The organism is Halopenitus sp. H-Gu1, from assembly GCF_041821145.1.
Classification (GTDB): Archaea; Halobacteriota; Halobacteria; order Halobacteriales; family Haloferacaceae; genus Halopenitus.
In genome coordinates this window covers 57,672-114,343 of the sequence record NZ_JBGUBC010000007.1, presented here as the reverse complement: position 1 = coordinate 114,343, position 56,672 = coordinate 57,672, and the positions used below count along the sequence as shown (strand labels likewise).

Genomic DNA, 56,672 nt, shown 5'->3' with positions numbered 1-56,672 from the left:
GCCTGCCCCAGAAACTCCTCTCACCCGACGATGCGCGTAACCGAGCAGCTGAACTTGAAGCGAATGCCCCGGACTACTTCACGTTCCCTGAGCACGTCGCGCAAGTCGACGACATCGCGGCAAAACTCCGCGGGTATGCTGACGACGTCGAAATCACCAACAGCGAATAGCCTCTCTATCCGTCGCTTTCCACGCTCTTCCCTGCTTTCTCTCTCCCCACGAGTGAGATAGAGGAGAGATCCGTATGAGCGACTCCACTCCTTCAGCTGACCCCAGTCCCATCACGGACACCCAAGACTCGGACACGGACGATGACCAGATGGCACCCTCGACTATCCAGGCCACGAGTCAGTCGGGTAACGACGAACGCGGCACGCCGACACAGTTCATCCGTCGCCTCCATTCGGCTATCGGTGGGCTCTTCGATCTCGATCCGTGCTCGGGAGCAGAGCCCATACCGATCGCGAAAACGCGATTCGACATCGAGGACAACGGCCTCGCACAGGACTGGACGGGCTACGATTCCATCTACGTGAACCCGCCATACTCGGACCTCGAAACCTGGATGAAGAAGGTAACTCGAGAGGCCAGTCGCGACGATGCTGATGCACCCTCGCTCATTATGTGTCTCCTCCCCGGGAACACCAGCACGCAGTGGTTCCACCAGTACGCTGCGAACGGCGATTATCTCACACTCATCGAGGGTCGCCTCACCTTCCACGGAACGAAAAAGAACGCGCCGTTCGCATCCATTCTCACTGTCTTCGCCGCCGACCTCTCCGACGACGTTCTGGAACTCCTCGACTCCCTCGGCGCTATTTATACCCGCGAGGAGGTAAAAGCCGCCCAGAAGCAGTCTCGACTCGACGATCTCTTCGCGAGCGATGGCGGAACCGCGGCGACCGCCACATCTCCTCTCACGTCGTCAACACCGACAGCCCCGAGTATTGATCCGCTCGACCTTGGCGACCCCTCCATCCGTGACGTCTCCCTCGACGCACCCGCCGTCCCCCAGGGCGTACTCGACTTCTACGACTTCCGTGACCGCGACAGCTTCTACGTCGAGCTCGACGACACGACGATGGGCTATCCCCGTGATGTTCCCAGCTCACTGACGATACAGGCGCTTACCGGCTCTCACGCCGCGACCGAGGATACACAAACACCCGACGGCTGGCATACCGTTCTCTGTATCCACAAGCCGAGTGAGACGTACGTTCTTCTCTATCAGCATCCGGATACCCTTTCAACGATCCGGTGTAGCGTGGCCCCGAATGGCTACGGCTGGATCGATGTTTCGCTCAAGACACTGCACCGGATCTCAACAGTCGGACAACCCGCTATCGACCCGTACGGAGAACGAGTCACCAATTAATCCGAAGCGTCGAATAGTTTAACAATCCAACGAGCACGAAACTGGAAATATGAACGGGAGTCCCGACACAGTTTATCGCGGAGCGCTCTTGTGAAGTACATTGTTGGTGAGTCAGAGAACTGCTCGGATAATCTCTTTCAGTGCCTCTCGCCCGGGTTTGCGGAGGATTTGTCGCCGAAGCTGGAACGGTCTGAGATACGCTGTCAGTTTGTCTTTTGAGACGCCTCGGTGCGGCGAGAGCCACCGTCGCGCCAGCGACGCGTGGCTTTCGCACGTGTTCACGTGTGCGTCTCCATCAACGTACTCGCCGTCACTGTGAATTACTGATTCTCGGTGGAAGGTCTCAGCATCGTCGAGTGGATCGTAGGCCCGAAATCCGTCAGTATAGACGGTCAGCGACTCCTTCTCGCGGTTGTCGAGAAGGAGTCGCACGGCCGATTCGTCAGCGGATTTCGCCGGGACGACGTATCGCTGATCGCTGCCGCGATCGACGAGCGTGAATACTGGCGGTTTGTCCCCCTCGTATGTTCCTCGTCCGCGTTTCGAAAGCCCACGCGAGCGCGACTCCTGGTCGCGCTCGCGGCCTTTCTGCCCGGCAGAGACGTAGAACTCGTCGATCTCGACCGGGCCAACGAGGGAGATGGCTGGCGCGTCGAGCGTTCTGGCGAACTGCTCGACGCGCCGGCGAAGCGACCGATACGAAACGTCGATTTCAGCGTCTAACTGGCGGATACTCGTGTTGAACCGAAGGAACGTGTAGAACGCGAACAAGAGCTTGTCGAGGCCGATCTTCGCGTGCGCGAAGATCGTGCCGGTCTTGTCGTTGAACGTGCGGTCGCAATCCTTACAGAGGTACCGTTGATACTCCCGATAGCTGCCGTGTTTGATCACTGACTCAGACCGGCAGCGCGGGCAACAGAGGCCATCGCGCCAGCGAACCTGCTCCAGCAGGTTCGCGGCGCTCGCCTCCGAACTCAGCAATTCAAATGGGAACATTGCATTCGGGTGACGCTGCCGCGTCACCCTTGCCCGCTACGTTTTCATAGCGCCAGCTCTACCCGACCAACAATCTGCTTCCGAAGAGCGTCGCGGAGAATCCGAAGCAGGCACAGTCAGAGTCTACGTAGAAGAGAACGGCACCACAACCGAACTGGAGTCTGCCCGTGTCGTCAAAGAAGACGTCACTAACAACGACTTTTCAACTGGCTACTCTGGCCGTGGCCCACTGAATTTAGCGAAGAGCCTGCTCTCAGACCTCTACGACGAAGATACAGCACAGGAATACGGAATGGCTCTGCGCGACAACCTGACGAGGGAGTTGGACAGGGATTTTGAGATTACCGCAGGAGAAATCGATGAGGTGTTCCAAGACATCTCCTCCTAAAATCGGGACACCACAATCGTACTCCCAAACAAAAGCACCGGACTACAGGCTATTTTTTCTGCCTCCACGAGGCCGGAAGGCATCATGTCCGACCTCGAAAACCAAACCGTCCGTGAAGTCCGTCAGATGACCGACGCCGAACTCGAGCGTGAGGGCTGGAACCATTACCGCGGGAAGAGACCTACCGTCATCGTATTCGAGGACGGTACCAAAGTCTACCCGTCGATAGACCCCGAGGGGAACGGCCCCGGGGCGCTGTTCGGCATCGACAGTAACGGCCAAGCATTCGGCTTCACCCATCAGTAACCCTCTCCTCGCAGCGCCTGCCCCGCGAACCATCGTCCGCTCACCAATATGCCTCCCTCGCTCTCCTACTGGACGGTCCAGCCCGACCGCTGGACGTTCGGCGAACAGAAGCTCCGCGACTGGGTCGAGTCCCAACTCGACGGTCGCGTCCTCAACGCGTGTGCCGGACAGACCCAGCTCACTCACGACGGGCCGATCGTCCGGAACGACATCAATCCCGAGATCGACGTCGACTACCACGTCGACGCCCGCGACCTTCCCGACGTTCTTGAGGCCGAGTCGTTCGACGTGATCGTCCTCGACCCGCCGTTCTCGGAACGGCAGAGCACGACCACCTACGACCGCAAGGACGACACACTACCCACGATCACCGAACTCGCTCGCGTCGTCGACACCCTCCTGAAGCCCGGTGGTCGCGTCATCCGACTCGGCTATACGACGACGCTTATGCCGCCCGGAGAGGAGTACATGCTAGAAGAAATCGCCGTCTGGAACACCCTCGGCCGCCAGCACGACTGGCTCGGGACCGTCGCTCAGAAACCCGACAACGAGACCACGTCGGCAGGCCGCCCCAGTTACGTGACCGGCGCCGCAATCCCGAACGCAGAAGCCACCGCGTCAGGCGGCGTCGCAACCAGCGGGAACGGGAACACGCCCATCGACCTCAAGTACATCCGCCTCAGCCCCGAGATCACACCTCAAGCCGGCGTCGCCGACTACCTCGCCACCCATCTCTCCGGGCGTGTCCTCGACGTCTCGACGCACGAAAGGTCACTCCCCCACGACGGCCACCTGGTGCAGACGAGCGTCGACGAGTCCGTCGACGCCGCGTACCACTTCGACGAGCGAGAACTCGCCGCCGAATTCGCTGCCGGCATCTTCCACACCGTCATCGTGGACCTCCCGAGTGAGGCGTTCCAGCAGACCACTGACTACGCTGGCCGCACCACTGGCCGGGATACAGCACTCAAGCAGGAACTCCATCCACTCGTCACCGCAGGCGGCCAGATCATCCAAGTCGGCCACACCGCGACCTGTATGCCGCAGCGCCTCGACTACCGTCGCTCCCGCGTCGCCGTCATCGAACATCCCAGCGTCGAGCAGGACTGGATCATCAGTATCGACACGAAACAGAACACGGGACTCGATGTCCACGTGACCGACCACTCACCCCAGGACATCCACGTGCCAGACTCGGACGCCGAGGCACAACACTCGTGCATTCGGTGTGGTGAGGGCTGGTATCTCCACCCCGCCTGGTACGTCGACTGTCCAACCTGCGGAGCGCGACCCGAGAACTACTGCGTCACCGGCGACGGCACCATCCTTCACCGGCCACACCCCGAGCGCCTGGACTACCTCGAAGAGCACCACGACCGACACGAATGCGATTCCGGCGTCACTTCCAGAACGCCATCCACTCTCTCGACCGACCAAAAGGACGACTCCACAACCGCCTCGACAGCCCCAACCGAACAGGAATCCCTCGAACAGTTTGCTTCACAGCCGAACTAGCTTCCGTCTCCCACCCTTCCCAACACTATGTCCTCTCGTGCTCACTCTATGACGAATCGCCGCCAGCACCATCAGCGCGCCTCAGCCCACGCCTGTCCCGAATGCGGAGCCGATCCGCTCATCATCATTTTCACTGACCCCGCCCCGAACGAGGACGCGACCTACTGGTTCGATTGTCCACACTGCACGTTCGTTTCGGCGCTTCGTGCGGTCCCAACAACTGACGACGGACCCACCCCTCAAGCCCCGTTAGCACAGGAGAATATCAACGAGTACGTCGCAGCGATCGACGTCGAACCACCGTTCTAACAGCACCCTCCTCGCTCGGTGTGTTTTTCTCACTCTTCGAGCCTGAAAGCCCGTCGAACGGGCTGCGTGATCCATATGACCGAGACAGACTCCACCACGTCCCCCGACGCCCGCAGCGAGACCTCCTACCAGCTCACTGGGTCCCGTCCAAGCGACAAACCGTACTCCGTCACAGCCATCGCACGCGACGACTGGGAGCCGGGTCAGCCCTGTCCCGAGTGTGGGACGTCCCACCTCCACGAGATGCATCTGAACGAGGAATGTGCGATTCATCACGATGGGTCGAGCGCGTTCAGCGCCGCCCTCGATCGACTCGGCACCGTCGAGTACTGGTGTCCCGAGTGTGAGACCGTCCTCTACCGCCACGCCGCATACGCTCTCTGGCTCGCCCTCACAAACAACCTCGACCACGACGCCTCAGTATGAGCTCTACTGCCGCCGTCTCGTCGACGTCGGACTTCCGGCTGGGTTTCCCCGACGATGTCGACACCGAGGCCGCGAACACCGCCCGTCGCGTGATCAAGGCCGCCCCTGAAACAGACCGTGTCTACGCGCTCGTCTCCGGCGGCCACGATTCATTGACCGCGATGCACGTCGTCTATCAATCTCACTACCTCGATCTGGATGGTATCATCCACATCAACACCGGGATCGGCATCCCGGAGACGACCGCATTTGTCGAGGAGCGAGCAGAAGCACTCGACATCCCGTACTACGAGGTCGGAGCGCCCTGTGACGACCCGGGCCAAGAGCACGAGTACCGTCGGCCGCACGAGGAATATACGGCGCTCATCCAGCGATTTGGCTTCCCTGGCCCCGGAGCGCACAAGTATATGTACTGGAATCTCAAGGAGAAGCCGCTCTCGCGCTTCCTGAAGATGCTTGAGGACGACCTCCTTCTCATCTCCGGTGTCTCCCGGCACGAATCGCAGGACCGGATGGAAAACGTCGACGCGAGCGGTCAGCAGGAGTTCCTTGGCTATCCGACGATCTCTCCGCTCGTCGAATTCACTCCACTCGATGTTCGCCGCTACCGACGCAGCCTCGACCTCCCGATGTCACCCGTAAAGGAGACGCTCGAAATCTCGGGAGAATGCCTCTGTGGGGCTTTCTCCAAACGTAAAGAACTCCGGATGATCCGGCTCTTCTATCCCGATGTCTATCGGCGCATTCTCTGTCTCGAAGCAGCCGTCGGCGCGTTCGCCGCCCTGGACGACGGACCCGACGAGGCGTACAACCGCTGGGGCCATAACCGACTGAAAGACCACGAACGCGAGGCGATGGACGATCCCGACCAGATGCTCCTCTGCCAGAGTTGCGAGCAGCGCCATCAGTGCAATACCTCCTAACCGTCGCTCTGGACCACAACTCGTCACCTGAACGCTCGAACTCTCGAGATATGAATTCCTCCATCTCTCGGGACAATACCTGTCTCGCGAGTCTTTCTTCGCGGCAGCTGGCCTGAGCCGCTGCACAGCACGGCATCCGTATCGTTCGTCAAGAACCGTTGCAACCAGCTATTCACACTTCCCGCGTATGGCTTCCAGTTCTCTTCAGGTAGCTTCGGCTTCGACCGAGATACAACGTCCGTTCGCACCACCACACGCGACATCCGAACCAGACACCCTTGAGGCGGCTCGCCGCCCCGCATATATTGGCTTTCTCTTCAGAGCGCCGTTCGCGACGGACGCCTACAAACTTGGCTTCACCACGGGCATCCGTGAGGACTATCGCCTCCAGATCGACTCCTACCGGAACGTCGACCTCCCAGTGGTTATGCTCGACAACGAGTTCCACGACCCCGATCCCGACCGATACGTCGACTGGTTCCGCGAGTACGAGCCCGATGTAGCCGTCATCGGTGACGCTGACACGCCGCAGGACGCTCGCGAGTACACCCAACTCGCTCGCAACCTCCGCGAAGAGTACCCGTCAACAACGTACATTATCGTCCCGAAGTGCCACGAGGCAATCGAGATCATCGACGACGACCAGGTCCTCGGGTATCCGCTCGGCTACTCGTCCCTCCACGCAGACGACTACAGCGACCCTGCGGACTGGCGTGGCCGCCATATTCACCTCCTCGGTGGGAGTCCTCCCGTCCAGTACGAGGCGCTCCAGGATCTCACGCAGCCAACGCTCACAGGTGCGCCGCCGGCGAACATCGTCGGGATGGACTGGAACGGGCCGGCGAAGGTCGCCTACCTCGGAGAGTACTGGAGTCGCGATGGCTGGCAATCCGCTGACAATCTCGGGATTCGTGAAACTGTCCGTTGGAGTCTCCGTGAGATGCGTGCCTTCTGGCAGGAACGCAATCTTTGGCCGGAGACGACCCCCTGCGACGTTTACGGGGAAGCAGTCAAGGAGCCACAGGACCCCGTCTGGGCGGCGAGCGGGCGAAACATCTACGAAGAGCCGAGTCCGTTCGCTCCCGACGATGCACCGGTCTACGACCCGGAGAATCCCGACTACGATCCGCTCGAGGATGCGATCGTTGTCGAGTACGAGAACGGATGGACGCTTGCGTACCGCAACGAGTCGGAACGGAAGCGTATTGAGTACCAGGAGGGACTCACGCCCGTCAACGGTGATTAGTCTCTCTCAAGTTACCCCACGGCGAGGCATCCGCAACGTTCCTCGTGGGGTAACTACGGAGACCGCTATCACCTCTGAACGGGAATTCACCCAGAAACGCGGGTTTCTCCCCACCGCCAAGCAGGTGAAGTGTTTCATATGTCAACAGCTGCCTCTACCGTCGACCCGGACACGATTGCACAAGCCGGTGACTCGCCTGAAACCATCCGCGACAAGGTTCTCTACACTCTTTATTACACCGTCCCGGGAATCGAACTCGAGGATGTCCTCGAACTCCGGGTACTCATTGACCCGCCGACGAACGAAGATTCACATTCGAGGCAAGCGCAAGCCGTCCTCACAGCCGTCCAGGAGGAAGTAGAGTCGTGGTCTGACCCGCCGGCGATCCACACCTCACCCCCTGCCTATGAGTAAGGCGTCATCCAACGGAGGCGAAGACATCGTGACTGACTCAGACGACAAGATCCTCGAGGAACTCCCACCGGACCTATTTCTCGACACGTCCAACGCACGCCTCATCAAGGCGGGCCTGCACTGTATGCACTCTCGAGAAACAGTCCAGCAGTACCTCGCTTACGAGAACCAGCACGAAAACCGAACTTGGATACAACGCCTCCTCGCGAGTTGAGGTCGCGAACTCGTCGACGAACAGTCGGAGTAGTCACGAACACACCACCGCTTCAAGTGGTTACTCAGAGCACAAAAAGAGTTCCATCAACTCTTTCCCCAAGAACCACTCCACAATCGAATCTCAAGGGTATTCAACTGCAAATGACGCCTGAATCATTCAGCGAGTTCTCTACTCAGGCCGTGAGAATTCTGAAAGACGAATTGATAGATACTGGTGGTACCAAGCTCCAAGTCTCTCCAGAACTCCGATTATCCTACTTCAACCCATTTCTTTGACTCCGGTGAGAAATTCACCAAGCATCCATTCGACGCCATAATATATCGCGAAGTAAGCTGGGGGACCGACCGGGTTAGATCAGATTGACGATATCGAAAGGCGGTTTCTCGAAGGAACCGACTCCGTTGAGATACCGATCGCAGTCGTCGAATTCACGAAGAACAACCACTCACATCGAATGCAGCGGTAAATCAGATCGATCCAAGGGCGCCACTAATACCGACGATGTGGGCCGGATCAAACTTGATCATGACACATCTCCTCCATCGACGACGCGAGCGAGCGTTAGGCCTTTGAGCGGCATTGCAGGGCGACCGAAATCAAGACAAGTACCGTCTCTATTGGCCACCTGTCGACTGATTCCAGATATTCCATAGGAGTGGCCTCTTTGACAATCACCCAGCTAATCGATTCCGTCGGGGTCTCTGGCAAATTCGGAACTACCATTCTCCTTCCGATTATTTTCCTCTTCACTCACAGAATCATTACCTTTCTGATGCTGGCCGCGAGGGCAAGGCATATCACCACGGCTCGTCGATCAGCTCACTCAGCGGCCTTTTTGATGGCAAGCTCCAGATCCTGGCAGGTGGTGCGATTGATTGCGGGATACAGTTTGACATCGAAACAACCACTTAGCCATTGTCACAGCGTTCTGGCCGTCTTCGATATCACCCATCACCGGTTACGACAGTGAGCTGGGCACCACATTAAGATTCGAGATTGGCGTACTATCGAATATGGGCGTTCATCGTGGAGTATTCAATTCTCGAATTTGGCTCTTAGACCGTCAAGGGGGCCACAAGCCTACGACAATCAATGTGGACACCATATTCAAGCCGACCTCGTCGTGATAGTTCGAACCGGAAACGTAATTCCGGTCCCTCTGGAATTGGATTGGCGGCAATCAGTCACGAACGGTGGTTTCACGACCGTGGAGTGGAGAATTCGGTGGCGTCGAGGGAGTCGACGATCTGCACGTCTGGCAAGTTTGTAGTCAGCTGACGGTAGCGACGGTGCGACTTCAATATGAGCCAACATCACTAGACCAACAACAGACGATTCGCTCTCGAGTCCATCAGCTTCTTTCGGACCGTGGAATCGATTATGCGACCGTCGAACTCGTGAGTGATATGCAGATCGATGCGGGGACCGCCGACCACACGAGTCATAACCACTAAGCATGGCACCCGATACAAGCACCCAGATGTTCAAGATTCTCGATGACACTGAGGGAGATCTCATCGCAATCTGAGTCGGACGGGGGTCCCGCCAGGGCTACGACGAACTGTACTCACTGTTCCTCCAGAAGACAGACGAATATGGCGCTGTCTGTGTTCTGGAGGTGGTCCCAGACTGGACGTTTTCGACGTTTCTGTTCCCCGTGTACGGTATCATCCCTGACCTACGCTACAGGTCGAAGTTCACTATCAATCGGTACGCCGCAGTCGGTGATTCGGTCTGGGCGAAACTCCACTTCGATTGGTGGACATGATTCATTCCATCTGGCCAGTCACACCTGACCGAATGCGCCATTTCGAGATGGCGGAGCAATCAACTGCACATCAGTGGATTCGGGTGGCAAATACGCAATGACGAAACCCGAGTCATCTCTGAACATGCAGTGAATACATGATGACCGCGAGTCCGAAAGCGACGAACACGCTGTTAATGAGTACACCGTGTGCTAGCGAGACGGAAAAGAACTGGTTGGCTACGCCTGTCAGTAGAGCGCCGAGCGTGATGACACCGAATCCGATACTCAGAATACGGAGCGAATCCTCACCTGTTCGCCGATAGGCTTTGAACGCAATGTAGGTAATCCCACCCCCGAGAAGCAGGATTACGAACTTAACCACCGCAATTGCGGTTATTACTCCGTTCATACCTCGTCCCCCATTATCGACCAGATGTCTGCAAGCCGTTCGTCGGTGGACTTCGGTGGCCGTTCGACACCCACCGAAAACTCGCCTGTGTCGTCCATGGAGATCGTCACGTCATCGAACGACCGTTCGTAGTAGGTGACTCGTCCGCCACCCGGGTTGAGCGTATCCCGCTCTCGCACGAGAGAAGCGGAACTGAGCAGTTCTAATTTGCGATACAACGTCGACTTGGGGATGCCACAGGCATCGATGAGTTCGTTCGCAGTCATGGGTTCAACGGTCTCTCGGAGAATGGTCCGGCACTCGGGATCATCCAGCGCATCGAGGACATCCTGTAACGACGGTGTGTCTTCGGACGACACTGAATTGTCTCCCATTATTCGATTATTTGTGTTTGTCGGGATATGGTATCCGATTGTCGTTCGGGAACTCTCCAAACGGTACGAAGCCAAACCAAATTGCAATCCCCAGCTCATCACGGACGAGCTCTCGAATGAGTCGCGAAACGAAGATCGACATAGTGACACTGGTAGCGGGGTGTTATGGGCGGCGCTGGGTTTCGAATCGTTGTTCTCCCCCTGCAGTGATTTCGTAGAGACCTCGGCCGAGTGGACGGATACACTCGTCATTATGGAGGTGGGCACATGTCTGGTCGACGGTAATCGGGTGTCCATCGACGGTATTAGCGATTTCCATCACGTGATAAGGCAATTGATCAGCAAGCGTGTCCAATACGCCGATCTCGGTTTGGCGTGAAAATTCACTCATTTTAGAACTCAGGCCCCTAGGTGAATCAGTAGCTGTACGCCGTCCGAACAGACCGCCTGGTCAGTCATGCTCAGCGTACACCTCGAGAAGCTCTTGATATCGATTTCGGATCGTTACTTGACTGACGTGGGCGACTTCACTCACCGTCTCCTGTGTGAGCTGCTCGTTCGTGAGATGGGTCGCTGCATACAGCGCAGCGGCCGCCAGTCCTGCCGGGCTCTTCCCACTGTGGACGGCATTATCTGTTGCCACCTCAAGGAGTTCCCGAGAGCGCCGTTCTGCTTCGTCGCTCACATCAAGCGATGACGCGAATTGTGGAAGATATCGAGTGGGATTTTCTGGCTCGATTTCCAACCCGAGTTCACGGGAAAGATACCGGTATGCTCGCTGTATTCGGATTTTTTCGACACGACTCACGTCGGCGAATTCAGTTAGGGGCCGTGGCATTCCGTGCTGTCGGGCAGCCGCATACAACGAAGCCGTCGACATTCCCTCGATCGATCGGCCCGGGAGCAGGTCTTCCTCTACGGCACGCCTGTATAGGATACCGGCGGTTTCCCGGAGCGATTCCGGAAGCCCGAGGGCGGACGCCATGCGGCTGATCTCACCCAGCGCTTGCTTGAGATTCCGCTCGTGGGCATCTTTCGTGCGGAATCGCTCATCCCACGTCCGAAGGCGCTGCAGCTGAGCGCGTTTGCGACCGGAAACTGCCTGTCCGTAGGCGTCCTTGTTCTGCCAACCAATAGTCGTACTCAGCCCCTTGTCGTGCATCAGCTGCGTCGTCGGGGCACCAACGCGACTCTTTTCATCGCGTTCGTCCGACGTGAACGCGCGCCATTCGGGACCGTAATCGACCCGACTCTCCTCGAAAACCAATCCACAGCTCTCACAGGCCGCTTCACCCCGGTCACCATCCTGAGTGATTTGGCCCTGACACTCGGGACATGTATCACCCTCAACAGACTCCGAGTCCCGCTCGCGGTTATCTGACGACCGTTCGTGGGTTTGTTCTTGATGTATCATAAACTTCGCACGTATAGGTGGTCTCCCAGCAAATCGTGGGTCTTCTTAACAATACCGTGGGATTACTACGCATTGAATAGATGGCGGAGTCCCACTCGATGGGAATCCGACCTATACCTTTGTCACCATGGCTTCAACAGGCCACATCGTAATCTGGGATCTTCCCACCAACCGATATATGGCTCAACATTCACCAAACTCGAACTACCTGCGAAAGATGATCTCAGAGAGCCCCGTCAGGTACGGGCACATTGCTGGCCTGACGTTGGGTCTGACGTACATTGTGATGCTTCTGGGTGCTTACACGAGTGCGATCGGTGCCGGTCTCTCCTGCCCCGATTGGCCAACCTGCTACGGCACCTGGGTCCCCTTCCTCCAACCCGACATCATCGCCAATTCGCCGTACTCTGCCCTCCAGATATTCGCCGAATGGGCTCATCGCGGACTTGCGATGACTGCTGGCCTCTTCATCGCGGGGACAGCAGTTGGGGCGTGGATCGTCTATTCAGACGATCCGCTAGTCAAATGGTCCGCAACAACAGCACTCGTCTTGCTTCCATTTCAGGTCGTACTTGGCGGACTGACTGTCACAGGGAACCTCAAACCAATAATCGTTACGACGCACCTCGGAGTCGCCACTCTCATTCTCCTCAGCCTGCTCACAACCGTCCTCACGGCCTACCTTCGTAATAGACGAGTTTAGAAACCCAAAGTATGGTTGAAGAAGCATGACCGATAGCGAACACATTTCGACCCTGTTCACGTCATCTGGTGAAAATATGGACTGTTAACGCGACGCCGGTTCCTCGCAATGAGTGGGGTAATTGCACTCAGTGGATGTCTCGGTGGCGAAAACAATGGGTCACAAAATACTGATGTAGATGGCGCCGTAGCAAACGTGGCGGTTCCGAAGGCAACGAACCGGCCGACCGCGAATCCGTCAACGGGAAGAGCGCGCCCCGAACGCTTCATCCTGAGAAAAGCTCACCGATCATCATCGAGAGGGGCGATTCCGTTCGTATCCACCTCGTTAATGGCGGGTACATGTCCCACCGATGCACATTCACAACCACCGCTTCCAGCGCGTCGAAAAAGACGGCGAGACGATTCGGAAGCTGCTCGACACGACATGGACGTCACGAATCTCGCCCCGCTAAACGACACACAATCGATTTCACAGCCGATGCGGACCCCGGCATATCTCATTAACCTAAAATTCGAAGGAGTCGTTCCTCGTACCGATAAATAATCTCCACCACTTCGATAAATGTAGCTAATACTGGATGGTCGACATCCAAGGGTTCGTACAGATACGAACAGAGATCAGTGCAACCATGTTCATCTGACGACTGCTCGGATCGACGGGTATGGATCTGCGCTTGTCGCCGTTGGAGCCACTCCTCTGACTTGTCGGTCAACGATTGCAGCGTTTCATATCGGCTGGTTAGTTGAGTGCCTGAGAGGCCCTGTAATTCTTCGTCGCTGGTCTCGACAACCGTCTCCCGAATTCGCCCGACTGTGGACTGCGCATTCGTAAGTGTAGCGTATCATCCTCGAGCGTTTCTAGGAAGATCCGGCGGCTATCGATACACCGCTGAGCGGCATCAAGGAGTCGCTGTTTGATAACTGGCGAAAAAGACGATGCTTCAGAGATCAGGAGCAGAACATCGGCCCCGAATTCGGCGCTGATGCTCGCCTCGAATGAATCATCGTAGACCTTGTCGTAGTGACCGACTGCCATCACGGTCTCGCAATAATGCGGCTCGATCTCATTACGGACTGACCGCTGCGCGTACGAGAGCTCTTGTTGCATTCCGACGGATGGCTGTTTGATTTGTGGCGTATCTGTTTCGAGGTTCTGGATGCGCTGGCGAAACCAGCGAAAAGCCTGACACTCTCGTTCGACCTCGCGTCGCTCTCTCCGAACACGCTCAAGGGCAGATTCCAGATTGGTCGGCCAGGAGGGTTGTCCGGGGATCATAGCCAGTAGGTCGGCTCATATATTGTGTCCGCAGTACAGTCAATTTCGGCCATTGGCTTCGTGGGCAAGGCGTGTTACGTAGACCACGCCAGCTACACCTAACCTACCCAGAGAACTCGCTGTACGAGACGCTATCCTGATTAACGATGGTCTGGCTTTCAGGAACGTCTCCGTCCGGTGGCATACTTCCCTCAGCTGGACCACCTGGCTCTCCGACGATAATCCGGCCGACCATCCCCAGGGTCTTGTGTGGAATACAGAAGAAATCGTATGTCCCCGTGGTTTCGAACGTGTGCTCGTACGTCGCCCCCTGTTCGCTCAGAATCTCACTATTGAACGCCTCCGCTCCGTCCGCGATCCGGGTGACCGACGCCGGGCCGTTCCCTTCCTTGTAGGCGGTCGCCGAGTGGCTTCCGCTCTGAATTTCGAACGTGACCGTGTCTCCGGATTCAATGAACAGGCCGATCGGATCGAAATAATACTCGCTGCCTTCAGTGACCATCATAACCGTATTCGCCCCCGCCTTGGAGCCTCCCGAGCCAGCAGTCGTCTCCTGCGTCTCGGTCGTCGTCGGTTCACCGCCACCACCATCTCCATTCCCTGAACTACTACAGCCTGCGAGACTGGTTACGCCACCTATTGCGAGAAGTTCGGCTGTTTTGAGCAGCTGTCGGCGCTCCATATCTCTCTTATCAAAGCCCCCAGCATAAGGGGTTAATGCGGATTCCCAATACATAGGACGCCGCCTTCATTTGACGTACGGAAGTCGCAAAGTCAGAGTGATGGCATTCCGTCCGACAGGGGCCCATTTTTCACTTGATCTGCGGGTCATCGGATCGTCGCGAGCGGAGCCGTAGGCGTGACAGTACTCCTTTCGACGTTCCTCGCACCGACGCTTCTCATCCGGCTGATCAGCCTTGTCTTCCCCGACGAACCTGCCGAGATTGCGGGGCTCCTCGAAATCACCTCACAGACCCTCTTGCTTCTCTATGGTGTGCTCTCGGTGAGCGTTGCTGCGATTCTCGCCGGTGTCACGCACGGCTATCGACGATCGCATGAACAACAATCCGAACGGCCCCGTCGACAGACGACGCTCCAGTTTCTCGTGGCCGGCTCGTTCGCGGTCGCATTCCTCGGTGCTCGCACCCTCGTGACGCTTTCGGGTATTGTCGGCACGACTGTAGACGGGTCCGCAGGCGCGATTCCGGTCCGCGAACTCTGGGTGTGGGGCTACCACGTCCACCACTTCTACATCGGGTTTGCTCTGCTTGTCTTCGTCGGCTGGTTGGCCGTGTTTCGCGAGACGTACTCGCGGCGGATTGCGGCTGTATTGTACGGTCTCGGGCTCGGCATTTTTGTTGACGAAATCGGGATGCTCCTTACCGAGGGGAACTACTTCATGTTATCAACCTATTTCATCGCAGTTCTATTTACGTCTCTGTTTCTGGCCGGATTCTACTGGGACCTACGGACACATCGGGGATGACCTCCTCCTCCTCACCTTCTCGCTCACGGCCTACAAAGAGTCGAAACGCTCTATCAGCGGCGACTAACTGGTATTTCCCCTGGTGTGGGACGCCTCACCGGAAACGGCGAGGAGAAGTTACTGACGTGGACTCCTGTAGCCATTAGTAAGAGGGTCAAACTAGATTCTGAGGACGAACAACAAGGGAAATATCAATCAAGGTATGCATCGTCGTGAGTGACCTTCCGAAAGATATTAGGGGAGAAAAAGAAAAAGATTTGATAAGGCTAATCTTCGTATGAGCTCCCAACCCATCCCGTGGCCAGACCAACAGGATCCAGTATGACGTCTCGGACACTTCCCTCACTTCGAGAGATGCTCTATTACGTCGGCCCCGGATTCATCATCAGTGTCGCCTATATGGATCCTGGTAACTGGGCGACCAATGTGTCGGGTGGGGCTGAGTTTGGGACGGCCCTTCTCTGGGTCATTGTCCTGGCCAGTCTCATAGCGATGGGAATTCAGATCATCGCGGCCAAACTGGGTATCGCCACCGGGAAAGGGGTTGCCCGATTGTGTCGCGAACGCTTTCCCACGCCAGTCGTATGGATCCTTTGGGCCGCGGCTGAGCTTGCCATGATTGCGACCGACATGGCCGAAATCATTGGTGCGGCGATCGGTTTCAGTCTCGTCTTTGAACTACCGCTCGCTGCCGGTGCCGTGCTCGCCGGGATGAGTTCATTCGCCCTCCTAGGCGTCCGGACAGCCTACAAACGCGGCTTCCGGTGGGTCGAGTTCACGATCATGGCTATGGTCGGAATTATCTCGCTCGCATTTATCTTCGAGATGGTGCTCGCCCAGCCAACAGCCTCGCAGATCGGCGCTGGCCTCACACCGAAGATTCCGAACACGTCAGCCCTCTATATCGCAATCGGGATTCTCGGCGCCACGGTGATGCCCCATAGCGTCTATCTTCATCCCGCGATCGTTCAGGACCGGCGCACGCGGCTGATCGAGGCGAATGGGGACTCAGAGTCCGTCCATCGACGGCACTTCTATCTGGAGAGCGCCGATACAGTTCTTGCCCTGTTCGGCGCGATGTTCATCAACGGCGCGATGCTTATCGTTGCCGCAGCAGCCCTCCAGGGAACCGGTATCAGCACCCTCACGGATGCCTACGTCACCCTCTCCGGTGTCTTCGGGAACCATGCCAGTCTGGCGTTCGGTGTCGCGCTCATCGCCGCTGGCCTGGCCTCATCGCTCGTCGCAACGTTGGCCGGACAGACCGTCATGGATGGCTTCCTGGACCTCAACGTGAACGTCTGGATTCGACGCTCTGTCACACTCATCCCAAGTCTCGTCATCGTCATCGCGGGGTTCGACCCCACGCGCGTCCTCGTCGCCTCACAGGTCGCGCTCAGCTTCGAACTCCCGTTCGTCCTGATCCCGCTCCTATGGTTTACCCACGAGGAAGACGTGATGGGAGGTTTCCGGAATCGAACACGGACAACGTATCTTCTAACCGTCGTCATCGGGCTTATCGTCGCCTTGAACGTCTGGCTACTGTATTCGACCCTGCTCGGATCGTGATGGAACGAGGGGCGCCCGTTGCTGGCCAACTCTGCCACAGAAAGGTGTATAGTGGTCGCTGTCTAGACGCTGAACCTAATCCTGGGCATCGTGACCTACCCGCTGCTCACCAATCTCTATAGATGGGAGCGAGTACGGCTCGGGGGCACAGTCATCGCAGTCGCTACTCCTACATTGTCTCCGGACGCTCGTGCTCTTCGTCTCTACGTGGCTGCCTGACCTGCCCGCGTCATCGTTTGTCCCGGGTTTTCGGGATGACAAACGTCACGATGGTACCGGTGGGGTCGCGGTCGGTCTTCTCGAGGCGACCGCCCGAGCGGGCCGCCGCCCACTGCATCACCCACAATCCCAGTCCGGTAGCGTGGGCGAGCGGCTGTTCGGTCCACGACTCGATAGGCCTCCACTCCATGTCAGGAATACCCGGCCCGGAATCCGCGACTGCCACTCGGACGACATCTTCGGGGCTGACATCGACCGACACGGACACGTCCGGCGCGTCGACATCTGTATGTTCGATGGCGTTCTCGAGCGCTTCGCGAATCGCCTCCTGTAACAGCGGGACAGCCTGTACCGAGGTGTCTTCGGGTGTCTCAACGGTTATCTCCACCTCTGGGTGCTCCTCTTGAACCTCCGTGACGACGTCGCGGACGCAGTCGCTCACGTCCAGCGTCGTGACGGCTCTACTTAGCCGCTGGAGGCGACCGACGTGTTCGGAGAGTGTGATGAGACGTTCTGCAGCGTCACGGATCGCAGTTGCTGCGGACGCCTCGTCGTTATTGTCGGCGATGGTGTCGGCGTAACCGCGGATGACCGTCAGTTCGTTCCGGAGGTTGTGCCGGAGAACACGTTCGAGGACGGTCTTCTGCTCCTCGAGCAGTTCCACCCGTGTCCGGTCGCGAACCACAAACACCGCGACCGGCACGTCGAGCGACGGGTCAGTAACGGGTGTCGCCCAGAGCTCGACGTCGTAGAGCGTACCATCCTGTCCTCGCCGGTGGGTTCGGACTCTATCGAGCGTCTCGTCCCGAGCGAGGCGCTGGAGGTGCTCGTCGTGCTCGGCCTCGTACTCCGCGGGAATGATCGGCAGTTGCATCCCCCGAATTTCGGCGGCATCGTAGGCGAAGAGGTCTTCGGCGGCTCCGTTCCAGAGACGCACTGTTCCGTCCAGTTCCGTGACAACCGTCGGGAGCGGGAGTTCCTCAACGACGGTTTCGAACCGATCCCGTTCGGCTCGTATCTGCCGTTGGGATTGCTGTACCCGGGCGTCGTAGAGGCCGGTCGTCATACCGCCGAGACAGCCCGACGTCGTGAGATGATCCAGCACGAAGATGCGTTCGAGACCGGTAATCCCTACGTTAGCCGTGCCAAGCAGACCGAGTACGAACAAGAAACCACCACCGAGGAGCGTCCAGCCGAGGATGCGTCGCTGGGTTGAGGGTGACCACCCGTGGTAGAGCGCCCACGCGCCTCCAAGTGAGATCAGTACAGCCGCACCACCGACATACGCCGACTGTAGTATCCCGATAATACCCTCCTGCTCGAGAAAATCCTGCAGGATGGCGAATACTACAAAGGATATTCCAAGGAAAACGATGATTACTCCGCCATCGGCGTTACTCCACTTCGAACTCATTACAGCCCGTTATCGTTGAAGACGTAAGGTTTTGCAGGTTTGCTGAAACCACGTCCCCACTGGTACTCATAAGGGGGTTCAACTACCCGATTGCGACCGAAGCCCTAGAAACCTACCGCTAGACGAAACCGTACGAAAGAGCTTCGACAAGGCCGACCTTGTGTGAAACCCCGAAGGAATCAGAACCGATAGGCGATGGAAGGTCGGTAGTTCCCATCAGTTACTGGTTCGGTATCGAGAGAGTTTCGTCGATCGTGCTGTGGACCGCATTATCGACTTCTGGGGATAACGCAAATGGAGAGATTCATACCGTCACGGAGGTAACAGCCAGATGGCTTCGTGACAATCCCACGGGATGGCTTCTGTAAAACTGTGAACTACCTGGCCGAACCTGCAACGCACCCGTCTGAGATGATCGCCGATGTTTGAGTGGCTCGTCCAGGCTGTCCTGGCGTTCATCAACCAGTATGGGTATCTCGCGGTGTTCGTCTACATGGTGTTGGAGACCGCATTCATTCTCCACTTCGCCCCGAGTGAAGCCATCGTCCCGTTCGCGGCGAGTCAACTCGTCCACGACCCCGTCTCGTTCGTCCTATTCGTCATCGATGCAACTGCTGGGGCGACCGTTGGGAGCCTCGTCGCGTACGTGCTGTTTGGGCGGTATGGAGAACGTCTCCTCGAACGATACGGACACCTCATCCACGTTTCAGAACGCAACCTCGAACGAAGTCAGGCCGTGTTCCGCGGGTATGGGGAGTCAACGGTCTTCTGGGCGCGAATGCTTCCATTCTTTCGGGCGCTCATCTCGATTCCGGCTGGCCTCGCCGAGATGGGCCTGCGACGGTTCGTCCTCTACACGGCAAGCGGTGCAGCACTCTTCAATACGGGGCTGGCGTATCTCGTCTACACCGGGTCGAACACGCCCTCCCCATTGGAAATTGCTATCGGAACGGTCAACCGATGGGTCGCGGTGGAGCTGGCGTACATCCAGTCGCACGTGCGGTTCGTGATCGAATTGTTCGGGATCATCGTTCTCATCGGAGGTGCCGTTTGGATGGGTCGACACTGGATTCGAGCGTATCCCGAGACTGCGAAGCGCCTCACACTCCATCTCGTTCGTATTGTCGGCGTCGTTGTGGGCGGGCTCTTCCTGTTAGGGGCGGTATCGTCCCCGCACCGGGCGTTTGCGGCGATTACCTGGGCGTGGAACGACCCGCTATTCTTTGTCTCACTTGGATTTTCCGAACAGGTCGCACTTGTGTTGTCCGGAGTTCTCATCGGTTTCGGCGCAGTGCTCGCGTTCGAGCTGGGCCAACTGGTACGGATCGCTCATGTTCAGACCATTATTAGTCGCCTCCGCAGACGATTCTAGACTCAGCGTCTGAGCCTGTTCAGGAGTCTTTCTCCGTATCAGACCACACACTTCACTTTGTAACGCGAATGACCGCTTATGAGGACTGTTAGGGAATTGCACGAACGCTCTTGTGAAGCAGATTGTTGGTGAGGACTCCGAAACTGGGAAAGCAGCTACAACCACCTCCACTCAGCCGCTTACACCCCCGTTCTGAGACTGGAGCTTCCGAAACCTATCGAGAACAAAACCGCCAGACAGCTCTCCACCAACAATGTTCTACACAAGAGCGTTGCACGAAAGAGGGCTGCCGAAGCGGATCTCGAATCACGACTACGTATGTATCGCTACACAGGTACATCATGCCATTCATCGCCGACATCTGCCTGTGTAACACCCCGAATCTCGAATCTCGCTCCACCATCAGCAGCCTGTGTGACGGTGATCGTCCACCCGTGACCCTGAACGATTTGGTGAACGATCTCTAATCCGAGTCCGGTTCCATCGGAGGCAGTCGAATAGCCGTACTCGAAAATCTGCTCGCGCTCGTCTTCGGGTATGCCGTGGCCGTCGTCTTCAATGTAAAATCCGCAGTCGTCATTGAGGCGGCCGACGCAGACGGACACATTGTCACCGCCGTGTTCGACTGTGTTTCGAAACAGGTTCCCGAACAGTTGCTGCAGTCGGCTGGCATCGGCTTCAATTACCATGTCGATCGTGACATCGAGAGATGCGCTCTCGGTATCGACTTGGTCCCAGGCCTGCGACGCAGTTTGCTGTACTCTGACTTGTTTTGTGTTTCCTATACTCTGCCCCGTCTGAGTCAGCGTCAGTACGTCGTCGATGAGTGTCTCCATCCGGGAGTGTGCTCGACGGATCGCCGCAATATGCTCGGTGTTCCCCTCCTCGTTGATGAGATCTAGCCGTCCAGTGGCAACGTTTAATGGATTTCGTAAATCGTGCGTGACGACGCTGGCGAACTTCTCGAGACGCTCGTTCTGCTGCTCCAATTCGCGCTGTTTGGCTCTGAGTTCGTTGGTGAGAACGTAGCGACGTGCATCGTACCACCCTAGGAGGAGGCCTGCGGCCGCCCCGAGAGTTATGAACGTCAAGACAACGTACCCTTCATTGAACTGGCGGGCCCCCTCGGCATATTCATAGCCAATTGCGCCTCCACCGAAGAGGCCCATAAGTCCCATCCCAGCACCCACCCATCCTCCAATACGCACTAAGACGTCGTCCGGGAGGTCGCTGTGGCACACCTGGTACCCGCCGACTGCGACAGCGAGAGCGATAACAAACGGAAGTGCGCCGCCGAAGAGTAACGCAAGTGTGGTTTCCTCGGTGAGAGCATGAATGAGATGTGCCCCAGCGAGGAGCAACCCACTACCACTGACCACCCCGAGGGTGAGATATCGACGAGGTATTGGTTCCATGCCGGGACTATTCATTCAGTGATCCTACAATAGCTTTGTAACTGGGTTCAAAAAATCTTCCCAAACGTACTGTTCGATGAACGCTTCATGGGAAAGCAGGAGCGGCGTCGCTGTACTAGTTATACACTCCCCCGACTGACCCCGATGTATAGTATTTGAGGGGAGTCAGAAACGTCGCCGACCGGGCCCACCGGGACCACCGCCGACCCGAATCGACTCGGGAACGCTCCGAGTCCTTTTGACAACTGCGCCGTACGCAAGGCCGAGGCCAAGACCAGCGAGATGCGCCCAGTTCGCAATCCCTCCAGGGCCAATGGAGGAGAGGCCGGCAACGGCTGAAAAGGCGGCGAACCCGATAGTGAGGAGCCACAGCGGCATGGGGATGATGAAGTACAGATACACCGTGAGATTCGGTCGGAGGACGGTGAGCAGCCCCATCACTGCCATGATAGCGCCCGACGCGCCGACGACACCGGTCTGTATGCCCGGGCTTATGAGGAGCGTCGCGCCGACCTGTGCGAGGCCAGCGAGCGCACCGGCACCGAGGAACAGCGCGGTGAAGCGCTTCGTCCCAAGTCGGCGTTCGACGACAGGCCCGAAGAAGTACAGCGCGATACTGTTGAACGCGATGTGTGTAAACCCACCATGGGCGAAGACAGACGTAATCCACGTCCAGACGTACAGCGGATGCCCAGTCGAGAGGACGAACACCGACCGCCACAGCGAGGACGTGAGAGGGATTCCGAGAAAGAAGGAGAAGATAAAGAACTGGAACCCGAAGGTCACCCACATCAGCGCGAGGAACAAGTAGGTCGCATTGCCGCGGAAGAAACTGACAACACCGCCGGTCGAGGTCTGACGTCCAACGTAGGCTTTCGCCCGGTCGAACACGCCAGTGTCGGAGCGGCCGCGGTTCCGAACGGAATCGTCGAATCCGGAATCGAAGACACCGCTTGGATCGTTCCAGTCCGCTAGTCCAGGACAATTGTGGCTCTCGGGAAGTCGATGGTCGGAACAGAACGTGTTCCCACACCGGTGACACTGGTACGGCATATTTTCGTACGCACCGCACTCGTCACACTCAGCCATCAGTTCCTCGTAGCCAAGCTGGTCGTATAGAAGTTCGGCTTTTCGGTCCGCGGGTTGAGTCGTCAGTATCTCGAATCTTCGGTCCGTACACTTTCTTGTGAGAGGTACCGAAGGGTCGTCAAAACCGATAACAAACGAGCCGAATAGCGTCGAAGACTCAACGTTCCTATCCCAATTGAAGTCCCGAAAAGCCTATAATCGTCTTCCCATTACCACTACGCGCCGAACCTCGAAGAGAGTTCGATCGCTCACTCGAGGTCAGGCACTCCCGTGTCGGCCCCTTCCGAACCCCTGCGCCACCCCCTGTCCCCCTCTTTCCCATGCGTTGGAAAAGAAATACCCCGTGAGAGGGCTCTCCACATGGCTTTAATTCGCCGGGGACGGAGGGAGCAGTATGTACGACCAGATTCTCGTAGCGACCGATGGAAGCGACGGGAGCACCAAAGCCATTACTGAAGCGCTCGGACTCGCGGACCTCTCCGATGCGACCCTTCACGCCCTCTACGTCGTTGACACGCGAGACTACAGCACCCTGCCAGAGTCGAAATGGCTCACGATTGAAGACCAGCTGACCGAGCAGGGTGAACGGGCCGTCGGAGCCGTTGAGCACCTCGGAACCGAGGGGGGAGTCGAGACCGTCACCGCTATCACTCGCGGGATTCCGCACGAAGAAATCTTGGCGTACGTTGACCAGCACGCCATCGATCTCATCGTCATAGGGACCCACGGCCGCACGGGCCTCAATCACTTCCTCATCGGCAGTGTCGCAGAAAAGGTCATTCGTAGTGCAGACATCCCTGTTCACGTCGTTCGCATCAATACTGAAATCGACCAAGCATAGTCAGATGAACCCACGCGTTAGAACCCACGCTAATCCGATGGCAATGCTCGTACCAAGGAGATTCCCGCCGGCATTGACGATGGCACGCACTCGTTCGCCGGTTTCCCACAGCCGAACCGTTTCGAAGGCGAACGAGGAGAACGTCGTGAACGAGCCACATGCGCCCGTTCCGAGGAAAAGAAGCAGATTGTTGTCCAGTCCGAGGAACGTAACGAACCCGAGAGCGAAACTTCCGACGACATTCACCGTCATAGTTTCCAGCGGGAATCCATCGCTGTCGACGCGTTCGCTGACGAATTGCCGCAGCAGCGCGCCGAGTGCCCCACCCGTGCCGACGATGTGGGCCGGATCCAACTCGATCATCAAGTCTCCCCTCCGTCGACGATGCGCGCGAGCGTTCGACCGGCGAGGATGCCAGTGAACCCAAACGCGTACGTTGCGAGGATGTTCCCGACGAGCAAGAGCGGGCTCGCTTGAAGGCTCTCCAACGCGAACGTACTGTACGTGGTGAACGATGAGAGGAAGCCGGTCCCGGCGACGATCTGTGTCTGCTCTGCGAGCAGGCCGGAATAGATCGCCTCGTAGAGCAAGAATCCGAGGACGAAGCTGCCGATGACGTTCACGAGCAATGTTCCCGGGATGCCGGGGGCAAGGAATCCCACGAAGTAGCGGAGATTAGACCCGGCGAATCCGCCGATACCGATCAAGGCCAGTGCTTCCAGTCGAACGAGTGTGTGTTGGGCTGACATGGAAATCGCGTGGAAAAGGAGTCATCAGCCGGCGTGTCCGGCAGTTGGGTCAGGCGGACTCCATCGCCCTACTGTACTTATCGATTCAAACGATAGCCTAACCTTTTTCGATTTTAACTCCGCCCCGCTGAGCAGTTATATGACAGTCTTTAGGACGAGCCGAATGAGTCGAAGAAATACCGTGCTCTCAGGGAAAACCCCGAGCACAACGGATCCTGCTGCCACGACGAGGATCGGCCCGAGCATGAACCATGTGGATTCACTACCAGCCCACCCACGAGACTCCCAGTCGTCACCGACTGTAGGTCCCTCTGAATGATCTATTCCACCGTCTCTGGCCGGGGTAAATCGCCCACCAAGTGGCCCCTCGAGAATCGGCTTCGGATCAGCAGTATCTGGGGACTCGAAGAACGCGGTGTACACGATAGGCCAGAAGTACGCGATGTTGAGGACGCCGGAGATCAGGAGCGAGACGGCGAAGAGACCACCCCCCACCTCGACCGTTCCAATGAGGAGATACCACTTGCTGACAAACCCGGCAAACAATGGGATACCGGCCATTCCGGCACTCGCGATCGCCAACGCACTCATCGTCAGCGGCATTCGTTTCCCGATGCCTGCCATCTGACTGATGTAATCTGTGTGTGTTTCGACGTGAATTGCCCCCGCACAGAAGAACAACGTGAGCTTCATGAAAGCATGGGCAACGATATGAAGAAGTCCGCCAACGATGGCGGCCGGTGAAAGGATACTCAGTCCAAGGACGATATAAGAGAGTTGACTCACTGTTGAGTAGGCGAGTCGCCGTTTGAGGTTGTCCTGACGGAGGGCAATCACGCTCGCGATGAGGAGGGTACCGGTGGCAACAATCGCTACAGGGAGACCAACGCCAAGCGAGTGAACAGTCTCGGGTCCAAAGACGTAGAGGACCACTCGGGCGAGCCCAAAGACACCGCTTTTGACGACCGCCACAGCATGCAATAACCCTGAAACGGGTGTCGGCGCAACCATCGCATCCGGAAGCCACGAGTGCAGGGGCATCAGCGCTGCCTTGACACCAAATCCGGCGGCAAGCAGGGTGAACGCGATACGGCCAAACACTGGATCAACGTTTGCAATCGCTTCGATCCCGCCGGGAGTAAATGCGGTTGTGCCCGTCAGCCAGAAAATCACTATGGTCCCAGTGAGGACAGCAACTCCACCACCAAAGGTGTACGCTAAGTACTTCCGGCCTGCAGCTCGTGCCTCCGCAGTTTCGGCATGGACGACGAGAGGATACGTGGAGACAGTGAGCAGTTCGTAGAAGACGTAGAGCGTCACCAGGTTCGAAGCAAACGCAATACCGATCGTGGCACTGAGACTGGCCGCGAATGCCGCAAAATACCTGGTCTGGGAGTGCTCACTAAGCTCACGCATATACCCGATACTGTAGAGACTGGCCACGGTCCAGAGCACTGACGCGAGTAATGCAAACAACAGGCCTAGGGGATCAACCCGTAAGACTAGACTGATGCCAGAAACGAAGGTTCCGAGAGCGGTCGAATAGACTGTTCCCGAAAGGACCCCTGGAACCAAGCTGGTAACAAGTGCGAACTGACCGAGAGCGGCGAGGATGGTCCAAGCTTCACGAACATTTGGGCGGCGCGTGGACGCGAGGATGGCAGGGACAGCACCTGCGGAGATCAGGATTGTCGCCAGCGGCCGAAGTGAAGAGACGGTTGTCATGAGGTGAGACGATCGGGGTTCCAGACGTTGTTACCGCTCGATAGCGTTCTATGCCAACAAATCCGAGGGTATCAGCCTAGTTCTTGAGTGATTATTCGGCCATCGGAAAATGCGGTCACTTCGTATCCATGATAGGTGAGCGTCACGTGCTCTACTGAGGTGGTGGGACCGGTAGCGTTCGATCGAAACAGTTGGTCCAATGCGTCTGGATCGAGTTCTGTGCCGAGTGGAGGGTCTAACTGTAGTGGATCAAGTCCTTCCGCCTCCGCGACCGTTTCGATAATCGCCTCACTAACTGATTCAGATGAATCGTCTGTTGAACCCGAGGACACCATTCTATCTGGACCTCTATATATGCCATTTCGTTCATAGAACTATTACCTTTGTGATTGTGGGAGCGTTTTTCGCCAGAATTGGGGATTCACACGAGAAACGGCCGGTCATCGAGACTAGAATTGTAGTAACGACAGCGGCGAGTTCTTTTGATGAAAACGGCTCACAATATCCGATCGTAAGTACCAGAAGAGCGAACTGGTGAATTGCCGCCTTCTCGTGAGGGAAGGTCGAAATCAATCGGGGTGAACAGACAGATCTGAGTTGCGACAACCACTTAGCGGTTGTCACAGTAAACGCTCACCGGGCAGGGGTTCACACGGCCTCTTCGAGTTCTTGTATCTCCGCGAGGATGGGGTCTCGTTCGAAGTAGAGCAATTCGACTCCGATGACAGCAAGTACAAGTACAACTACCGTCCCGAACACGTGAGGTTCGGTCGTCGCGAGGTGGTAGGTGAGTGCCACAACCGTCGCCACCGCGCCGAGCGTACCCACCGCTGGGACGGCGATCGTGGCGAGGGCGTCCCCACGCTGACGGAAGGCGAGGTAGCTCATCGCCCCGAACAGCGTGATGAACGCAAGCGAGGCGAACGAACTAATCGCATTCAGGCTCCCTAGGACGCTGAGTCCCGCTGTCAATCCCCCCAGCACAAGTAACGGGCGAATTGGTTCATCACCTTCACTCGTCAGCTCGCATGGGAGGAAGTCGTTCGAGACGAGCTTCTTCGAGAGCCGGGCCGCCGAAAACAGCGTCGCATTGAGTGCACTCCCCGTCGAGAACAGCGCCGCCACCGAGATGAGCAGGAAGCCGGCCGAGCCGAGAAACGGCCGAGCCGCGATGGCCAGCGAAGTCTCGGCGTGCTGCTGGATGACCGACGCGCTCACGAGGTTCGTCGTCACGACGGCGACGATGACGTAGAGGAACGTGGCGAAGCCGATGGAGATGTAGATCGCTTTTCGAACTGTCTCCTCAGGGTCGCGGATGCTGTCCTGGTCAAACGCGAGCAACTCCCAGCCTTCGAACGCGACGAACGCGATTGCGCCTGCGATGAGCGGCCCGATGCCGAGGTTCGACGTCCCCGTCGTCAGCTTCCCGGTGGTATAGCCGTAGTACAGGCCACCGACGCCGAACACCAGCAGAATGACCACTTTCAACCCGACGAGGATATCCTCGGTCTGGCCCGAGGCTCGTGCCCCGAGGACGTTCAGGCCGACGAACACCGCGACAGCCGCGAGCGTCACGGCGGGCCGAAGCGGCAGCCCCAAACCGGGGACGGACTGGACGCCGATGAGTTCGACGAAGTAGCCACCGAAGGCGTAGGCGTATAGCGACATCGTCCCGACGTAGCCGATAATGAACGTCCAGCCGGTCATCCCTGCGAGTGTCGTGTTTCCCGTGCATCGCGCGACGTACGTGATCGGTCCCGCCTGAACGTCAATGAGGCTATTCAAGCGGATAAACGAGTACCCCGCACAGACGGCGATGGCGCCCGAGGCGACGAACGCGAGCCACGCGAGCGTTCCCGCCGTGGCTGCTACCACCCCGAGGACAGCGAAGATGCCGCCACCGACCATCCCACCGACCGCCAGCGAGACCGACTCGGTCAACCCGATCTTTTCAGACATACACCGTGTTGTCCGTCGCGCTGATTAGTTTTGAGGATGACGGTTCGGGATGATAACTTTAGACCGACAGAGCAGGGTCTCGTGCGTGTTACGACTCGCATGAACGCCAACGATATCGTCGAGATGAACTGCTAACTGCCCACAGACCGACCAAGTATCCGTGCGTCCACACCAACAGGATGAAGCGACCCAGAAAGCGACCGAACTCGTGGAGGAACGGGCGCGGCTAGCCCAAGAACGAACCATCCTCGCACACACCAGAACCGGATTCGCGTCGTTCCTGTTCGGGACAGCGATTATAGGATTGTTCACCTCGGTCAAAACGGAGGTTGTAGGCAGGGGGTTCATTCTGACCGGAGTTTTGTTCCTCAACACTGGAGCACGTTCGTATTTGTCGAGTAATCGGCGGATACGTCATCCCCTAGAAGAAGTTGAACACTCGGTTTGGGGGTTCTGAATCAATGAACGGTTCGACGCCGCCCCTCTCTATGAGCTCATATAGTCGTAAGGGACAGACGAAACGGGAACGCACTCACCGCTCTTGATCCATCCCTGTGGGCACGTGACGCCGACCACAGTTCGAACAGCGATAGACGAACCGCCAGCCCCCGCCGATAGTGAACCGTTTCTCATAGGCGTCGATAGCCCCGCAGTCAGGACAGACGTGTGGCAGACCCAGGGGTTTAGCCATCGTTACACGTTGCAGGTGTGGCTACAAATAGACGCTTGACGAGAGAATGCGATTCGCCATCGAACTTGTCGTCCACACTGTTCGATGAGAGAGCAATGAACAGCGCTGTTTACTCGAAGTGGTCGAGGGACTTCTGGTATTGCTCGGCGGCGTGGTCCCAGTCGACGACCTCGAAGAAGGCGTCGACGAAGCTCCCGCGGTCGGGACCGTAGTCGTAGTAGTAGGAGTGCTCCCAGACATCGAGCGCAAGGACGGGGTGGGCGCCCCAGAGCGCGCCCTGGTCGTGCTTGTCGACGACGAGGTTGCGCAGCTGCTTGGCGACGGGGTCGTACACGAGCAGCGCCCAGCCGCCCGCAGCGGATGCGGCGGCCTCAAACTCGCCTTTCCAGCCCTCGTAGGAGCCGAAGTCGGTCTCGATGCGCTCGCGAAGGTCGCCCTCAGGTTCGCCGCCGCCGTTCGGCGACATGTTCTCCCAGAACAGCGTGTGAAGGTAGTGCCCACAACCGTTGTGAGTGACACTACGCATCGCACCGCCAGAGGAACTGAAGTCGCCGCTCTCACGGTTCTCGGCGAGCGTCTCCTCGGCGCTTTCGAGGCCGTTCAGGTACCCCTGGTGGTGGGTGTCGTGGTGCCACGTCAGCACTTGCTCGGAGATATGCGGCTCGAGTGCGTCGTAGTCGTACGGGAGCGGCGGTAGTTCGGGGGTGGAATACTCGGACATTGCAGCTCGAATTTGCTAGGCCATCCATATAATGGTTTGCTGACCCATGGTACTTGCTCTGTAATGTCCGATGAATGGATTTCAACAAAGTCACTAATACATGCTGGTTCGTATCTGTTGCTAGCATCTTCCGACCCCATTCACCCCCGATGCACTATTGCTAGATCGCAATCAACCGCTTGAATTCGTTCGAACGTTGGTGTTGAAACGAACCGTGAGACAGGTCCACGATCGGTGCTTGCCCCGATAACAGTCAGATCGTAAAGAGACGCATTTCGTTCGAGAAACTCTTCGACTGGGCCGGTGGCAACCCGCGTCTCGATGGGATTGGGGAACGACTCGATGAGGTTCTCCAGCAGTATCTCGGCCATCCGTCGGTCACGTTGCTGTGAGACACAGGTACACGCACTTACTGTTCCGTCGCTGGGGATGAGTCGGTGGGCAAAGTCAAGCATCGCGTTGGCGAGTTCGCCCGACGTGCGGACCATCACCAGGATGCGTTCCCATTCTGTGCGGCCGTTCGACGACCGAAAGACAACAGCATCCGTATTGCCGCTCAAAACCGTCCGCACGAACGGGCTGGGGCCTCCCTCCTCGGTTTCGTATCCACAGACGATCAAATCACAATTCTCGGTTTCTGCGGTCGTGAGTGCTGTCTCCCCGGCAGCCCCATCCTCGACGGCGACAACGAACTCACAGGGGACGTCGACAAGGGAGGTGACTCGATCCTGAAGTTGCTTAAGGGCGTGGAGTTGCTCTTCGGCGAGACGTTCCTCAACTACCTCCGTGATAGGCTCCGACGACACTTCGCTGTCTTCAGAGACCACCATCTCATCGGCAGCCTCCAGTGCCGCTTCCGTTTGCTCAACCGTCTCCGAACTCACCGTTTTCATAAGGACGATTTTTCCAGCGTCGTGAGCCGCTGCCAGGCGTGCAGCGAACAGAGCGACCGATTCAGCGGTATCACCTCGAACGGGGACAAGGATCTGGTCGTCTCTCTGGGTCGAACGGAACAGATAGCGCGCTCGTTCGTGATAGACATAACGTCGCCAGAGCAGGAAGACGCTGGCGATGAGCAGACTCGACACCACGATTCCGACGGCGTAGGTCAGCCGCTCGGCACCGGTGACGAGTACGAGGAGCGCTGTCGAGAATGCCGTTGGCTCTTCCAACGACAGTCCCCACGTTACGACCCCAGTGAGAAAGATCCCCAGCGCGGCTGCCCCCGCGTGGACTTGGAACTGTTCGGGCGTAGTTGGATACCAGAATCGTGCGCTCACCTCGAGGGCGAGCCAGCCGCTGAGTGCGCCGGCAGTCATCCCGCCAACGAACTTACGTGGCGACGAGTAGCGGCCCTCAGGGTCAGCAAAGAGCGTATACGCGCCCGAAGCGAGAGGCGGGTACACCAGAAAGGAGACCGCCGGCGAGACGTTTGAGACCCACGTCACGATGCCGATGAGAAGCGGGACGAAGACAAGTGCCGACAGCTGTAGGAGGTTTTCGGTATCTTCGAGCCATCGACGAAACTCTCGGACTTCCTGTCGTTCGATCCGACGGATGCGCCGCCGAACCGAGTGATAGCGATAATACAGTGACTCGAGCATATCTAAACGTCCTTGCGGGCAATGAAGTGTGTGTCGCCTCCGTATCAATATCAGTACGGGGGGTCGACTATAGAACGAAAGTTTAGTTACGGATGTTGGAGAATCCCTACAGGATGACTGGTGACTCTGGGGTGTCAGAGACGTCCGTCTCGACGGACGCGAGTAGCGACGTCGAAACGGAACTGTCGCGGGACATGAGTCTCTTCGATATCACGTTTATCGGTGTTGGGGCCATGATCGGTGCCGGCGTGTTCGCCTTGACCGGATTTGCAGCCGGACTCGCCGGACCGGCTCTGACGCTAGCCTTCTTCCTGAACGGGTTTGTTGCACTGTTCACGGCCGTCTCGTACGCAGAGTTGGGTGCTGCCTTCCCCGAGGCGGGGGGAGGGTATCTGTGGGTGAAAGAGGCACTCGTCGACCCGAACGGCTTCTACGCCGGTTGGATGAGCTGGTTCGCCCACGCCGTCGCCTGCTCGCTCTATGCCGTCACGTTCGGCGTTTTCTTGACTGAGTTCATCGTTTACTCGGGCGTGCTTTCCGAGGGATTCGTGCTTCTGGGATTCATCGACCGTCTCCTCCTCGACAAGGTACTTGCAGTGCTGATGGTAAGCCTGTTCGCGTATATCAACTATCGTGGTGCCGAAGAGACGGGGAAAGCGGGGGTGATCGTGACTGGAATCAAAGTGGCGATTCTCGGTGTCTTCGTCGCGTTCGGAATCCTCGCGACGCTCAATACCCCGGATTGGCCGACGAAATTCCTGGGTCACCCGAGCTTCGCCCCGAACGGCGTCATCGGGATTATCGGCGCGATGGGATTCACGTATATCGCGTTTGAAGGCTACGAGATCATCGTCCAGTCCGGTGAGGAAGTTGTCAACCCCGGTGAGAACATCCCGAAAGCCGTCTTCTATTCGTTAGCAATCGTCGTTCCGATCTACATTCTCGTCGCCTTTGCTGCGATCGGCGGTATTAGCGTCGTTCCCGAGCTTGCGCAGCGCGCAGGACTAGCCGCGGACGCACCTACTTGGCAGCTGCTCGGGAATCTCGGCGAGCTTGGCATCATCGAAGCGGCGGGGCAGTTCGTTCCATACGGGGTGCCGCTGTTGCTGATCGCCGGCCTCACAGCCACGATGAGCGCCCTGAACGCGACCGTGTACTCTTCGTCGCGGGTGTCGTTCGCAATGGGTCGTGATCGGGCGCTGCCCGGGATCTTCGACCGGATTCATCCCGAGAAACGGACGCCCCACTGGGCGATCCTCTTGTCTGCCGTGCTCATCATATTGATGGCAGTGACGTTACCGATCGAATCCGTCGCCGCCTCCGCAGACATCATGTTCATTCTGCTGTTCGTCCAGGTCAACTGGACAGTCATCAAGATGCGAAAAACCCATCCAGACCTACCGCGCACCTTCGAAGTCCCCTATATGCCGTGGCCGCCGTTAATCGGGATCGTCCTCCAGTTCCTGCTGACGCCGTTTCTCCTCTCAGCATTAGGAATGGAGATCGGTCTCGGACCAGATTCCCACGGGTTCATTGCACTCATTACGACCGTGCTGTGGATGGGTCTTGGAATCGCCGTCTACTACGGCTACTCCGAGCGGAAAGAGGAGGAAAAGCTCGAAGAGGAAGCCCCCACAGTCGTTGCTGAACAGGCACCGGCGTCTGAGCGGTCTTCCCGGGACCAACGGCTCCTCGTGCCGATTGCGAACCCTGAGAGCGTCGAGCAACTGATGCGGACGGCATTCGATCTTGCCGAGGAACGTGATGCCGATATCGAAGTGGTGAGCGTCGTGACGGTGCCCCAGCAAACCCCGCTGTCGGAGGGGCGGCAGTTCGTCTCGGAGGAGCGTGAGGTAATCGATTCGGCACTCGAGTTCGCAGCGGAAGAACGTCCTGACATCCCTGTCAGTGGCAAGATTCGCATCGGTCACGATGTCTCCAGAGCGATTCTGAACACCATCGAGCAGGATAACATCGATATCGTCCTGATGGGATGGCGGGGCCGTGGGCGTCGGGCGGACTACGTCCTCGGGAGTAACGTCGACCAGATTGTCACGCAGGCGCGGTGTGATGTCCTCGTTGAGCGGATGGGCCCGACCGGGGAGGTCAACTCGATCCTTGTACCGACGGCTGGCGGCCCCCACGCCGAGTTTGCCGCCGAGATTGCCCACGCGATTGCTGTGCCAAATGAAGCACGCGTCGAGGTGTTATACATCTCTACGACGACGGACGAAAATGGCGACACCGTATTGGAAGAGACTGCAGCGATACTTGATGGGGTCGACACGGACACAACTCTCGTTGAAAACGGCGACATCGTCAAGGAGATCGTCGACCGCTCTGGTGGACACGATATCACGATTATGGGGGCCTCTCGGGAAAGCCTCTTGGAGCAACTCGTTTTCGGGGCGATTCCCGAAGAGGTCGGTCGCCGGGCGAAAAATACGGTCATTATGGCCAAGCGCGATCTGGGGATTACGTCTCGCGTGACGCGGTGGTTCCGCGGCTACCGTCGCCGTCGATGATCAGCTGTTGACCCCTCCCGGCGGTACCGTTCGGAAATCTTCTCACCAGCTTTTCGGCCGAAAAGAGCTTGGAGAATTCGCTGCACGTACTTGCCATTATCCTGGGCCAAGGCACAGGAATTCTACTCAATATTCGGTAATCACCACGCGGTGGCCAAACACACCGTTATAGAACGTCACCACCGATCCAACCAACTTTCTCGTTCAAAACAAGGCCTAAGTGGTTGTCGGCTATCTAATTCGTGAGTAACGGGATTGGTCACCTCTCGTCCGACGATCGTGAGAGTGACCGATCAGAGGTGCTCAGACAGCATCAGTAGAAGGTCGCTGAAGTCGTTAAACGGACCCGAAACACGGCGAGCAGAAGGGCTATAAATGATCCCACTGAAAATCGGAATATGGAGAGGCTGCGTTCGCTATACCGGCTGGTAGCTGGAAAGAAGACCTACGTATGTCCGAATTGTGACGCGGAGGTCCATACAGGACACGACGAGTGTGATAACTGCGGTCGTCAATTACTATGAGTCGATCTCTGTCGGATACTAAAACAAGGCAAATCAGATGTTCCGCCCCTAATCGGTGACGCAATATGTTACCACTACTCTCAAAAACGAGTTGATCAGCCGATGTATATCATCATCGTAGGAGCGGGCGACATCGGAACCCCACTCATCGATATCGCAACTCGCTCTGGAAACGAAGTCGTCGTCATCGAACGTGATGAACAGAAAGCAGAGGTGGTAGCTAGAGGCCATGACTGTTTAGTCATTACTGCTGATGCGACGGTCAAGGAAACGCTTGAGGACGCTGGTGCTGACCGAGCGGACGCGATCATCTCGACGACAGATCAAGATGCAACAAACATCATGGTCTGTCTCCTCGCACAGGAACTCGACATTCCCAGCGTTATCTCAGTTGTTCACAATCCTGAGCATATGGGCTTGTTTCGGCAGATCAAGGTGAACACGATGGAGAATCCACAGCAACTTATTGCCGAACATCTCTACCGAGCGGTTGTCCGCCCGACTATCATCGACTTCATGCGTATCGGTGACGAGGCAGAGGTGTTCGAAATCACGGTAACCGATAATGCTCCAATCGCCGGGAAGACACTCACCGATGCAGCTCGTGAAGCGTTGCTCCCAGATGAGGTACTCATCGTCGCAATAGAGCGAGAAGAAACGGAACAGCCGATCACCCCCCGCGGACAAACGACTATCGAAGCTGGAGATCTACTGACGGTCTATTCAGCCCACGGTGCAGATCCCGAGCTAACAGATATTTTCGGTCACTATGAGGATCATAGTGACGAGGAAAGTGGCTTGTTCGGTTAAAATAGTTGATGGGCCTCTACACCCAACGGTCTTGGAATATCAACGGTGACCACACGGTAGATGGGAATTGCAGAAGGAGAGTAGCAACGGAGTTGTCAGGAGAACCGCTGGGAAGCGTGATAGGGGGAATCAAATCCAGTAGTCGTGGTGCGATTCGGCCTTTCTGAACTCCGCAGGTGGGCGTCATCTATCCTTCATAAACACGTCCGAGATACGTCCAGTGAAGATCCGTTGTCCCATCTAGTTGACTTTCTTCAGTGACGTGATAAAGAATCGGCTCGTGAGGGCATTCGTCACACCCAGTAGCACAGGGTTGCCGTTTTACTACCTCTGTGTATGCGCCACGGTCGTCAATCCGAACAATTTCTTCGCCGTCCCTCGCCTCAATCTGTTCTGTCACTTCGGGATGAACGAATTGCAATCGGTCTCGAGCGTACTCAATGGTAGCCCGGAGTTCCGCTTCCGACAGGTCGTCGATGAGGGCAACGGCTTCAGCTCGAAGGTCACTCAGGGCTACAGGTTCCTCAGCTTCACCGTCCATAGCTCCGCCTCCGTCTCCCATGATGTTAACTCATTCTCATCCAACTCATCTCCGATAGGAGGTTTTCAGCGTGTCCCGCTCACGCTTAGCCAAAGAGCTGGCGCATCATCGGATGCATCTCCATGAGCTGTTCCTCAGCGATCTCTTCGTATAGCTTGTACGTGATACTCACGGTGAGTAGCAGCGAGGTCCCGGAGACACCTCCAATGGTCCCGAGCATGTTGGCGAGAACAGCCAGCAAACCAACCAAAACGCCACCAAGGACAGCTAACTGGGGAATATACCGTTCGAGAACCTTCTCCATCACCTGAGGATTCTGTCGGAAGCCGGGAATCTGCATCCCGGAATTCAGAATCTGTTGCGCGGTCGCTTCGGGCCCCATATCGGCGGTTTCGACCCAGAAGATCGAGAAAATCGCACCGCCAGCAAGCATGAACACGAGGTCAATGAACACTCGGAGCATGATTTGCCATGGGTGATGAGCACCGGCACCAGCGGACCACCACATCCACTGCCGGGGGCTGTGAATCGGGTTGAGATAGTAGAAGAGGCCGTCGACGGGTTGGCCGTTGGAATTGTAGACGCCGAGCCACTCGGGTAGGCCATCACCTAATTGGCTGGACAGGATCCGGCCGAGAAACTGGATATTAGACTGGATCGCTCGAACGAAGATCATCGGCAAGACGCTCGCATAGATGAGTTTTACTGGGAACTTTCCACGAGCACCTTTGACTCGAGCATGGGAAAGCGGAATTTCAACGCGGACGCTCTCGGCATAGACCACGATGCCAAAGATCAGTAGCGTCGTAAATAGTGGAAGGAGGTTCCCAACTCCGAACACCAGCGTCTGCATACCTGCTGCCGTAAACGGAGAACCAACTGGAAGATCACCCAGCAGAATCTCGATCCACGCGGTCAGAATCCCGGTTTGCTGTCCTGCGACGCCGGGGATAGCAATCAGTCCACCGACGAGTTTCTGGCTCACGCCAGCAACGATGAAGAGGCCGACGCCACTCCCGACTCCCCACTTGCTGATGACCTCATCCATGAACAGAATGAGGACGCCGCCGACGGCGATCTGGAAGAAAATCAACCACTTGATGACGCTCAGCGGGACACCGAGAGCTTGGGCGAGTTGCGGATCTGCCGGGAGGAACCCACCGGCGAACACCATCGGAAGCCCGGTGAGACAGATCATAACCAAGACGAGGAACTTCTGTAGGCCCTGGTAGAGCGCCTGATCGCGTGGATCGTCTGTGTCAAGCCCTAGTAGGTTGGCCCCACCGAGTAATTGCAAGACGATACTCGCGGTCACGATCGGTCCGATCCCGAGCTGGAGGATAGTACCTTGCCCACCCGCCAAAATCGACCGGAACTGCCCGAAGACGTCGCTCCCTTGGTTTGCACCGAAGAGTATGACGTTAGAGAGGAAGAAATACAAGACGAGCGTTCCGGCTGTCCACGCGAGTTTGCGGCGGAATGGAACGTGTTTCTCGGGTCGCCGAACAGACGGCATCCGGGTGAGGACCGGTGCAGCTGTTTCTTTCCAGCTCATGGAATCAACTCACAAGATGGGTTTGATACACGCCGATACACGTCTTGGAGACAACCACTGCCAGTGATATGTGCGCTCATAGTCGTTGATAGTGTCGTCACTCGCGACGTGCCACCCACGGAAACACAGAGACAGAGCTATTCGCTCCGCGTTACTGTGGCTGGCACGGCCGAGTGATGTTCAAACTCACCTTGGATGGTAGGGGGCAAAAATACTATTGATTCAGCGATGGGAGCGACTCATCTGGTGGTGTTCCTTCAACTACTCGAATCGAATGTCGACGACCAGCCCGATCGAACGCTGCGATAGTGGTCTCATCCCAGGGGGGAACGGCAACGAAGACGACCGCGTGTAGGTCGTCGCGTTTTGTCAACCGAAGCTCGGAGAACGGGTGGGTTACGAACCGGCCATGCGTTCGTCCCGCCGGCGTGTGGAGATCCATACCAAAGACGGAGCTGACTGAATTCGGCTGTTCTGGCAAATACAGATCCGTGAAGACTGGTGTCGTATCAGAAAGCCCCTCAGCATCGCTGAGTTGTCCGGCAGGGGTCGTTGCGAGCCCAATAGAAAGTGACTCCGGCTCCGAGCGCCGGGCAAATTGGAGAAGTGTCTCGAGCAGCGGTCGTGAGATATACACGTCCCAGTGGCAGTCACTATTGCGATGGGTGTCTGGTAACGGAGACGGCGGGTGCTGAATATGATCACCGAGGACAGCCCCAGTTATAGCGACGATTCCCAGGAGTTCGAGGTCTAGATCGATCTGCATCCCCCAGCCAGACACAGGACCCCCAGGGACAACGTCGAGGATGATCCCAAGAGTACCCGCGATGAATAGAATCGCCCCCAGTGCGAAAGCAGTACCCGAGAACGGTGACTCAAAGCGATCGCTGACAGCGCGCATATCGGAGCCAACTGACTAGTCCGAGTTATGCGTTCTGTTTGAAGGTACACTGGAAACCAAAGGATACGGGATTGTCACGAAGCCGGAAATATGTCCCCGATGACATCGGAGGTCAGTAATGGGCCGACTACAGAGAGGGGGGATTCGGGAACGGGGGGTGCCTCTGACTGTCATCGGGGAGGGCACGCTATTCTCAAGCATGCCAGTTGTAATCTGTAGTTCCAGCGTGATACAGATTGCGATGTCGTAATGATTACCTCACTACAGCCAACAGTTGAAGTTGATGAACGGACTGACAGCCTTCCAGCGCGATATTTTGTACGTAATTACCGGGCTGGACGAGCCATATGGACTTGCAATCAAGGAGGTGCTGGATGCGTACTACGAGTCAGAAGTGAACCACGGCCGATTGTATCCAAATCTCGACACCCTTGTTGAAGAAGGCCTGATCAACAAAGGGAACATTGACGATCGAACGAACAGCTATACATTAACCTCTCAGGCCCGGCAAACGCTTCAAGAGCGGCGTATGTGGGAGAACGAACGACTCAGCGGCGAGATGAGCGGCCAGAAAGTGCTCATCGAGTGAGAAAGCCTACGATATCGAAAACCAATGTGTTCACAGCCTGTGGTGAACAGTTTGCTCAAATAGCGGTGAAGACAAGATACGGAGGACTTCCATAGGAAACAACCACTTAGTCGTTGTCAAGATGTGGAGGACGTCTGGATATTGAGCGTCTTCTGGATAATCTGCCGCGATGCCATCGAACAAAGGAAATACCAGACAATCCACGTGGGCATCGGGCCTAACAGAGGGTCTTGCCACGAGACAGCACCGGCCAATGGAACAATCATCCCTGCCTCATCTCCACCGAGGTGACCACCACGTACCTTCCAGCGAAGCCAGAGGAACACGGGGATGGTTATGAGCATAATCCAGACCGTTGGACGAAACTGCAGTTTGAACATTCCCAGTTGATCGCCAGCTGCTTCCATCTGCTCCTCCTGAATCCGTTCGAGCGCTTCGTCGTCGCCTCGTTCTTTGGCTGCCTCTTTGCGCTCTTTCAGGTCGTTCATCCTCTCCTGATACGCCTGCATTTTTTCGTGGTCCATAAGCCGAGACTGCAGGACGGTAGAATAGAGACCGGTGACGATCGCGAGGATGATGATGACCGCGTAGAACGGGAGAGCATTGGTGATTGGCGCGAGGACGATGTTATCGAAGGATGCGATGAAATCCCGTATCCCCGTATTCCAATATCCGGCAAAGAGCGCGAGTGCCGCCACACCGGCCGCTTTGTCGTACCAGGCCCACGACTCAGATTCGATCATATCGCCATCGTCAGACATATTCGAGAGATGACCGTGTTCCTCAAGTGTCTGCTCGACGCGGTCCGGGTTTGCAAAGGTAAATCCGGCACCTCCACTTACGAGAACGCCGGTTTCGATCAAGCGTCCCCACTGGCCACTCGACAGCGCGTCCTTAACGTCGGCCCACTGGAGTTCCTCGTTACCCCCGTCACTCCGTTCGAACGCGACTGACACAGCCTCACGCATCGCGGGGTTATCGAGAAACGACTCTAACTGCTCTGCTGGCATGCCATTATCTGGGGATTGAACTAGACAGTTATCAACCCTTCTGTTCGGCTACTGCCCTTATTTCCAGACGTCGTCGATCCCGGGGCGAAGTACAGCCGTTGGTGACAAGAGTAGACCCCGGAGTCGGTAGGGCTCGTGTTCACATCTCCACTGGCGATTCGTCTAACAATCGCTAAGTGATTGTTAGATGTCCCACGGTGCCGTTCCGAGTTCTGTTGTCCGAGGAATAGAAATGTCGGCTGTTTGGACTGCAGTTCATGCCAAAATCGAATGGCTTACCTCAAGTCGTTCCAATTCTCCAGTATGACCGCGGCAGTTACTGCCGAGGGTATCTCCAAGCGATACGGCGATACCATCGCGCTCAAAGACGTCTCACTGTCAGTCGATAGCGGGGACGTTTTTGCACTCGTAGGGCCGAATGGGGCCGGAAAAACGACGCTCGTCCGCACACTCACCGGGACCACGATGCCAGACGCGGGATCGGTTACTGTGTTAGGGCAGTCACCGAATCAAGTCAAAAAAGGACGGATTGGACTCCTCCCTCAATCGTTTACACCACCGGAGCGGTTGTCAGCACGTGAGTTGCTGGGCTATTATGCAGGGCTCTATGACGATCCCCGACCCGTCGACGACGTACTTACCGATGTTGGGCTGGAAACAGCCGACGAAACGTGGTATACGAACCTGTCCGGTGGTCAGCAACGGCGCGTCTGTGTCGGCATCGCTCTGATCAACGATCCCGATCTCCTCTTTCTCGACGAACCGACGACAGGGATCGATCCAGCTGGGCGGCAAGCACTCTGGTCGCTCATCACCGACCTTGCAGACGACGGAACGACAGTCTTCCTCACGACCCATTACATGGAAGAAGCCGAACAGCTAGCGGATCAAGTAGCTCTACTCGATTCTGGTTCACTTGTCGAAGTCGGCCGGCCGACTGCCCTCATCGAGCGATATGGCGGCGGAACACACCTCCGCATCGAAACAGAGCAGTCTCTACACGGGATCGAGTCGCTCGGTGTCGACGTCGAGACAACCGAAACGGGACTGCGAATACCAGACGTTGCACCGGCGGAGATCGGAGAGATAGTCAGTCGGCTGGAAGCACAGGGAATCGACTACGAGACGCTTACTTGGACCGAGCCGTCGCTTGAAGACGTCTATTTGCACCTCACCACCGAAACGATCAACGAACAACAACCATCAGAACCTGCTGTGAATCCCGTGGGGGAATCACAATGACCTGGATCACGCGTGTCGGTGCCGAGGCTGGGACGGCTTGGCGGTCGTTCCTCCGGCGGCGGACGGCGGTCTTCTTCACGTTCGGCTTCCCGCTCATCCTCGTCGGGATCTTCGGAGCTGTCGTCCAGACGAATCCCACCGGCGGCGGCCTCTTCGGACATCCGACTGGATTTTACGTCCCAGGCTATCTCGCAATCATTGTGCTGTTTACTCCCCTCTCCCGAATCGGGAGTTCTATCGCCCGGTATCGAGAGGGGAATCGATTCGAGAAGCTGGCGACGACACCTCTCAATCGGGGCGAATGGCTGGCAGCACACACGCTGGTAAACGTCGGGATCATCCTGCTCGCCAGCGTAATCGTGCTGGGTGTACTTGAGCTTCTGACTGGAGGAAGTTTCAGTCTCTCCCCGTTCCTACTCCCGTTCATCGTACTGGCTGTCGTGGTGTTCTGTGGGATTGGGGCACTGTTAGGCCGGGTCGCTGACTCACAGGATGGAGTTATCGCCGCGAGCAACGCAGTTGCCCTCCCGCTCGTGTTCCTGTCCGAGACGTTCATTACCCCGGATATGCTCCCGGTATGGTTCCGACCGGCTATCGGTCTCTCACCGCTCACGTACTTCGCTCGCGGCGTTCGAAACGCAACCTATCTGCACCAGTCAGCAGGAAGCGAGTTAGTCGTCCTGGCAGTGTTAGCAGTTGTATTCTTCGGTCTCGGTGCCTATGCCGTCCCCCAAACAGAGTAGGACGTACGGCACGCACCTTCGCTCGATATCTCCGTGATAATCGATCGGCTGGGGTCGAAACAGATATTATCGAGCATAGACCACGAGTGACTATGGGCCACAATATGAGACTCGACTATGCAAAGTACGCCAAACGTGGGTTCTTGCTGGGGCTAGGGCTCTTTCTTCTCGGTGCTCTCGGAGCTGCTGCTGGTCCAAGTCTCGCAGGGGCACTCCCCGGATGGGAACGAACAGTCCTATTCGATTCAATGGTGATCGGGATTGCAGTTGGATTCTTCTCTGTCTTCGGCTTCGGTATCTTCCTCCCGCTCACAGACTGAGCGATCGTAGCCGATTGATAGTATCAAGTGGCCATCTTAGGAATTGAGCTCATCGCAACCCTCATGGAAGACCGATAGCTCCGCCAGATGGATATCGACCAGTATTTTATCATTCGTGGAAACATTCGAGCAGAGAGATGAGCAGTCTATCAGATACACTTGCGGTTGAGAACGTTGTAGCATCGACCAGTATCGGCCAAGAACTCGACCTCGAAACACTCGCCGACGACCTCCCGTCAACCGATTATGCACCCGACCACTTCCCAGGTTTGGTCTATCGAACACAGAACCCGCAGGCTGCGGCACTCATCTTCCGGTCGGGAAAAGTCGTCTGTACCGGGGCCCAAAGTGTGACCGCTGTTGAGGACGCACTCGAGATCTTCTTTCAAGAATTGCGTCATCTCGGGATCCACGTCGACGAGGACCCGGAGATCACCATCGAGAACATGGTGACCAGTGGCGATCTCGACGAACGACTGAATCTCAATGCAATCGCAATTGGTCTCGGCCTCGCGAACATCGAGTACGAACCAGAACAGTTCCCTGGACTCGTCTACCGACTCGACGACCCGCCTGTCGTCGTCCTGCTCTTTGGGAGTGGCAAACTGGTAATTACGGGTGCACAGACAGTTGAAGACGCCGAGACAGCGCTCGGCACAGTTCAGTCTCGGCTCAAAAATCTCGACCTGCTTGAACAGAGGTAATCAAATATCGATTTCGACGATTTCAGTCGAGTCGCAATCCGGACATGTGAGTTTGTATTTGATATGGCCGGACTTCGGCGTCGTCTCGACGTGTGCCCTCCACTCACTGTGAAGAACACTATCCTCGAATCCACAGTTGGTACACGTCTTCTGCTTGTGTTCCAGACCCTCGGTAAAGGCACGGACTCCCTTCTCGTGCTGTTCGGTGAACCGACTCATCACAATCCCCGTAGATGAACTCTGTACTTAAATCTGGCGAGAGGCTGTCACCTCGTACCACAGTAATGAATGTGGTGCAAGGGTTCGATACGGGCTGGAGATCAAGAGATCGGGACGACGAAAGAACGATCAGGCGATGTTCCGCCTACGCTGCACCGACGTCCGGTTCGTGCGACACGACCTGCCACTCAGACGGCGACAGTTCGTTTCCGTCGAACCCCTCGTATTCGGGATACGCCGTGAGGACGAGGTACTCCGTTCGCGCAGCCAGATATTCAACCAAGATTTGTAGATTATCGCTGGCGAGTCCGCCAAGGCCATCGAGAAGCATCACCGGGACACGCTGGCTCACCTCGAAGGCCTCATAGCCCGCAAGTACTGCGACGATGCCAAGAAGCTCTCGTTCGCCTTCACTCAATGCGTCCAACTGGGCTTCGCGCCCCTCGCGTGCGACGACGAGATCGAACGTACTCGTGAGACGGGCCGTCTCGAACCCCGTGTCGAACTGTTCGAGCAGATCAGCGAGTGCTGACGAAAACGCCTCGCGCGTTCGTTGCTTGACGTCCTCTTTCCGAGTGCGGAGGTCCGTGATTTCGTCAGTCAGTGAGTCGTACTCCTTTTCGAGCATCTCGCGTTGCTCTGCGAGGGTCTCGGTTTCCTCGAGTTCCTCACGCGCGTCTGTCAACTCTGCTTCGGTGTATTTGATCTCGCTTTCGAGGTCCGTAACCCGGTTTTCAGTCGAATCGACTTCTGCTTCGAGGTCAGCAATACGAGATTCGAGCTCCTCTCGGCGATCGCGCGCTGTCTCGAGGCTCTCCTCAGTCTCGGCAAGGCGGGATTCCAGGTCGCCGATGCGATCGGTCAAGTCTGTTTCTTTTCGGCGCGCCTGCTTGATCTCATCGCGCCGCGCTTCGAGGTTCTCCACACGATCACGGGTCTCGGCAGCCTGCGATCGGAGGTCTGCAATCCGGTCATCGAGCGCCGTCAGCTGTGCCTCGATATCGTCACGTGTCGCGTCGTTCCCACAGAGCCAACACGTCACCGAATCCGACAGCATATCGTGCGAGACCTCGGTCAGCAGTTCCACACGCCCTTCGTCGAGTACCCGTTTGTTGGCTTCGTAGACCGACTGCAATAGCTCCTTGTCGCGCTCAAAGTCACGGAGGTCGGCATGAAGATTCTCGAGTTTGTCCTCAACGTCAGCATCCGATGGAACGGTAAGCGACTCCAGTTCGGTCCGCTTTTCGGCCAACGTCTCCCGAACGCGCTCGGCAGTCGCCTCCAGACGCTCGATTTTTGTGGTTACCTGGTCACGTTCCGCGCGAAGGTCACTCAGCTGGTCGCGAGCGTCGCTCTCGCCACCGCTGTCGTCATCGATAGCTTCCCGTTCAGCACGCAGCTCCTCGAGATCGTCTTCGAGATTTGTGACTCGTTGCTGGAGTTGTGGGAGGCGTTCGGCCGCCTGATCGGCTCGTTCGAGTTCGCGCTCGACTTGCTCACGTTCGGTCTGTAAGTCCGCAATCTGCTCGTCGATGTTCTCGAAATCAAGCGGCCGGGTGAGCAACGTCTCCAGGTTCTCACCGGTTCGCACCGCCTGGCGGATGTCGTTGTCCTCGTCGAGGAACGCGAACAACTCCGCACAGATACGATCGTATTCGTCTTCCAGATACGGCTGTCCGGATCGCGACACGGACCCGTTCGTCCGTTCTAATTCGACTGTAATCTCCTCATCATCCGTTTGCAAGACAACTCGACCAGTCGACTGCCCTTCGGTCAGCGGCGTCGCAGTTCCGAACGCGGTCTTGATGCCCGCAAGGAAACTTGATTTTCCCTGCCAGTTGCTCGCCCGGACAGCATTGACGCCCGGCTCGATATCAGCGTCACCCTGCCGGATGCCTGCAATATTCTCGAGAGAGAGGTGCCACGTCATACTTAGAGAGCGGCGATCGTGGCGGCTTCGAGGAGGAACGGTTCCCCGAAGAAGGCGGTCTGGAGCGCTTCAACGGCTAAATATGGAAGTGCAACGGCCGACGACCGGTTTCCAACGCGTTCGAGCACCGGTTCCTCGGACTCGGTCTCGGCGTGTGTCTCACATACGTAGCCCCGCTCGACGGCATCCTCGAACGGCACCCGGACTGAACAGTCTGGGCAACTCAGTTTGACTTGGACATCCACCTGTGCGCGATCCGCGTCCCGAAGTCGGCCCTTCGATGTGAGCGATGACAGGACCGATCGGGCTTTTTCTGCGGCCCGTTCTCGGGTCATCTGGACGGTATTGGTTTCCCAGTCCGTTTCTGCGGGGGTCGTGTCCTTCTCGGCGTCGAGACAGCCCTTGAGGTGATGACGCATCGTACTCCACGACACCAGCTCGTCAGCAATGTCGTCGATATCAAGCCCATCGGTCGCAAGGTCGGCGGCGAGTTCGTCACGCTGGATGTCTTCGTCGCCGGTGATAATCTCGTACTCGCGCTCTAGGTGGACGTTCACCGTGCCACGATCGTGTTCGTCGTAGATTCGTTTCAGCAGTCGCTTATTGAACCATTCGGTGAGTGCCTTGTAGCCAACGGCTGAGCGACCGTCCGAGCCGGTCCACCGCGCCACGAGATACTCATCGACCGACTCGTACCCGGCGTCGGGCACGGTCAGGGCGTGGCGTTCGATGAGGGAATCGACCTTGCATCCCATTGTTTTGTTCTACTGGGAAGATGGGTCTGCCCGCTAATAAACGTGATTACTGGTAGGTACACCGACGGCACGAGAATCGTCACCGCCGTCTCGGCACCCAATAGACGGAGAGGACCACCGCCCAGATGACCGCTACAGTCACGAGAACGTCCGGATCAGTTCGATGCAGGTTCCATCCGAGTGCGAGCAGTGCCGATACGGAACCAACGATACCTGCCGTAGGGATGATCGTACTCACCAGCGAGTTACGCTTCGTGAACGCGAGCCAACTCACGAGTCCAAAGATCGTCATGAACGCACCGGAGGCGAACGAGGTGATGCTGTTCAGATTCCCGTACAGCGTGAAAATCGACGTGAGCGTGCCGATTACCATGATAGTTCGCACAGGCGGGGCTGACTCGGTCGTGGCACCGGGCGAACGGTGCGTCGGCGTGGACGCACCGTATCCTGACGGGTTACGCCCGCCATCCGTGGTCGCTGATTTAGTCTGTTGCTGTTCGTCGCCGGCGGTGGTCTGAGATATTTGGGCCGACAAGCGCGATGCACTGAACAGGGTCGCGTTCAGTGCGCTCGCCGTCGAGAGTACCGCGGCGATCGCGATGAGAGTGAATCCGAGGTGGCCGAGAAGCGGCTCTGCCGCGATTGCCAGCGCTGTCTCGGGGTGGTCCTTGATCGTCGCGAGGGAGACGAGGTTCGTTGTGACGACGGCAACGAGTGCATAGAGTATCGTCGTTCCGATGAGCGAGATGTAAATCGCGTTGGCGACTGTCTCTGACGGGTTGCGGATGCTATCCTGATCGAACATCAGGAGTTCCCAGCCCTCGAAGGCGACGAACGCGATGGCAGCAGCAGTAAGCGCGTTGATGCTGATGGCGTCAAAGCCCGATACAATCGTGTTGTGGGAGGCACCGTAGTAGAGGCCGCCCCCGGCAAACAACAGGAGAAGCACAACCTTTGCAGCGACGAGTGCATCCTCGGATTTACCTGACGCATGCGCGCCAAGGAGATTCAGACCGCCAAAGAGGACGACACCACCGACCGAAAACACGGGACGAGCCGGGAGGGTAAGCACGTGCTGAACGCCAACCAGTTCAGCCAGATAACTCCCGAACGCGAAGGCGTACATCGCCATGGTGCCCACGTAGCCGAACGTCAACAGCCACCCAATGAGCCCGGCGAGCTGCCGGCTGTCGGAGATCTCCTCAATCTGCCCGATCGGGCTACGCAGCTCCGAACACAGGGTATTCAGCCGAACAAACGAATAGCCCGCACACAGGGCAATCAGACCGGATAGCGTAAACGCGATCCACGCCGCGGTTCCAGCCCCGGCGGCAACGACACCCAGAACCGCGAAAATACCGCCCCCGACCATGCCACCGACAGCGATAGAAACTGCTTCGGGAAGACCGATTTTCTCACTCATGACCAGCAAGCCGGGGAGCAAGCTCGGTCATCCTGTGTCTCATACAGGTGCCCTACGAACAGATGCTATAAAAATACGGCTACCGGGGGATCGAGAGTGACGAAGAAGAGAATCCGCCGTAGGCCAGAGCGGGCGTCAGTTCAGTGAGTGCCACCGACGCTAACGCCGAGATAAAATACGTGATATAAAACAACGACGATGAACAAGGCGTACAAGAGGCCACCAATGAGAAACGGAAGCGGATTCATATCCATCTCTCCGGCCGACCGAGCGCGAATGTAGAGTATTCCGCCACCGACGAGTGCTAATACCGTCGATAACGCGTTCAGAAAACCCGTCGTTCCCCACGTCAGCGAGAGATTCCACGAGGTGAACAGAATTCCGAGCGTCACTGGAACCGTGCTCTGGAAGGCCATCGCGCCGGTGATATTACCGATCGCGAGCGTATCTTTATCCCGCGAAATCCAGATGATACTGTTGAGCTTCTCGGGCAGCTCCGTCGCTAGAGGGGCAATCAGCAACGCAAGCACAGCGGTCGGAAAATGAAGCACCTCCGCCGAAAAATACTGAACCTCGGTAACAAAGAGCTGCGCACCCCCAACGATGAATACGAGCGCGACCACCGTCTGCAGAAATACGAGCCCACGATGTGGATCACCACCATGATTGCTGTTTGATGTGGCCGACGATAGAGCGGCTTCACCGCGTTCGAGGAGCAACCCTATGTACAGCGATTCAAGGCCCTCATCTTCGATAAGCTGGCCGGTCTGTAGTGAGCGATAGACGTATACGAGATAGAGTCCGACAAGCGCAGCCCCGAACACGTAATCCACGGGAAGAGGGCCAATTGAGAGATGTGGCGGAAGCAGTGCTGCACCCAGCGCCAAGGAGTATCCGACGAGAAAGATTCCGAGATCACGACGGGTTGCCGCTGCGTTGAAGGAAAACTGTCGCCCATGCAACCGGCGGTCAGAAAAGTAGAGGACACTTGCACCAACTAAAAATAACGCTATTGTTGCAAGCATAAACGGAGCCCCCAGAATTGCGCCGACGCCTACATGCTCGGCAGCGGCTTGAGACCCCGTCAGGAGACCCTGCACGATCGCGATGACTGGAATCATGGTCTCGGGGAGGGCAGTCCCGACCGCGGCGAGGATCGACCCTGTGGCACTCTCCGAGACACCCAGCCGATGCCCGAGCCATTCGACACCGTTCGTGAAGACCTCGGCACCGAGTAATAACAGGAGAAACGACGCGATAAGCAACCCAAGATTCTCGACAACCCGAAGGCTGACCGACAGTGGCAGCTCGAGCGATCCACCGAACATCACCTCTGCGTTCTGTATCCCGTCAGTTAAGCGGTTCTATATCGGTAGTTCGCGAGTGCCCACAGCCACTCAGGGAACGACAGTAACAGGAACAGAACCAGCCTCAAGGACAGTTTTCGCTGCACTGCCAAGAATGAGTTCCCCCACGGCACCAGTCCCATGATGACCCATGATCACCTGGTCGTACTCGCGGTCATCGACGAGCTGCAGAATACGCTTCCCGATGTGCGTCGAGGACCGTGGTTCACTTACCCGAGTATCTGTGATGACCTCTGTCTGGCTCTCAACCCCGGCCGTCGTGAGAATCTCTTCCGCAGCCTCAATAACGTCGTTTGTCGCCTCGGTGCGAACATCCGTGAAATGAACCACATCAATCTTCCCAGTGCGGGCTGTGGCAACATCGACTGCGTGCCTGAGTGCACGACGGCTACATTCGGACCCGTCTATCGGTACTAACACATGCATAACCGAGCAGAGAACCCGACCGGCTAAAAAACGATGGCACCGAGAATCCCAAAACACCGTCCGTGAACCGGGGCTCTGCGGTCGTCTCTCATCGGGGTGTCCACTCGTACCGCGTAGGGTATCAGGCCCGTTCGTACTGGACACAACCCTTTCCTCGCGGGCTCGTCTACGTTCTCGCATGAGTCTTGATGATGGGATTCGTGAGCGTGTTATCCTGCTCGGCGGGAAGGTCGCTGGAGTTGATTGCCCGCACTGTGAGTTCACGAGTCGCGACATCGATCTGGCCCCATTCGCACCTACGGACGTTGACTGTCCAGAATGCGGAGCAACTATCCTCACTGAGAGTGAAAAACAACAACTCCAGAGCGCTCACAAACTCTGAATCGAAGTCATCCTCGGTACTCTTAGGTGCCCCCAGATGTAGTCTTCAGTCGGGGGTTGACCAGGTATCACACCCGAAACTTCGTAGTGAGGTATTCAACCGGTCAACCCTCATTACTGACGAGAGCCAGTACCGACCATCCGAAGTTCGGTAGGTTCGTCACCGCAGTGATTATCTTTGATATCCCAACCCTTTTGACTAACTAGTTAGTAAGTTTGGGTAGCGAATGAGTACAGACGCGTCTGATGAGATTATGGAGGCGACCTACCGGGCACTCTGTAAGCACGGCAACGCCGACTTGACGATGCAACGAATCGCAAATGAATCGTCGATGTCGACGGCTGCGTTCCACTACCACTTCGAGACCAAAGAGGAGCTACTGAACGCGTTTCTCGACCATCTGCTCAGTCGATTCGAGGAGCGATTGGCCTGTGAAGCCGGCGACCCACGTGAGCGACTCGCTGCGTTTCTGGATGCGGTCTTCGAACCCGCTGCAACCGCCGACAGTGACTTCCCAATCGCACTGTTCGAAATCAAAGCACAGGCACCGTATCAGGACACTTATCGAGAACGGCTCATCGAGATGGACGAGCGGATGCGAGACGTCGTCGCAAACGCTGTTCGTGACGGTATCGAGGCCAGCCACTTCGACACCGTCGACCCGGCCACTGTCGCCCGCTTCGTCATCACGGCAATCAACGGTGCGCACTCACGCCAGGTCGCACTCGACGAGGATCCGACCGAAACGCGACAGCTCGTCGAAGACTACCTCGAACAGCAGCTCGGATGGACGCCAGGGGTGGTCGCGTGAGTCTCTTCAAGGGCCAAGAGGAGCTTGACCTAACAGAGGGTGGCATTATCAAACCACTCATCTTCCTCTCGCTGCCCATCGTCATTACGAACCTGATGCAGACGGCGTATAACCTCGCGGACACCTTCTGGCTCGGCCAGTACTCGACGGAGGCGCTTGCGGCCATTTCATTCGGCTTCCCGATGGTGTTCCTACTCATCTCACTCGGCATGGGATTGTCGGTGGCTGGCAGCGTCCTCGTCGCCCAGCATACCGGTGCCGACGAGACCGAGAAGGCCGAGTACGCTGCCTCCCAGACCGTCACATTCGCGTTCCTCGCCTCGGTGATTCTCGGCGCGGTCGGTTACCCGTTCGTTCGACCGTTCTTGGATTTCCTCGGAGCGTCGCCAGACGTCCTCCCGGGCGCGACCGCCTATATGCAGGTTGTTGCGCTTGGTCTCCCATTCATGTTCGGGTTCTTCGTCTTCATCTCGCTCATGCGCGGGGCCGGAGACACGCTCACCCCGATGTTCGTCATGTTTGGGACCGTCGTCCTCAACGTCATCCTCGATCCCTTCCTCATCAACGGGTGGACCGTTATACAACACGCCCCGGTCGTCGGGACAATCGGGTTCCCCGAACTCGGGATTCAGGGAGCAGCCATCGCGACGGTCTTCTCCCGAAGTCTCGCAATGCTCGTTGGCGTCGCGATCATGGTGTCCGGCACCCGAGGCATCCAGATCCACGTGAGCGATATGAAACCCGACTTCCGCTATCTGCGGAAGATCCTCCGAATCGGTGTGCCGGCGAGTATCGAAGGCACGGGACGGGCGCTGTCGATCAACGCATTGTTGCTCGTCGTTGGACTGTTTTCGACGCCCGTCGTCGCGGCGTTTGGAATCGGAACCCGTGTCTTCTCGGTGATCTTCCTCCCCGCCATCGCTGTCGCACGCGGGGTCGAAACGATGACGGGCCAGAATATCGGCGCTGGCAAGTACGACCGGGCAGAGCGAGCGAACCACGCTGCTGCGAAAGGACTATTCGCCATCCTCGCCATCGTTGGCGTTCTTATCTTCTTCGTCCCGACGCCTATTATCAGCGTGTTCACCGATGATCCTGCCGTCCTGAGAGAAGGTGCGACTTTCCTGCGGTACGTCGCGCTCTCGTTCGGCTTCATCGGCATTATGCGGGCGTTCACCGGCGGCTTCCGGGGCGCAGGCAAGACCCTGGTCGCCGCAGCTATTTCACTCCTCACGCTCGCCGGGATTCGTTTGCCGATTGCGTACATTGCCTCGCAGTTCCGACTCTCGTTGCCGTACGTTCCCACGCAGTACATCTTCGGCGTGCGTGGGATTTGGGTTGCATTCTTCATTTCGAACGTTGCTGGTGCGGTGATTGCGTGGCTGTGGTTCATCCGTGGGACGTGGCGTGAGGGTGATGTGCGGGGTCCCCTTCGTTCACCGGGGCCCAGCTCCGACGACGCAGAGACAACAGTCTCAGACGACTGAGAAAGCACAACTCGAGAATTTCCCGGGGCGCGTTTCCAGACGTGAAAGCACTCTCAAGTCCTCAAAACGGCACGATTTTGTGACGGTGATGGGTATATTCGGCAAAGCCAAACCCCATCCTATGGTACCCCAAAAAGTGGCAGTTAGAACGATTCGTCTCCGATTCTGCTGGATGGACGCCGAGTAACGGAAGACCAGCCTCTACAAATTCGCTCCATGCACCCAAGAATAGATTACCAGCGACCGCAGAACGATCCTAACAGATGGTGGAGTTAGCCTTCGCTGCCGCACGAATTGCAATCGCCCTGCTTCTCGTGTTTCTGAACGGGTTCTTCGTGGCCGCTGAGTTCGCGTTCGTGCAGTTGCGGCCGGCAGCGGTCGAAACGCTTCAAACGTCCAATTACCACTCCCACGAGTAACAGCTCTACTGTCTCTCAACCGCGGAAAACACTTTGTCGTCAGACCATCTATTCGCAGGTGAGTTCGCCCCCTATGCGGCCAGTAGCCCTCGAAGCAACCAATATCCGGGTTACTATCCAGTCCCGGAGTGGTGATGTATGACCTCCCGGTTTGATACCCCTGCGGGGGAACAAGACAACCCCCGCCCAGCCGACGAGCCTTCGTTGACGATCACTAGGGCTACACCTCGGCAGTTTTCCAGCCTCTTCGTCGCCTTCCTTCTCCTTTCGAGTGTCTGCTTCTCTACGATTGCGGTAGTCGCGACCAACGAATCCAACTCTACCGCACAACCGCCGGTTGACGGGAATGCTCGTGTATTTGTCGCGAGTGACCGCGATACGGAGGCTCTCGGCATTCCGGGTGGCGGTCGTGGTGGCATCCTCCTCCAGTATGTTGTGGAGGCCAACGCGTCGACTGAAAATCTCTCTCGCGCAGTCGACACCTACACGCTTACGACCAATCCAGAGACGCGCGTCCGTATTGATGGCTCACCCCGGACACTGCAGGAGTATCGCCTTGACCAGCTAGCGGGAGTCGAACGAACAAACTCAACGAGTCGGTGGCCGGCGAGCGCACCGGACCGGGAGGATAGCCTATTCATCAAAGACGGCTTCATCGCGTATATGGGTGCGACCAGCGCTGCCGAAGTGACCGCCCCGGGAGCAGAAACAAACGGCACTTATCTAATGGGGCCAGACGGGCGTGTCCTTGAGTACGTTGACTACCGCGTCGCCCTCCCAGAACCAAATACGACCACCCGCCATGTCCGCGAAACAAAGGACGTCACCCTCAACATCCCTGCGCCGGAGGACAACTCGTCGGACGACGTACAGACCGTCACCAAGACAGTTGAGTTCGAGACGCTCGACGGTCACACCATCACACGTACCGTCAGCGCCACCGGTCGTGGCCCGCTAACCGTAAATCGCTCTGTGACGGCCGTCGTCGGCGGCTATCGCACTAACACCACATACGATCTCGCCTCACAACGGGTTGAGCGTAACCTCAGCATCGACGATCAGACGTGGTCGAAACACACGACACCAGAAACATCGGCACGAGAGGCCCGGTATATCGACTACGCAAACGCTCCCCCTTCGGATGGTGAAGGGCAACATCTAGAGCTTCAGGCGACGATCAACGTCACCGCGGAAGTCACCACTGATCACTATTTCTACCATCCGCACAACGATACATGGACGTACACTCACACGGAGGTCAATGCCACCTATGATGAGCTCATCGTTACCGACGATCGGCCAGTCCACGTTGTCCCACCAGACAGCGTCTCGATTTCCCAGCGCGTAATTGAGGAACCACACGATAGCCGCTCCATCGTCCTCTCTATCGAGGGCCCGGAGCATCTCTCTGAGCGGGCACTCTGGAGTTGGGCCGCCTTCAACGTAGAAGGAGACTCGAATGCCAGTTCCCAACGCCTAACGAACGTCTGGCAGGTCTACGGTGTCCGCCAGTACCGCTGGGGTGAAACAACGTCGAACTGGGACCCAGACCCACAACGTACGGAGTTCCCACCAACACTTGCCCTCCGACTCACTGCTCGACAACCGTCCCCAAGTGTTGAGGCCGTCGGAGAAACGGATGTGTATCGTCACGGACGGGTGACGGATCTCCGCCAGCGCACTGTTCCTGGCGTCTCGAAGCGGGCGACCCTGGCGGAAAATGTGAATCTCACTACGGCGACCGCCAACCAGACCTCGAGAATTGTCATCAGGGACGCCCCCGGTCAGATCACCTCAGTACCGTCGGTCTTCGGGGATGAAATACCCGTCTCGACAACAGAGGTCACCTCGATGGAGGATTCGTCGCTCACCTACACAGTAATTCCGCCGGAAGAAGGGGAAGAAAACGAGCCGCCGGAACTCAGACTCCGTCTTACTGGCCCAGACGGAACTCCACTCCCGGATCGGAAACTGATCTTGACCGGGGCGATCGAATCCTCCGTCACTACAAACGACAACGGTGTCGCCTACGCTACGTTCGATAGTGCGACGATCACCGCGCGCTTCCCTGGTGACCCATACACAGAGAATCACGACATCTACTACTCGTCCAGCCACACAACCGCGATCTCTCCCGGAAACGGGAGCCTGATTGTTGATCTCTGGACGTTCTTTTTACAGCCAGTACAGGCCGCTCTCCTCTCGCTGGCTGTGAGCGTAGGCTTGCTCGTCGGGGTCGGCTGGTATACCATCAAGTAGCCATCCCTCGCAGTATTCTCTCAAGACTGACGACACCCACTTCTGCGTCATTCAGCCAGCCTTACGAACTTCAGTTGACGATGAGATCGTAGCGTGACTCACTGTCCTCGGTCAGTGGCTATCTCCGATTGGTTCGGGGGTAGAAGTTTTAGGTATTGGACAACATATCTTGACACAGCGATTCACATGGAGCGCTCTCCAACCACCCTTAGTAGGTGGCTCTACCGTGTCGGTCGCCGTCTTCGCCATCGAAAGTCTGGGGACTCAACAGAAGCCTCCGCAACGGAACCATCGACGTCATCCAGTGTCCTCTCGGCCAAAGTTCAAGATCGTCTCTTGGGTGTCGCACCCACAGCTCAACAGACTGCTTCCTCCACTGCGGCAATGGCTGCCCTCCCGATCATTCCGCTATTTAATCCTCTTGACCCAGAGGATTGGTTCGAGGGGATCGTCAACACGCTCGCGACCGGCTTGACGAACGTCCTGGGCGAGGTTTTCGTGGGCATGGTCCAGGAGTTTCTCGTCATCGACCCGTTGTACTACCAGGAAGGAGCGAATGCAACTTTTATACAGAATCTCCAGTACTCGCTGATTCTCTTTCCGACTGTCATCGTCCTCGGGACGATCGCGGCACTCTTTTCGGAAGCCCCAGAGGGCTCCTATTTACGGCAGGGTATCCGTATTGTTAAGGCCCTCTTCGCACTCGCTCTCATCCGTCCATTCCTCCACGTCGCGGTCGTCTTCACGAATAGCGTTACGAAGCTCGTGATGCCCGAGACTTACGCGGTCTCCCTCGCCGGCCCCGCCCTCAACAACGCCATCGGCGATTTGATGGGCTCGGCTATCGCCGCTGTGCTCGTTTACCTCGCCGCCGGTACAATCTCTCTCATCGCTATCGCTCTTGTTGTGATGATCCTCTTCCTCCGCATTTTTATGATCCATCTCGTCTACACCGCTTTCCCGATCCTGCTTGTTATGTGGTACACCGACTGGGGACCACTTCGGTACGCGAACGACGTCGCTATGTTTGTCTTCAAGGTCACAGCGTATCTCCTCCTCGCGGGGCCGCTCGTCGCGCTCGCTCTTCAGACCGGCTGTAGTATGTCTGCCCCGGACATCTGTGTGGCTAACGCGAGCGGGGCTCACGGCCCAGAAGCACTCACTGCCGGAATTGACGCATCGCAGAATAAGCTCGTCCTTTGGAAGCGGTTCCTCGGCTGGCTTTCCGGCCTCGGTCTCGCCGGTTTCGTCGGGATCCAGGCCCTGTCGATGGGTGGGAGTTCCGCCGGTCATCTTCTCGGGTTTAGTGGCCTGAGTGCGTTACGCGGCGGTGGCAGTGGTAGTCCGTCTTCGTCCGGAGGTGGTGGTGGCGGAGGGGGTGGCGGTGGCGCCGGACAGCACACCCTCCGAAACTTCGGTGGCGGTAGCGGAACCGGCCCAAAGGCGTATGGAGCGGCTGGCTCAGCAAAACCCGAATTCCACCCCCGACAGGCAGCTAGTTCGGCGAAAACTAATCTGAAACAACGTGTCTCGTCGGCACGGGATACTGCACGGAGTAACGCGCAGCGCGCCTACCGTGGCGTAAAATCACGGAAAGAATGGATGAGTCAGGCTACGTGGGGACAGGGCGCTCGAGCTGGGGCCGGATTAGCAGGCGGTGGCGTGGCGCTCGGCGCTCGTGAGGCGAAAGCGGGTGTGAGCCACGTGAAAAATAATCTCAACGAGCCGATTGCGAATTGGCCCGGTCACGCCTATCGGCGGGTGAAGAACGGCGATTGGAACCCACCGAATGACGATCTGGGGATAAGTACGGAAAGCGAAGTGGCAGCGGATAATGAAGTGTTGGCACTACCTGAGGGTAATCCGCCTCTTCAGGAGGGTGAGACGTTGAACCCCGAGTATGAAGACAGAGCACTCGATCCCAAGGAAGCTCAAGCGGTTGCTGGCGGGTCCGACATCGAACAGGCGAATCCGCATTCGGTCAACGAATCAGTCCAAGCTTGGTACGACCGCGTGAAGGCAAAGGACCAGCAAAAAGTGGAGGCGATGCGCCCTGACCTCATCAATCGAGATGTCTCCCCGCCTTCCTCCTCACCATCGGAGGAACAAATCCAGGAGTCCGTCGACGACTACGTCGATAGAACCCGCAACACAGACTCATAACGATTCAACCTGAATCCCTCCACTGGTACCGAGTCCCCTCCAGGATCACATTAGAACCAGTAATTGACCATTCTATGCTGTTGCTCGAGGGGCGTGCTTCCCGGCTGATATTTTAAATAGCAGAACGCGGTAGATTAGTACAGAAACACAAACACATGGGTTCCGAAACGACCACCGCCCGTCGCGTGCTGGCGACTCTCCCTAGGCACCCACTCTCGATCTCGGATTTCATCAGCCTCCAAGCACCCGATAGTTTCGAGTCCCCCTCCACCTTGAACGGAACCGACATTCACACCCGAGTCGACAACTCCAACATCCAAAATCTGGGCGGCGTCGTCGCTATCGGTGATGACTGGGTCGACCGTGAGGGCATCGTTGGCTTCCGCTTCATCGCCGGAAACGCTTGGTTCGGTGTCGGCTTCGAACCAGAGACTGGCTGGACTATCCTCACCGAGGACTCCATCGACGAGAAGTTCTCGCAGGCTATAGATGATCGTATCGCGACTTGGGCGACCACCTTCTACGAGGAGGAAACCGCCCGGCCGTCGTTCTATGATACTTTCGCGGCCGCCTGTGTGTCCCAGCTTCCACCGCGCCCGCTCCAGCACGGTGAACTCGGGGAGATACTCACCCCTGGGGGGATTTACCAGGAGTCCTTCGTTGAGGTGGT

Annotated in this window: 56 protein-coding genes, 2 pseudogenes and 1 riboswitch (2 of these 59 cut by a window edge); of the genes and pseudogenes, 32 read left to right on the top strand and 26 right to left on the bottom strand. The window is 57.2% G+C overall.

The genetic code is table 11. The features are described from left to right. Both ACERIT_RS07375 and ACERIT_RS07370 read left to right on the top strand, forming a co-directional pair. Window positions 1-170: the 3' portion of a hypothetical protein gene (locus tag ACERIT_RS07375; protein ID WP_373674198.1), read on the top strand. Its footprint begins 76 nt before the window's first position; only the last 170 of its 246 coding nucleotides appear in the window; the start codon falls outside the window, past its left edge; it ends in the stop codon at window positions 168-170. A gap of 74 nt (window positions 171-244) precedes the next feature. Further along, window positions 245-1,375 (top strand): DNA N-6-adenine-methyltransferase, encoded by a 1,131-nt coding sequence (locus ACERIT_RS07370; protein WP_373674197.1) that lies wholly within the window; start codon window positions 245-247, stop codon window positions 1,373-1,375. Between the two features lie 111 nt (window positions 1,376-1,486). Here ACERIT_RS07370 and ACERIT_RS07365 read toward each other — a convergent pair whose 3' ends face one another. Further along, complete coding sequence (locus tag ACERIT_RS07365; protein WP_373674196.1) at window positions 1,487-2,371, bottom strand: IS1595 family transposase; 885 nt, start codon at window positions 2,369-2,371, stop codon at window positions 1,487-1,489. Between the two features lie 46 nt (window positions 2,372-2,417). Here ACERIT_RS07365 and ACERIT_RS07360 point away from each other — a divergent pair, with 46 nt between their 5' ends. From ACERIT_RS07360 to ACERIT_RS07320, 9 genes are all read left to right on the top strand, one after another. After that, on the top strand, window positions 2,418-2,759 hold the full coding sequence (locus ACERIT_RS07360; RefSeq protein WP_373674245.1) for a DUF6166 domain-containing protein: 342 nt from the start codon (window positions 2,418-2,420) through the stop codon (window positions 2,757-2,759). An 84-nt stretch (window positions 2,760-2,843) separates the two neighbouring features. Next, entirely contained in the window at window positions 2,844-3,065 is a 222-nt protein-coding gene (locus tag ACERIT_RS07355) for a hypothetical protein (protein WP_373674195.1), read from the top strand. Between the two features lie 48 nt (window positions 3,066-3,113). Continuing rightward, window positions 3,114-4,580, top strand: coding sequence for a hypothetical protein (locus tag ACERIT_RS07350; RefSeq protein WP_373674194.1), 1,467 nt, complete (start codon window positions 3,114-3,116; stop codon window positions 4,578-4,580). A gap of 48 nt (window positions 4,581-4,628) precedes the next feature. Continuing rightward, window positions 4,629-4,889, top strand: a complete 261-nt coding sequence (locus ACERIT_RS07345; RefSeq protein ID WP_373674193.1) for a hypothetical protein — start codon at window positions 4,629-4,631, stop codon at window positions 4,887-4,889. Between the two features lie 75 nt (window positions 4,890-4,964). Further along, the gene (locus tag ACERIT_RS07340) at window positions 4,965-5,315 is read left to right on the top strand and encodes a hypothetical protein (protein ID WP_373674192.1); all 351 of its coding nucleotides are present in this window, start codon (window positions 4,965-4,967) and stop codon (window positions 5,313-5,315) included. Beyond that, on the top strand, window positions 5,312-6,238 hold the full coding sequence (locus ACERIT_RS07335) for a phosphoadenosine phosphosulfate reductase family protein (protein WP_373674191.1): 927 nt from the start codon (window positions 5,312-5,314) through the stop codon (window positions 6,236-6,238). The genes ACERIT_RS07340 and ACERIT_RS07335 overlap by 4 nt, the downstream gene beginning before the upstream one ends. 187 nt (window positions 6,239-6,425) lie before the next feature. Further along, window positions 6,426-7,484 carry a DUF6610 family protein gene (locus ACERIT_RS07330; RefSeq protein ID WP_373674190.1) on the top strand — a complete coding sequence of 353 codons (1,059 nt, stop codon included), beginning with the start codon at window positions 6,426-6,428 and terminating at the stop codon, window positions 7,482-7,484. Window positions 7,485-7,622: 138 nt separating this feature from the next. Further along, a complete protein-coding gene (locus tag ACERIT_RS07325; protein ID WP_373674189.1) occupies window positions 7,623-7,898 on the top strand; it encodes a hypothetical protein in 276 nt (91 codons plus the stop codon). Between the two features lie 28 nt (window positions 7,899-7,926). After that, entirely contained in the window at window positions 7,927-8,112 is a 186-nt protein-coding gene (locus ACERIT_RS07320; protein ID WP_373674188.1) for a hypothetical protein, read from the top strand. Window positions 8,113-9,995: 1,883 nt separating this feature from the next. On the opposite strand, the gene ACERIT_RS07315 is transcribed toward ACERIT_RS07320, so the two are convergent. The 3 genes from ACERIT_RS07315 to ACERIT_RS07305 all read right to left on the bottom strand — a co-directional run bounded on the left by ACERIT_RS07315 (window position 9,996) and on the right by ACERIT_RS07305 (window position 12,062). After that, window positions 9,996-10,274, bottom strand: coding sequence for a hypothetical protein (locus tag ACERIT_RS07315; protein WP_373674187.1), 279 nt, complete (start codon window positions 10,272-10,274; stop codon window positions 9,996-9,998). Beyond that, window positions 10,271-10,648: a helix-turn-helix domain-containing protein gene (locus tag ACERIT_RS07310; protein ID WP_373674186.1), complete on the bottom strand. Its 378-nt coding sequence runs from the start codon at window positions 10,646-10,648 to the stop codon at window positions 10,271-10,273. Before ACERIT_RS07310 ends, ACERIT_RS07315 begins: the two co-directional genes overlap by 4 nt. A gap of 451 nt (window positions 10,649-11,099) precedes the next feature. Further along, window positions 11,100-12,062, bottom strand: coding sequence for a transcription initiation factor IIB family protein (locus ACERIT_RS07305; RefSeq protein ID WP_373674185.1), 963 nt, complete (start codon window positions 12,060-12,062; stop codon window positions 11,100-11,102). 178 nt (window positions 12,063-12,240) lie between these two features. Between ACERIT_RS07305 and ACERIT_RS07300 the strand changes: the two genes are divergently transcribed. Both ACERIT_RS07300 and ACERIT_RS07295 read left to right on the top strand, forming a co-directional pair. Then, window positions 12,241-12,765, top strand: a complete 525-nt coding sequence (locus ACERIT_RS07300; RefSeq protein ID WP_373674184.1) for a heme A synthase — start codon at window positions 12,241-12,243, stop codon at window positions 12,763-12,765. Window positions 12,766-12,998: 233 nt separating this feature from the next. Beyond that, a pseudogene (locus ACERIT_RS07295) lies at window positions 12,999-13,262 on the top strand (multicopper oxidase domain-containing protein); the annotation flags it as partial. 884 nt (window positions 13,263-14,146) lie between these two features. Here the strand turns inward: ACERIT_RS07295 and ACERIT_RS07290 are convergent. Then, window positions 14,147-14,725 (bottom strand): plastocyanin/azurin family copper-binding protein, encoded by a 579-nt coding sequence (locus tag ACERIT_RS07290; protein WP_373674183.1) that lies wholly within the window; start codon window positions 14,723-14,725, stop codon window positions 14,147-14,149. Between the two features lie 177 nt (window positions 14,726-14,902). Between ACERIT_RS07290 and ACERIT_RS07285 the strand changes: the two genes are divergently transcribed. Then, on the top strand, window positions 14,903-15,529 hold the full coding sequence (locus ACERIT_RS07285) for a hypothetical protein (protein WP_373674182.1): 627 nt from the start codon (window positions 14,903-14,905) through the stop codon (window positions 15,527-15,529). Window positions 15,530-15,850: 321 nt separating this feature from the next. After that, a complete protein-coding gene (locus tag ACERIT_RS07280) occupies window positions 15,851-17,098 on the top strand; it encodes an Nramp family divalent metal transporter (RefSeq protein ID WP_373674181.1) in 1,248 nt (415 codons plus the stop codon). 229 nt (window positions 17,099-17,327) lie between these two features. Here ACERIT_RS07280 and ACERIT_RS07275 read toward each other — a convergent pair whose 3' ends face one another. Beyond that, a complete protein-coding gene (locus ACERIT_RS07275; protein WP_373674180.1) occupies window positions 17,328-18,731 on the bottom strand; it encodes a PAS domain S-box protein in 1,404 nt (467 codons plus the stop codon). 421 nt (window positions 18,732-19,152) lie between these two features. Between ACERIT_RS07275 and ACERIT_RS07270 the strand changes: the two genes are divergently transcribed. After that, window positions 19,153-20,103 carry a DedA family protein gene (locus ACERIT_RS07270; protein WP_373674179.1) on the top strand — a complete coding sequence of 317 codons (951 nt, stop codon included), beginning with the start codon at window positions 19,153-19,155 and terminating at the stop codon, window positions 20,101-20,103. Between the two features lie 326 nt (window positions 20,104-20,429). On the opposite strand, the gene ACERIT_RS07265 is transcribed toward ACERIT_RS07270, so the two are convergent. Further along, on the bottom strand, window positions 20,430-21,533 hold the full coding sequence (locus tag ACERIT_RS07265) for a sensor histidine kinase (RefSeq protein ID WP_373674178.1): 1,104 nt from the start codon (window positions 21,531-21,533) through the stop codon (window positions 20,430-20,432). A 150-nt stretch (window positions 21,534-21,683) separates the two neighbouring features. Then, entirely contained in the window at window positions 21,684-22,607 is a 924-nt protein-coding gene (locus ACERIT_RS07260; RefSeq protein WP_373674177.1) for a rhomboid family intramembrane serine protease, read from the bottom strand. Window positions 22,608-23,001: 394 nt separating this feature from the next. On the opposite strand from ACERIT_RS07260, the gene ACERIT_RS07255 reads away from it, so the two are divergent. Beyond that, a complete protein-coding gene (locus tag ACERIT_RS07255) occupies window positions 23,002-23,448 on the top strand; it encodes a universal stress protein (RefSeq protein WP_373674176.1) in 447 nt (148 codons plus the stop codon). Here ACERIT_RS07255 and crcB read toward each other — a convergent pair whose 3' ends face one another. The 5 genes from crcB to ACERIT_RS07230 form a co-directional block, all read right to left on the bottom strand. After that, complete coding sequence (crcB, locus tag ACERIT_RS07250; protein WP_373674175.1) at window positions 23,449-23,811, bottom strand: fluoride efflux transporter CrcB; 363 nt, start codon at window positions 23,809-23,811, stop codon at window positions 23,449-23,451. Beyond that, window positions 23,811-24,197, bottom strand: coding sequence for a CrcB family protein (locus tag ACERIT_RS07245; RefSeq protein WP_373674174.1), 387 nt, complete (start codon window positions 24,195-24,197; stop codon window positions 23,811-23,813). Before ACERIT_RS07245 ends, crcB begins: the two co-directional genes overlap by 1 nt. 8 nt (window positions 24,198-24,205) lie before the next feature. After that, window positions 24,206-24,274: riboswitch (Fluoride riboswitch) on the bottom strand. Window positions 24,275-24,332: 58 nt separating this feature from the next. Next, window positions 24,333-25,922: a cation:proton antiporter gene (locus tag ACERIT_RS07240; protein ID WP_373674173.1), complete on the bottom strand. Its 1,590-nt coding sequence runs from the start codon at window positions 25,920-25,922 to the stop codon at window positions 24,333-24,335. Window positions 25,923-25,993: 71 nt separating this feature from the next. After that, entirely contained in the window at window positions 25,994-26,257 is a 264-nt protein-coding gene (locus ACERIT_RS07235) for a HalOD1 output domain-containing protein (RefSeq protein WP_373674172.1), read from the bottom strand. Window positions 26,258-26,570: 313 nt separating this feature from the next. Next, window positions 26,571-27,881 carry an APC family permease gene (locus ACERIT_RS07230; protein WP_373674171.1) on the bottom strand — a complete coding sequence of 437 codons (1,311 nt, stop codon included), beginning with the start codon at window positions 27,879-27,881 and terminating at the stop codon, window positions 26,571-26,573. A 160-nt stretch (window positions 27,882-28,041) separates the two neighbouring features. Here ACERIT_RS07230 and ACERIT_RS07225 point away from each other — a divergent pair, with 160 nt between their 5' ends. Further along, the gene (locus ACERIT_RS07225) at window positions 28,042-28,338 is read left to right on the top strand and encodes a DUF202 domain-containing protein (RefSeq protein WP_373674170.1); all 297 of its coding nucleotides are present in this window, start codon (window positions 28,042-28,044) and stop codon (window positions 28,336-28,338) included. 75 nt (window positions 28,339-28,413) lie between these two features. Here ACERIT_RS07225 and ACERIT_RS07220 read toward each other — a convergent pair whose 3' ends face one another. The 3 genes from ACERIT_RS07220 to ACERIT_RS07210 all read right to left on the bottom strand — a co-directional run bounded on the left by ACERIT_RS07220 (window position 28,414) and on the right by ACERIT_RS07210 (window position 30,897). After that, window positions 28,414-28,572, bottom strand: coding sequence for a hypothetical protein (locus ACERIT_RS07220; protein WP_373674169.1), 159 nt, complete (start codon window positions 28,570-28,572; stop codon window positions 28,414-28,416). Window positions 28,573-28,681: 109 nt separating this feature from the next. Beyond that, window positions 28,682-29,293 (bottom strand): superoxide dismutase, encoded by a 612-nt coding sequence (gene sod / locus ACERIT_RS07215; RefSeq protein ID WP_373674168.1) that lies wholly within the window; start codon window positions 29,291-29,293, stop codon window positions 28,682-28,684. Window positions 29,294-29,433: 140 nt separating this feature from the next. Beyond that, window positions 29,434-30,897 (bottom strand): HPP family protein, encoded by a 1,464-nt coding sequence (locus ACERIT_RS07210; protein WP_373674167.1) that lies wholly within the window; start codon window positions 30,895-30,897, stop codon window positions 29,434-29,436. 113 nt (window positions 30,898-31,010) lie between these two features. Between ACERIT_RS07210 and ACERIT_RS07205 the strand changes: the two genes are divergently transcribed. Then, the gene (locus tag ACERIT_RS07205; protein WP_373674166.1) at window positions 31,011-33,422 is read left to right on the top strand and encodes an amino acid permease; all 2,412 of its coding nucleotides are present in this window, start codon (window positions 31,011-31,013) and stop codon (window positions 33,420-33,422) included. A 626-nt stretch (window positions 33,423-34,048) separates the two neighbouring features. Continuing rightward, window positions 34,049-34,756, top strand: coding sequence for a TrkA family potassium uptake protein (locus tag ACERIT_RS07200; protein ID WP_373674165.1), 708 nt, complete (start codon window positions 34,049-34,051; stop codon window positions 34,754-34,756). Window positions 34,757-34,943: 187 nt separating this feature from the next. Here ACERIT_RS07200 and ACERIT_RS07195 read toward each other — a convergent pair whose 3' ends face one another. The 3 genes from ACERIT_RS07195 to ACERIT_RS07185 form a co-directional block, all read right to left on the bottom strand. Then, window positions 34,944-35,297, bottom strand: coding sequence for a hypothetical protein (locus ACERIT_RS07195; protein ID WP_373674164.1), 354 nt, complete (start codon window positions 35,295-35,297; stop codon window positions 34,944-34,946). 85 nt (window positions 35,298-35,382) lie between these two features. Continuing rightward, window positions 35,383-36,852, bottom strand: coding sequence for a preprotein translocase subunit SecY (gene secY / locus ACERIT_RS07190; RefSeq protein WP_373674163.1), 1,470 nt, complete (start codon window positions 36,850-36,852; stop codon window positions 35,383-35,385). Between the two features lie 214 nt (window positions 36,853-37,066). Beyond that, window positions 37,067-37,753: a hypothetical protein gene (locus ACERIT_RS07185; protein WP_373674162.1), complete on the bottom strand. Its 687-nt coding sequence runs from the start codon at window positions 37,751-37,753 to the stop codon at window positions 37,067-37,069. 283 nt (window positions 37,754-38,036) lie between these two features. Between ACERIT_RS07185 and ACERIT_RS07180 the strand changes: the two genes are divergently transcribed. Beyond that, window positions 38,037-38,342: a helix-turn-helix transcriptional regulator gene (locus tag ACERIT_RS07180; RefSeq protein ID WP_373674161.1), complete on the top strand. Its 306-nt coding sequence runs from the start codon at window positions 38,037-38,039 to the stop codon at window positions 38,340-38,342. Window positions 38,343-38,458: 116 nt separating this feature from the next. Here the strand turns inward: ACERIT_RS07180 and ACERIT_RS07175 are convergent, their stop codons facing one another. Next, a complete protein-coding gene (locus ACERIT_RS07175; protein ID WP_373674160.1) occupies window positions 38,459-39,352 on the bottom strand; it encodes a DUF106 domain-containing protein in 894 nt (297 codons plus the stop codon). Window positions 39,353-39,655: 303 nt separating this feature from the next. Here ACERIT_RS07175 and ACERIT_RS07170 point away from each other — a divergent pair, with 303 nt between their 5' ends. From ACERIT_RS07170 to ACERIT_RS07155, 4 genes are all read left to right on the top strand, one after another. Further along, window positions 39,656-40,594, top strand: a complete 939-nt coding sequence (locus tag ACERIT_RS07170; protein ID WP_373674159.1) for an ATP-binding cassette domain-containing protein — start codon at window positions 39,656-39,658, stop codon at window positions 40,592-40,594. Next, window positions 40,591-41,337, top strand: coding sequence for an ABC transporter permease (locus ACERIT_RS07165; protein ID WP_373674158.1), 747 nt, complete (start codon window positions 40,591-40,593; stop codon window positions 41,335-41,337). The genes ACERIT_RS07170 and ACERIT_RS07165 overlap by 4 nt, the downstream gene beginning before the upstream one ends. A 92-nt stretch (window positions 41,338-41,429) precedes the next feature. Continuing rightward, window positions 41,430-41,657, top strand: a complete 228-nt coding sequence (locus ACERIT_RS07160; protein ID WP_373674157.1) for a hypothetical protein — start codon at window positions 41,430-41,432, stop codon at window positions 41,655-41,657. Window positions 41,658-41,794: 137 nt separating this feature from the next. Next, window positions 41,795-42,361 (top strand): TATA-box-binding protein, encoded by a 567-nt coding sequence (locus ACERIT_RS07155; RefSeq protein WP_373674156.1) that lies wholly within the window; start codon window positions 41,795-41,797, stop codon window positions 42,359-42,361. On the opposite strand, the gene ACERIT_RS07150 is transcribed toward ACERIT_RS07155, so the two are convergent. The 6 genes from ACERIT_RS07150 to ACERIT_RS07125 all read right to left on the bottom strand — a co-directional run bounded on the left by ACERIT_RS07150 (window position 42,362) and on the right by ACERIT_RS07125 (window position 48,481). Then, window positions 42,362-42,580 carry a hypothetical protein gene (locus ACERIT_RS07150; RefSeq protein WP_373674155.1) on the bottom strand — a complete coding sequence of 73 codons (219 nt, stop codon included), beginning with the start codon at window positions 42,578-42,580 and terminating at the stop codon, window positions 42,362-42,364. 145 nt (window positions 42,581-42,725) lie between these two features. Further along, window positions 42,726-44,510 carry an archaea-specific SMC-related protein gene (locus ACERIT_RS07145; RefSeq protein WP_373674154.1) on the bottom strand — a complete coding sequence of 595 codons (1,785 nt, stop codon included), beginning with the start codon at window positions 44,508-44,510 and terminating at the stop codon, window positions 42,726-42,728. Window positions 44,511-44,512: 2 nt separating this feature from the next. Further along, window positions 44,513-45,265, bottom strand: a complete 753-nt coding sequence (gene rdfA / locus ACERIT_RS07140; RefSeq protein ID WP_373674153.1) for a rod-determining factor RdfA — start codon at window positions 45,263-45,265, stop codon at window positions 44,513-44,515. Window positions 45,266-45,344: 79 nt separating this feature from the next. Next, window positions 45,345-46,688, bottom strand: coding sequence for an APC family permease (locus ACERIT_RS07135; RefSeq protein ID WP_373674152.1), 1,344 nt, complete (start codon window positions 46,686-46,688; stop codon window positions 45,345-45,347). A gap of 140 nt (window positions 46,689-46,828) precedes the next feature. Then, entirely contained in the window at window positions 46,829-48,016 is a 1,188-nt protein-coding gene (locus ACERIT_RS07130; protein ID WP_373674151.1) for a sodium:calcium antiporter, read from the bottom strand. A 69-nt stretch (window positions 48,017-48,085) separates the two neighbouring features. Continuing rightward, window positions 48,086-48,481, bottom strand: coding sequence for a universal stress protein (locus ACERIT_RS07125; RefSeq protein WP_373674150.1), 396 nt, complete (start codon window positions 48,479-48,481; stop codon window positions 48,086-48,088). Window positions 48,482-48,659: 178 nt separating this feature from the next. Between ACERIT_RS07125 and ACERIT_RS07120 the strand changes: the two genes are divergently transcribed. From ACERIT_RS07120 to ACERIT_RS07090, 7 genes and pseudogenes are all read left to right on the top strand, one after another. Continuing rightward, window positions 48,660-48,863: a hypothetical protein gene (locus ACERIT_RS07120; protein WP_373674149.1), complete on the top strand. Its 204-nt coding sequence runs from the start codon at window positions 48,660-48,662 to the stop codon at window positions 48,861-48,863. Window positions 48,864-49,089: 226 nt separating this feature from the next. Beyond that, the gene (locus ACERIT_RS07115; RefSeq protein ID WP_373674148.1) at window positions 49,090-49,674 is read left to right on the top strand and encodes a TetR/AcrR family transcriptional regulator; all 585 of its coding nucleotides are present in this window, start codon (window positions 49,090-49,092) and stop codon (window positions 49,672-49,674) included. After that, window positions 49,671-51,161, top strand: coding sequence for an MATE family efflux transporter (locus ACERIT_RS07110; RefSeq protein WP_373674147.1), 1,491 nt, complete (start codon window positions 49,671-49,673; stop codon window positions 51,159-51,161). The genes ACERIT_RS07115 and ACERIT_RS07110 overlap by 4 nt, the downstream gene beginning before the upstream one ends. Window positions 51,162-51,424: 263 nt before the next feature. Then, window positions 51,425-51,550 (top strand): annotated as a pseudogene (locus tag ACERIT_RS07105) (hypothetical protein); the annotation flags it as partial. Window positions 51,551-51,718: 168 nt separating this feature from the next. Next, entirely contained in the window at window positions 51,719-53,839 is a 2,121-nt protein-coding gene (locus tag ACERIT_RS07100; protein WP_373674146.1) for a hypothetical protein, read from the top strand. 384 nt (window positions 53,840-54,223) lie between these two features. Beyond that, window positions 54,224-56,002, top strand: coding sequence for a hypothetical protein (locus tag ACERIT_RS07095; protein WP_373674145.1), 1,779 nt, complete (start codon window positions 54,224-54,226; stop codon window positions 56,000-56,002). A 155-nt stretch (window positions 56,003-56,157) separates the two neighbouring features. Then, window positions 56,158-56,672, top strand: the beginning of a protein-coding gene (locus ACERIT_RS07090; protein WP_373674144.1) for a hypothetical protein. 664 nt of this gene lie beyond the right edge of the window; the window shows 515 of its 1,179 coding nt (coding positions 1-515); the start codon lies at window positions 56,158-56,160; its stop codon lies off the right edge, out of view.

Coding starts and splice junctions, on each gene's coding strand:
- ACERIT_RS07370 (WP_373674197.1), top strand. CDS start 245: ATGAGCGACTCCACTCCTTCAGCTGACCCCAGTCCCATCACGGACACC.
- ACERIT_RS07365 (WP_373674196.1), bottom strand. CDS start 2,371: ATGTTCCCATTTGAATTGCTGAGTTCGGAGGCGAGCGCCGCGAACCTG.
- ACERIT_RS07355 (WP_373674195.1), top strand. CDS start 2,844: ATGTCCGACCTCGAAAACCAAACCGTCCGTGAAGTCCGTCAGATGACC.
- ACERIT_RS07350 (WP_373674194.1), top strand. CDS start 3,114: ATGCCTCCCTCGCTCTCCTACTGGACGGTCCAGCCCGACCGCTGGACG.
- ACERIT_RS07345 (WP_373674193.1), top strand. CDS start 4,629: ATGACGAATCGCCGCCAGCACCATCAGCGCGCCTCAGCCCACGCCTGT.
- ACERIT_RS07340 (WP_373674192.1), top strand. CDS start 4,965: ATGACCGAGACAGACTCCACCACGTCCCCCGACGCCCGCAGCGAGACC.
- ACERIT_RS07335 (WP_373674191.1), top strand. CDS start 5,312: ATGAGCTCTACTGCCGCCGTCTCGTCGACGTCGGACTTCCGGCTGGGT.
- ACERIT_RS07330 (WP_373674190.1), top strand. CDS start 6,426: ATGGCTTCCAGTTCTCTTCAGGTAGCTTCGGCTTCGACCGAGATACAA.
- ACERIT_RS07325 (WP_373674189.1), top strand. CDS start 7,623: ATGTCAACAGCTGCCTCTACCGTCGACCCGGACACGATTGCACAAGCC.
- ACERIT_RS07315 (WP_373674187.1), bottom strand. CDS start 10,274: ATGAACGGAGTAATAACCGCAATTGCGGTGGTTAAGTTCGTAATCCTG.
- ACERIT_RS07310 (WP_373674186.1), bottom strand. CDS start 10,648: ATGGGAGACAATTCAGTGTCGTCCGAAGACACACCGTCGTTACAGGAT.
- ACERIT_RS07305 (WP_373674185.1), bottom strand. CDS start 12,062: ATGATACATCAAGAACAAACCCACGAACGGTCGTCAGATAACCGCGAG.
- ACERIT_RS07300 (WP_373674184.1), top strand. CDS start 12,241: ATGGCTCAACATTCACCAAACTCGAACTACCTGCGAAAGATGATCTCA.
- ACERIT_RS07290 (WP_373674183.1), bottom strand. CDS start 14,725: ATGGAGCGCCGACAGCTGCTCAAAACAGCCGAACTTCTCGCAATAGGT.
- ACERIT_RS07280 (WP_373674181.1), top strand. CDS start 15,851: ATGACGTCTCGGACACTTCCCTCACTTCGAGAGATGCTCTATTACGTC.
- ACERIT_RS07275 (WP_373674180.1), bottom strand. CDS start 18,731: ATGAGTTCGAAGTGGAGTAACGCCGATGGCGGAGTAATCATCGTTTTC.
- ACERIT_RS07270 (WP_373674179.1), top strand. CDS start 19,153: ATGTTTGAGTGGCTCGTCCAGGCTGTCCTGGCGTTCATCAACCAGTAT.
- ACERIT_RS07265 (WP_373674178.1), bottom strand. CDS start 21,533: ATGAATAGTCCCGGCATGGAACCAATACCTCGTCGATATCTCACCCTC.
- ACERIT_RS07260 (WP_373674177.1), bottom strand. CDS start 22,607: ATGGCTGAGTGTGACGAGTGCGGTGCGTACGAAAATATGCCGTACCAG.
- ACERIT_RS07255 (WP_373674176.1), top strand. CDS start 23,002: ATGTACGACCAGATTCTCGTAGCGACCGATGGAAGCGACGGGAGCACC.
- crcB (WP_373674175.1), bottom strand. CDS start 23,811: ATGATCGAGTTGGATCCGGCCCACATCGTCGGCACGGGTGGGGCACTC.
- ACERIT_RS07245 (WP_373674174.1), bottom strand. CDS start 24,197: ATGTCAGCCCAACACACACTCGTTCGACTGGAAGCACTGGCCTTGATC.
- ACERIT_RS07240 (WP_373674173.1), bottom strand. CDS start 25,922: ATGACAACCGTCTCTTCACTTCGGCCGCTGGCGACAATCCTGATCTCC.
- ACERIT_RS07235 (WP_373674172.1), bottom strand. CDS start 26,257: ATGGTGTCCTCGGGTTCAACAGACGATTCATCTGAATCAGTTAGTGAG.
- ACERIT_RS07230 (WP_373674171.1), bottom strand. CDS start 27,881: ATGTCTGAAAAGATCGGGTTGACCGAGTCGGTCTCGCTGGCGGTCGGT.
- ACERIT_RS07220 (WP_373674169.1), bottom strand. CDS start 28,572: ATGGCTAAACCCCTGGGTCTGCCACACGTCTGTCCTGACTGCGGGGCT.
- sod (WP_373674168.1), bottom strand. CDS start 29,293: ATGTCCGAGTATTCCACCCCCGAACTACCGCCGCTCCCGTACGACTAC.
- ACERIT_RS07210 (WP_373674167.1), bottom strand. CDS start 30,897: ATGCTCGAGTCACTGTATTATCGCTATCACTCGGTTCGGCGGCGCATC.
- ACERIT_RS07205 (WP_373674166.1), top strand. CDS start 31,011: ATGACTGGTGACTCTGGGGTGTCAGAGACGTCCGTCTCGACGGACGCG.
- ACERIT_RS07200 (WP_373674165.1), top strand. CDS start 34,049: ATGTATATCATCATCGTAGGAGCGGGCGACATCGGAACCCCACTCATC.
- ACERIT_RS07195 (WP_373674164.1), bottom strand. CDS start 35,297: ATGGACGGTGAAGCTGAGGAACCTGTAGCCCTGAGTGACCTTCGAGCT.
- secY (WP_373674163.1), bottom strand. CDS start 36,852: ATGAGCTGGAAAGAAACAGCTGCACCGGTCCTCACCCGGATGCCGTCT.
- ACERIT_RS07185 (WP_373674162.1), bottom strand. CDS start 37,753: ATGCGCGCTGTCAGCGATCGCTTTGAGTCACCGTTCTCGGGTACTGCT.
- ACERIT_RS07180 (WP_373674161.1), top strand. CDS start 38,037: ATGAACGGACTGACAGCCTTCCAGCGCGATATTTTGTACGTAATTACC.
- ACERIT_RS07175 (WP_373674160.1), bottom strand. CDS start 39,352: ATGCCAGCAGAGCAGTTAGAGTCGTTTCTCGATAACCCCGCGATGCGT.
- ACERIT_RS07170 (WP_373674159.1), top strand. CDS start 39,656: ATGACCGCGGCAGTTACTGCCGAGGGTATCTCCAAGCGATACGGCGAT.
- ACERIT_RS07165 (WP_373674158.1), top strand. CDS start 40,591: ATGACCTGGATCACGCGTGTCGGTGCCGAGGCTGGGACGGCTTGGCGG.
- ACERIT_RS07160 (WP_373674157.1), top strand. CDS start 41,430: ATGGGCCACAATATGAGACTCGACTATGCAAAGTACGCCAAACGTGGG.
- ACERIT_RS07155 (WP_373674156.1), top strand. CDS start 41,795: ATGAGCAGTCTATCAGATACACTTGCGGTTGAGAACGTTGTAGCATCG.
- ACERIT_RS07150 (WP_373674155.1), bottom strand. CDS start 42,580: ATGAGTCGGTTCACCGAACAGCACGAGAAGGGAGTCCGTGCCTTTACC.
- ACERIT_RS07145 (WP_373674154.1), bottom strand. CDS start 44,510: ATGACGTGGCACCTCTCTCTCGAGAATATTGCAGGCATCCGGCAGGGT.
- rdfA (WP_373674153.1), bottom strand. CDS start 45,265: ATGGGATGCAAGGTCGATTCCCTCATCGAACGCCACGCCCTGACCGTG.
- ACERIT_RS07135 (WP_373674152.1), bottom strand. CDS start 46,688: ATGAGTGAGAAAATCGGTCTTCCCGAAGCAGTTTCTATCGCTGTCGGT.
- ACERIT_RS07130 (WP_373674151.1), bottom strand. CDS start 48,016: ATGTTCGGTGGATCGCTCGAGCTGCCACTGTCGGTCAGCCTTCGGGTT.
- ACERIT_RS07125 (WP_373674150.1), bottom strand. CDS start 48,481: ATGCATGTGTTAGTACCGATAGACGGGTCCGAATGTAGCCGTCGTGCA.
- ACERIT_RS07120 (WP_373674149.1), top strand. CDS start 48,660: ATGAGTCTTGATGATGGGATTCGTGAGCGTGTTATCCTGCTCGGCGGG.
- ACERIT_RS07115 (WP_373674148.1), top strand. CDS start 49,090: ATGAGTACAGACGCGTCTGATGAGATTATGGAGGCGACCTACCGGGCA.
- ACERIT_RS07100 (WP_373674146.1), top strand. CDS start 51,719: ATGACCTCCCGGTTTGATACCCCTGCGGGGGAACAAGACAACCCCCGC.
- ACERIT_RS07095 (WP_373674145.1), top strand. CDS start 54,224: ATGGCTGCCCTCCCGATCATTCCGCTATTTAATCCTCTTGACCCAGAG.